This window comes from Micromonospora sp. NPDC047707 (assembly GCF_040704235.1).
In the GTDB taxonomy this organism is placed as follows: Bacteria; Actinomycetota; Actinomycetes; order Mycobacteriales; family Micromonosporaceae; genus Micromonospora.
Window position 1 is genome coordinate 223836 of sequence record NZ_JBEYSU010000002.1, and the last position, 57479, is coordinate 281314.

Here is a 57479-nt window from a genome sequence, read left to right on the forward strand (position 1 = left end):
TCGGTGGTGCCGCGCATCGCGTCCTGCACCTTCGCCACGATGGCGTCGCAGTGCGTGTCGAGCAGCGCCAGGTAGAGCTCCATCTTGCCGGGGAAGTGCTGGTAGAGCACCGGCTTGGAGACCCCCGCGCGCTCGGCGATGTCGTCCATCGCGGCCGCATGGTAGCCCTGCGCGACGAACACCTCCTGCGCGGCGGCGAGCAGCTGCTTGCGGCGCGCGGAACGGGGCAGGCGGGTGGGCCGGCCGGCGGTCTGTGCACTGTTCCCCACAGCGGTCATGGGAGCCTCCGAGTTCTTCGTACGAGCCGGCATTTCACCCGAACCGGTCGGGGCTGTTCGCCCGTCGCGGAATTGGCCCGCCGCTGTAACTTATCGCCACTCTCACCACACGGTAGCCTCAGCGGGGGCGACCAAGGAGCGCGCGGTGAGTGAAGCAGGGCAACCCGGTGCCGCCACCCCGGGAGAGCACGGCGACGGGACCGGTCCGCAGGAGGATCAGTCCCGCTCCGGCGGCGGATGGGTGCCCCCGGCGGCCGGTTGGCTCCCGGAACCGGCCGCGCCCTGGCGTCGGTCCGACCCGACCCCGGGATGGGCCACCTCCTCCCCCCAACACGGTGACCTGCCCGCTCCGGTGCCCGGCACGTCCGGTGCCGCGCCGCGCCCGCACGCCAACGGCCACCGGGCCAACGGCTACCCGCACGCCCCCGCCGAGGCGCCGTCCGCCCGCCAGTCCCCGGTGAGCGCCCCGCCCGGCCTCTCCGGCGACCCCCGCCGGGACACCGACGGGGGCCGTCTGGTGGTGCCGGCCCCGCGTCCCGCGCCCGCCGTCGAGCAGTCCTCCGGGCCGGCCGAGCCGGAGCCCAATCCGGCACGGCACGCCACCGAGGAGCCGCCGGCGACGCGCGCGTCCCGGTGGGCCGAGCCCGGGCTGCCGACGTCGGCGCCGCCCGCCGTGCAGGTCCCGCCGGTCGGCACGGCCGCCAGCGGCTTCGAGGTGCCGCCCGGCCTCCACGCGCCGACGGCCGACCGGTCACCGGAGCCGCCGTCCACCCGGGACGAGGCGCGCGCCTGGGACCCGTCGTACCCGCCCGAGCCGGCGCCGCACGACCCGCGTGCGTTCCCGCCGCCCACCGAGCCCCGGCCCGGCGACCGCGCCGAGCAGCCGCCCACCGGTGACCGCGCCTTCGGCGAGGGTCCGGCGAGCCGCGCCGCGGCCGACGGTCCGGCCGCCGGCGGGGGACCGGCCTACGACGCCGACCGCGCGCGGGCCGGCTGGGAGTCCGGCGACCGGGTGTCCGGCATCGACCGCGGGCCCGGCAGCGACGCCGACGCAGGTCCGACCAGCTCACCGTTCGGCGCGCCGGCCCGCCCGGCGGAGCCGGGATCGGCCCCGGTGACGGACCGCCGGGCACCGCTCGCCGAGCCGGAGTGGTCCGGTCCGAGCTGGAACCAGCCGAGCTGGGGGAACGAGTGGGCGCCCCCGTGGGCACGGGTGGAACCGGAGGCGGCCGGTCGCCGGGCACGCGACCGCTCCGAGCCGGCCGGACACGACGAGCCGGATGACCGCTGGGAGCCGTCCGGTCGCCGGGTCCACGACGAGGCCGAGACGTTGTCGTCGGCTCCCGGGACGCCCGGCCGCCGGGCCCGGGACGAGGCCGAGTCGTCGGCTCCCGAGGCGCCCGGCCGCCGGGCCCGGGACCAGGCTGAGCCGGTGCCGTTCCGCCCAGGTCCGGAGTCGTCCGGCCGGCGGGCCCGCCCGGAAACCGAGACCCGCGACGCGGAGCCCGGCGCCGGTCGCCGCGCGCGCGACGAGCGGCCCGCCTGGGCTGCCGAGCCGCAGCGGGCGTACGAACCGGTCCGTGCCGACGCGTACCCCGCACCCGCCGAGTCGGGCCGCGGCCCCGACATCCGGCCGGTGTACGAGCCGCCCGCCGGCCGGGCGCCGGCGACCCCCCCGGCCCCACCGGCCGACCGGTCCGCCTGGGCGCCGGAGCGGCAGGCCAGCGCGCCCCCCGCCGCCGCGGCCGCGGGCACCCCTGACGGGGACGACGCCACGCTGGAGAGCCGCCGGCCGTTCCGCCTCCGCCCGGAAGCCCCCGCGCCAGCGGATCAGCCCGCCACCGCACCGACGGCCGCCGGCCCCGCCACGAGTCCCGCCGCCGAGCCCGCCACGAGCGGCGCCGGTGGCCGCGACCGCATCCCCACCGCGCCCGCCCCGACGAGCGCACCCCCCTACGCGGCCCGCCGATCCGCCCCGGAGCCGGCACCGACGGCCGGGCCGGTCGGCGACGACCGGCTGCCGGACCCTGCGTCGGCGGTGTTGCCGCAGCGCGTCCCCGCCGAGCCGGACGTGCCCGTCGTGCCGGAGCCGCCAGCCGTGGAGCCACCCGCCGAGACCCCCGAACTCGCCCGCATCGCCACCCACCTCCGCCGCGACGACGAGCCGGCCCCGCTGCGCGACCGGCCCGAGGGCTTCGACGTGGACGCCATCCTCGACGCCGTGCGCGGAGTGGCGGGCGTCCGCGACGCCGAGTTGCGCCGCACCCAGGCCGGCGCGCACAGCCTCCGCCTCGACCTCGCCGACGGTGCCGACCCCGCCGAGGTGAGCCGGCACGTCGCCCGGCTCCTCCAGGAGCGGATGGGCCTCGCCGCCGCCCCGCAGAACGTGCCCGGGGTGCCCGCCGAGCCGGCACCTCCGGTCCGCCGGCGGTCCGCCGAGCGGTCCGCCGCCGAGCCCCGGCCCGCGGAGTCGCGGGTGCCCCGCCCGCCGGCCGGGAGGGACGCCCTGCCGTCGCGGTCCGAGCGGCCGGAGGCGGCCCTGCCGGAAACCCCGCGCCGGCGCCGGCAGTCCAGCGGGCCGCACCGGGGCCGGGCCACCGTCGACGAGCCGGGTTCGGTCGCCGCGCCGGCCGCGCCCACCGGCAGCCCGGCGACCGTCGGAACGTCGTACACCGGGGGCCAGGTCACCACGACGGAGGCGGCGCCGTCCCGGCCGCTGGACACCGGCGGCCGGCCGGGCCCGCGGGTGGTCATCGACCACGTGCAGGTCAGCACCTTCGGGCTCGACGCCACGGTGGAGGTGCGGCTGACGACCGCCGGCGCGCCCGCTGCCGGGTACGCGACCGGCCCGGCCGTCGACGGGTACGTGCTGCGCCTGTGCGCGGTGGCCGCCGCCGCGGCGGTCGACGAGCTGCTGCGCGGGTCCGGGTCCGAGTCGGGCCCGGGGCGCTGCTTCGTCGAGCACGCGGCCGTGGTGCCGTTCGGCAACTGCGAGGTGGCCACGGTGGTGGTGCTGCTCGTCTGCGACGGCTGGGTCGAGCAGCTCGCCGGCTCCGCGCTGGTCGCCGGCGACCCGCGCCAGGCCGTCGTCCGGGCGACCCTGGCCGCGGTGAACCGCCGCCTCGAGGCGCTGCTCGCCTGACCGCCGCCGGATGCGCTGCCGGTCGCCGTGACCACGGGCAGACTGGAGCGATGAAGCGCGCCACCCTCTGGCCGGACGACGTGCTTCCCGAGCACTCCGTCCCGCCCCCCTGGCCCGGTCGCGAGGTACGCCTCGACGGCACCGTCACGTACGTCCGGGATACCCCGGCGACGGCGCCCGGTGCGGAGCCGGCGCTGTACGTCCACGGCCTCGGCGGCTCCTCGCAGAACTGGACCGACCTGGCCGGCCTGCTCGCCCACCGGCTGGACGGGCAGGCCATCGACCTGCCGGGCTTCGGCCGCAGCGAGCCGGGCCGCCGCTACACGGTTCCCTCGTTCGCGCAGCGGGTGGTCCGCTGGATCGAGCACTCCGGCCGTGGCCCGGTGCACCTGTTCGGCAACTCGCTGGGCGGCGCGATCTCGGTGCAGGTGGCGGCGGCACGCCCGGACCTGGTCCGGACGCTGACCCTGATCTCACCCGCCCTGCCGTTCCTCGACTTCCGACGATCGTTGCAGGGCCGGATGCTGCCGCTGTTGGCGATCCCCCGGGGCGAGCGGCTGGCCGCCTGGCGGCTGGCGCAGCTGGCGCCCGAGGTGATGGCCCAGCAGGTGATCGAGGCGTGCGTCGCCGACGTGAGCCGGATCAGCGAGCAGCGCCGCCGGGAGGCGCTGGAGGAGATCCGGGTCCGCTACGAGGCCGCCCACTACGCCGCGGCGTACGTCCGGACGTTCCGGGGGCTGGTCTCCTGCTTCCTGCGGTCCTACCTGCCCGGCTCCGGGTCGATGTGGCGGTTGGCCGGCATGGTGCAGGCGCCGACGCTGGTCATCGGTGGCCGGCACGACCGCCTGGTGGACGTGCGGGTCGCGCCGCAGGCCGCCCGCGCCATCCCGGACAGCCGGCTGCTCATGCTGGACCGGGTCGGTCACGTTGCCCAGCTCGAGGTGCCGCGCCTGGTCGCCCGCGCTGTCCTGCCGCTGCTCGCCGAAACGGGGGACTCCGCGAAGCGGCCCGACATGGCAGGCTGAGCGGGATGCCCTCCGCCCGTGGTACCACCAGCTCATCGACGCACGCTCGTACCCCCGCCGTCCAGCCGGGCACTCGGGGCGGCCGGGCCGCCGTACCGCCCCCGGTGTCGACCGGCGGTCGCGCGACCGGGCCGGCCGGCCGCCGGACGCCCCCGCCGGCTGGTGGCCGGGCGACCCCGGCTGAGGGTCGGGTGACATCGGCTGGTGGTCGAGGGACCCCGGCTGCGGGCCGGGCCGGGCGTCCGCCCGCCCAGCGCTCCTCTGGTCGTGCCGGGACCTCGGCGGGTGCCGGAGGCCGTACGCCGACCCGCCCGCCGGCCGGCGCGGTCCGTGGCCGGCACCGGCGCCGGGGCAGGCGGGCCCGGCGGGTGCTGGAGGCGATGGTTCTCGTGCTGGCGGTCGTCGCGGCGGTGGCGGTGGTCACCGACCAGCGCGGTGCCGATGTCGGCGCGGAGGTGGTCGCCGCGCCGCCGCCGGTCCCGTCGGCGGCACCCACGTCGGCGGCACCCAGCCCGGCACCGACGACGGTGGCGGCGGAGCCGCCGGCCCGTCCGGTGTTCCAGATCCCGGGGCCGGTGCCGTCGGCCGGGCAGGGCACCTTCGGGTACGACGATCGCGCCGGGCCGCTGCTCGGCGAGGCGGGCACGCTGCGCCGGTACCGGGTCGCCGTGGAGAACGGGGCGCAGGAGGACGTGGCCGAGTTCGCCGCCACCGTCGGGGAGGCGCTCGCCGGGCCGGGGAGCTGGGTCGACGGTGGCCGGCTGCGGCTGCAGCAGGTGCCGGGCGACGCCGCCGCAGACTTCACCGTCTACCTGGCCACCGCGCAGACGGCCGGCCGGATGTGCCTCGCGGGTGGGGTGGACATCCGGATCGGTGGGCGCCCGTACACGTCCTGCCGGGCACCCGGGAAGGTCATCATCAACCTGGACCGGTGGCGACTGTCCGTCCCGCACTTCGTCGCGATGAAGGTGCCGCTGCCGGTCTACCGGCTGTACGTGGTGAACCACGAGGTCGGGCACCAGTTGGGCAACCGGCACGAGCGCTGCCCCGGTGCGGGCCGGCCGGCCCCGGTGATGATGCAGCAGACGCTCTTCCTCGACGGCTGCGTCGCGAATCCCTGGCCGTACGTGGATGGGCGGCGGTACACCGGCCCGCCGGTCTGACGTCGACACATCCGAGACGTTCAGCGCGCATTTGCGGGGGATTGCCTGATTCGTCTGCGACGCTGGCGTCATGACCGCGCCGTCCCCTCCCGGCACGTCCGCTCGCCCGCCCCGGCCGGGCCGGGTCCGCATGCGGCGCCGGCGCCGCCGCGCCCTGCGGCTCGGCGTGGTCCTGCTGCTCGCCGCGGCGGCGTCGGTGGCGCTGGTCCGGGCCGCCGAACCGCCGGCGGGCAGCCCGCCCGACCGCACCTCGTACGGGGCTGCCGCCGAGCGGCCGCAGCCGGGCGGCTACCCGCGCGTCGGGGCGGGCAGCTTCGTCACCGCGACCGGCGACACCGACGTCCGGGGCGCCGACGGGCCGCTGCGCCGCTACCGGGTGGCCGTGGAGCGCGACATCGGCCACGACGCCGGCGCCTTCGCGGCGACGGTCGACGAGGTGCTCGGCGACTCCCGCAGCTGGATCGGCTCGAGTGAGCTGCGTGTGCAGCGGGTCGAGGACGCGGACCTCGCGGACTTCACCGTCTACCTCGCCACCCCGGACACGTCGGAGCGGATGTGCGCCGAGGGCGGCCTCAGCACCGAGGGCTACACCTCCTGCCGCCTGCCCGGCCAGGTGATCATCAACCTGGCCCGCTGGGTGGAGGGGGTACCCGACTACGGGGCGCGGCTCGCCGTGTACCGCAGCTACGTCATCAACCACGAGGTCGGGCACGAGTTCGGGGAGTGGCACGAGGCCTGCCCCGGCCCCGGGGCGCCGGCACCGGTGATGCAGCAGCAGACGTACGGGCTGGACGGCTGCGTCGCCAACCCCTGGCCGTACCTGGACGGCCGGCGGCACGCGGGCGCGCCGGTGCCGGGCACATGAGTTATTCCCGCTCCCGCAGTGCGGACGAGTGTCGCTCCTCATGGCCGACCGGCCGCCCGGCGAGCGACAATGGCCCGGTTCGCCACCGCCGATCCCGGGGAGTCCACCGTGTCGCTGCCCCCGCTCGTCGAGCCCGCCGCCGAGCTGACCGTTGACGAGATCCGCCGCTACTCCCGCCACCTGATCATTCCGGATGTCGGTGTCGAGGGCCAGAAGCGGCTGAAGAACGCCCGGGTGCTCTGCGTCGGCGCGGGTGGCCTCGGCTCCCCGGCCCTGATGTACCTGGCCGCCGCCGGGGTGGGGACGCTCGGCATCATCGACTTCGACACCGTCGACGAGTCCAACCTCCAGCGCCAGATCATCCACGGCGTCTCGGACGTCGGCCGCTCCAAGGCCGAGTCCGCCGCGGCCTCCATCCGGGAGATCAACCCGCTGGTCAACGTGGAGATCCACAACACCGCGCTGGACCGGGACAACGTCCGCGAGATCTTCGCCCAGTACGACCTGATCGTCGACGGCACCGACAACTTCGCGACCCGGTACATGGTCAACGACGCGGCGGTGCTGCTCGGCAAGCCGTACGTGTGGGGGTCGATCTACCGGTTCGACGGCCAGGCGTCGGTGTTCTGGGCCGAGCACGGCCCCTGCTACCGCTGCCTCTACCCGGAGCCCCCGCCGCCCGGCATGGTCCCGTCCTGCGCCGAGGGCGGCGTCCTCGGCGTGCTCTGCGCGTCGATCGGCTCGATCCAGGTCAACGAGGCGATCAAGCTGCTCGCCGGCATCGGCGAGCCGCTGGTGGGCCGGCTGATGGTGTACGACGCCCTGGAGATGACCTACCGCAAGATCAAGGTCCGGAAGGACCCGAACTGCGTTCTGTGCGGCGAGAACCCGACGGTCACCGACCTGCTCGAGGACTACGAGGACTTCTGCGGCGCGGTGTCGGTCGAGGCGCAGGAGGCGGTGGTCGACTCGACCATCACCGCCCTGGAGCTCAAGGAATGGCAGGACGCCGGCAAGGACGTGTTCCTGGTCGACGTCCGGGAGCCGGCCGAGTACGAGATCGTGCGGATCCCCGGCGCGCGCCTGATCCCCAAGGGCGAGATCGTCTCCGGGGAGGCGCTGGCGGCGTTCCCGCAGGACAGGCAGATCGTGCTGCACTGCAAGTCCGGTGTCCGCTCGGCCGAGGCGCTCGCCGCCCTGAAGGCCGCCGGATTCCGGGACGCGGTGCACGTCCAGGGCGGCGTCCTCTCCTGGATCAAGCAGATCGACCCGTCGCTGCCGGCGTACTGACGTAAGGAAGGGCCCCTTCTTAACGCCTGGCGTAGAGGAGGGGTCCCTTCTTAACACGCGGGGCCTCGGTGCGGTGGGCCCGCGTCGGGTGGCCGATTCACCGAGGCGGAGTCGCGTTTGCACAGGTAGCGTGACCGCCGTGGTGGATATCGACGCCGCGATCGGCTTCGTGGTGGCTCACGGGGACGTGGTGGACCGTGCCCGGCTGTCCCGGTTGCGTACCGGCACGCCGCCCGGGCCGGACGTGCTCGACGTGGCCGAGGGCGGCCAACTGCCGGACGGCGGCTGGCCCGCGTACCTCGAGGGCAAGGTGGCGTCCGTCGACGCCACCTGCTTCCGGCTCGCCGAGCTGGACGACCTGGGCGCCATCGGCCGGCCGGCCGCCCGGCGCGCGCTGGACTGGCTCGCGTTCCGCCAGTTGCCCGACGGCGGCTGGGAGGAGGACGCCGCGCTGGCCGACACCGCGCCGGAGTGGGCCCGGCCGGGAGACCCGGAGGCCGGGTTCTACCTGACGGCGAACGCCGCGTTCTGGCTGACCGTCGCCGGGCTGGACGCGCGTGCCGCCGGGCCGCTGGACCACCGGGTCGGCGGGGTGTACGCGGGCGTCGTGCACGCCGCGGCGCTGTCGCTGGTCGCGCGGCTCAACCCGGACGGCAGCTGGCCGTCCTTCCTCGCCGCCGGGTGGCTGAGCGCGGGGGTGCTGTTCCGCCAGGAGATGTTCCAGGAGTCCGCGCGGATCCAGGTGGCGCTCGCCGAGCGGATCGCCGACATGTCCCCGGCCAACGTCGCCTGGCTGGCCGCGTCCCTGCGCCGGGTGGGCGTCGACGAGCAGGACTGGATCCTGGTGCGGGCCCGCCGCCGGCTGGCCGAGACGCAGCGTAGCGACGGCGGCTGGGAGAGCGACGACGGGCACCAGTTCGACGTGCACGCGACCCTGACGGCGATCCGCGCCTGCCGCTGACACGCGGCGTGCGCCGTGCGCCGTGCGGCGTTAAAGGGGACCCCTCCTCTACACCAGACGTTGAGAAGGGGCCCTTCCTTTCACCGCAGGTGACCGGTCCCGGTGACGACGTATTTTGTGCTGGTCAGCTCCGGCAGCCCCATCGGGCCGCGGGCGTGCAGCTTCTGGGTGGAGATGCCGATCTCCGCGCCGAAGCCGAACTCACCGCCGTCGGTGAAGCGGGTGGACGCGTTCACCATCACGGCCGCCGCGTCCACCCGGGCGACGAACTCCCGCGCCGCCGCCTGCGAGTCGGTGACGATCGCCTCGGTGTGCCCGGTGCCGTACCGCCGGATGTGCGTGACCGCCGCCTCCAGCGTGTCGACGACGGCGACGGAGATGTCCGCCGACAGGTACTCGGTGGCGAAGTCCTCGTCGGTGGCCGGCACCACCGCGGCGGAGAACGCGGCCACCCGGCTGTCGCCGTGCACGGTCACCCCCGCCTCGGCGAACGCGGCCAGCATCGGCGGCAGGAAGGCGTCGGCGACGTCGGCGTGCACCAGCAGCGACTCGGCGGTGTTGCAGGTGGAGAGGCGCTGCGTCTTCGCGTTCAGCGTGATCGCCACGGCCTTCGACACGTCCGCCGCGGCGTCCACGTAGACGTGGCAGTTGCCGACGCCGGTCTCGATCACCGGCACGGTCGACTCCTCGACCACCGTGCGGATCAGCGACGCGCCGCCACGCGGGATCAGCACGTCGACCAGGCCTCGGGCGCGCATCAGCTCCTTGACCGAGTCGCGGGAGGCGGCGTCGAGCAGCTGCACCGCGTCCGCCGGCAGGCCGGCGCCGGCCACCGCGTCCCGCAGCACCGCGACCAGCGCGGCGTTCGAGTGCATGGCGGAGGAGGAGCCACGCAGCAGCGCCGCGTTGCCGGATTTCAGGCAGATGCCGGCGGCGTCGACGGTGACGTTCGGCCGAGCCTCGTAGATGATGCCGACGACCCCGAACGGCACCCGGACCTGCCGCAGTTCCAGGCCGTTCGGCAGGGTGGAGCCCCGGACGACCTCGCCGACCGGGTCCGGCAGCGCGGCCATCTGGCGCAGCGCGTCCGCGATGCCCGCCACGCGCCCCTCGTCGAGCGCGAGCCGGTCCAGCACGGCCGCGCTCAGCCCGGCCTCGCGCCCGGCCGCCAGGTCCGCGGCGTTCGCGGCCAGGATCTCCGGTGTACGCGCCACCAGCGCGTCGGCCATCGCGTGCAGCGCGGCGTCCTTGACGGTACGCGTGGCGACCGCGAGGGCCTCCGCCGCCGTCCGGGCCCGCCGCGCCTGCTCGACGACGCTCATCCTGTACTCCTCGGTGTTGGGAGGGGTCCCTTGTACAACGCCAGGCGTTAACAAGGGGCCCTTGCTTACAACAGCACCAGGTCGTCGCGGTGGACGACCTCCCGCTCGTACGCCGGGCCGAGGGCCGCGGCGAGTTCGGACGTGGAGCGCCCGAGCAGGCCGGGCAGCTCCACCGCGTCGTAGTTGACCAGCCCCCGGGCCACCGCCGCGCCCTCGGTGTCGACCAGGTCCACGGGGTCGCCGGCGGTGAACGCGCCGTCGACGGCGGTGATGCCGGCCGGCAGCAGTGACTTGCGCCGCCCCACGACCGCCTGCACCGCTCCCGGGTCCAGATGCAGCCGGCCCCGGGGCGAGGTGGCGTGGGCGAGCCAGAACAGCCGGGCGGCCGGCCGCCGCCGGCTGGGGTGGAAGAGGGTGCCGACGGGTTCCCCGGCCAGCGCCTCGGTGGCCAGGCCGGCGGCGGTGAGCACCACCGGGATGCCGAAGCCGGTGGCGATCCGGGCCGCCTCCACCTTGGTCACCATGCCACCGGTGCCGACCCCGGCCCGGCCGGCGCCGCCGATCGTCACCCCGGACAGGTCCCGGTCGTCGCGCACCTCGGCGATCCGCGCCGAACCCGGGCGGGTCGGGTCGCCGGTCCAGAGCGCGTCGACGTCGGAGAGCAGGACCAGCAGGTCGGCGTGGACGAGGGCGGCCACCAGGGCGGCCAGCCGGTCGTTGTCGCCGAACTTGATCTCCTCGGTGGCGACGGTGTCGTTCTCGTTGACGATCGGCACCGCGCGCAGGTCGAGCAGCTTGCGCAGGGTCCGGTACGCGTTGCGGTAGTGCGCCCGCCGGGTCACGTCGTCGACGGTGAGCAGCACCTGCCCGACGGTGAGCCGGTGCCGGGCGAAGGCCGCCGCGTACCGCCCGATCAGCTGCCCCTGCCCGACGCTGGCGGCGGCCTGCTGGGTGGCCAGGTCGCGCGGGCGGCGGGCCAGCCCGAGCGGGGCGAGCCCGGCGGCGATCGCGCCGGAGGAGACCAGCACGACCTCCCGGCCCTGACCGGCGAGGGCGGCGAGGGTGTCCACGAGCACCTCGACCCGCCGGTCGTCCAGGCCGCCCGTGGCGGTGGTCAACGAGGAGGATCCGATCTTGACGACCACCCGACGGGCCGTCGTCACCATGTCGCGCACCCGCCCATTCTGCGTGGTCGGTCCCGCGCCGCCCCGCCGCGTTCCCATATCGTGGCGCGTCGTGGGACCGGAGGAGTACGTCGAGGCGGTGCTGGAACTGGTCGAGCGCATCCCGCCCGGCCGGGTGATGTCGTACGGGGCGGTGGCCGACGCGCTCGCCGAGCGGTCGGGCCGGTCGTCGGCGCGGCTGGTCGGGTCGATCATGGCGCGGCACGGTGGTGGGGTGCCGTGGCACCGGGTCGTGACCTCGTCCGGGCGGCTGCCGCCCGGTCACGAGCGGGAGGCGCGGGCCCGGCTGCTCGCCGAGGGGACGCCGCTGCGGGGTGCCGGCGTGGACATGCGGGCGGCGAGCTGGTCCCCGGAAGAGGGGATGTGACCGCCGTCATAACGTGAGTAACATTCGGCGTCATGGACGCGCCGCCGGCTGGGACAGGCTCGCCCGCCGGCGGGGTGCTGCCGCGGCGGGTGCACGCCGGGTACGCGCTCGGCTCGCTCGCCACCGGCGCGTTCGGCACGGTGCCCGGGCTGCTCCTGCTGCCGTACCTGACCGACACGCTCGGCGTCGCGGCGGGCGTGGCCGCCCTGCTCGTGCTGCTGCCGAAGGCGTGGGACGTGCTGGTCAACCCGGTCGCCGGGCGGATCTCCGACCGCACCCGCTCCCGGTGGGGCCCCCGCCGGCCGTACCTGCTGGGCGCCGGCATCGCCCTCGGCGTGCTCTTCGCCGCGATCTTCGCCGCGCCGTTCGGGACCGGGGCGGCGGCCGGCCCGTACGTGGCTCTCGCCTTCCTCGCCACCGCCACCGCGTTCGCCTTCTTCCAGGTGCCGTACGTGGCGATGCCGGCCGAACTGACCGGCGACTACGCCGAACGTACCCGGCTGATGACCTGGCGGATCGCGGTGCTGGCGCTGGCCATCCTGGTCTCCGGCGCGGTGGCGCCGCTGGTCCGGGACGCGGGCGGCGGCGGCCTGGCCGGGCACCGCTGGATGGGCGTCTTCGTCGCCGGCCTGATCGTGCTCGGTGCGGTCGGCGCCTTCCTCGGCACCCGTTCCGCACCCGCCGGCACGGCCGCGGAGAGCGAGCCGACGCTGCGCGCGCAGCTCGCGGTGGCCGGTCGCAACCGGGCGTTCCGGGCACTGCTGGTCTGCTTCGTGATCCAGTCCGCCGGGGTGGCGACGATCCTGGCCGGCGTGGACTACTTCGCCACGCAGATCCTGCGCGACCCGGAGGGCGGGCCGACGGTCCTGTTCGTCTGCTTCGTCGGGCCGGCCCTGCTGGTGATGCCGCTGTGGAACCGGGTCGGGCGGCGGTTCGGCAAGCTCGCCGGGCTGGTCGCCGCGTCCCTGATCTTCGCCGCCGGCGCGCTGGCGCTCGTCGCCGCTCCTGTGCTCCCGGCCGTCGGCATCTACCTGCTGGTCGCGCTGATCGGCGTCGGGTACGCGGGCCAGCAGGTCTTCGCGCTCGCCATGCTGCCGGACTGCATCGCGTACGACGAGGCGCGCACCGGGCGGCGGCAGGCGGGCGTGTTCACCGGCCTGTGGACCGCGGGGGAGACCTTCGGCCTGGCGCTCGGCCCGGGCATCTTCGGGCTGGTGCTGCAGTTCTCCGGCTACGTCCCCTCGGACACCGGCGCGGCGGCCGCCCAGCCGGACAGCGCCCGCCTGGGCATCCTCCTCGGCTTCACGGTCCTCCCCGCGCTCCTGGTGGCGGCGGCCACCCTCCTCCTGCGCCCCTACGACCTGACTCCGGCAGCGCTCGCCGCCGCCGCGCCCGACTCCGGCGATCGCGGAGTCGTGCTGGCGACGGAGGCCGCTCACCACTACAGAGAGGGCACCACAACTCCATGATCGACGAGAGCGGGCTGCCCGCGCGCGGGTTGCCCGCCGAGCGGGTTCTCCAGGAGATCCGGGCACTGCGCGACGCCGACCGGCCGACGCACGGAGGGCGGCTGTTCGCGTACGTCTACGACCCGGCGGTGGACGGGCTGGAAGCCCTGACCGCCGCCGCGCACGCCGAGAGCGCCCACGTCAACGGGCTCGACCCGACCGCGTTCCCGTCCCTGCTCGCGATGGAGAACGCGCTGGTCGGCGCGGCGGCCCGGCTGCTCGGCGGCGGCCCGGGCACCGGCGCGCCGGACGTCGTCGGCAACGTGACCAGCGGCGGCACCGAGTCGCTGATCCTGGCGGTGAAGGCCGCCCGGGACGCCCGCCCCGACCTCACCGAGCCCCGGATCGTGGTTCCGGCCACCGCCCACGCCGCCTTCGCCAAGGCGGCCCACTACCTTCGGGTGGCCCTGGACATCGTGCCGGTGCCGGCGGAGACGCTGCGTCCCGACCCGGCCGCCGTCGCCGCCGCGATCCGGCCGGAGACCGTGCTGGTCGCCGCCTCCGCGCCGTCGTACGCGCACGGCGTCGTCGACCCGGTCGCCGAGGTCGCGGAGACCGCCGCCCGCGCCGGGGTGCGCTGCCACGTGGACGCGTGCTTCGGCGGCTGGACCCTGCCCTGGCTGCGCCGTCTCGGCGAGCCGGTGCCGCCGTTCGACTTCACCGTGCCGGGCGTCACCTCGATCTCCGTCGACCTGCACAAGTACGCGTACACCCCGAAGGGCGTGTCGGTGCTGCTGCACCGGGACGCGGCGCTGCGGGCACCGCAGTACTTCGCGTACGCCGACTGGCCCGGCTACACGATGGTCAACCCGGTGATCGCCTCCACCCGCTCCGGCGGGCCGATCGCCGCCGCGTACGCCACCCTCCGGCACCTGGGGGAGGACGGGTACCTGCGGCTCGCGTCGCTGACCCGGGACGCGGTCGCCGGCCTGGCCGACGCCGTGCGCGGGGTCGAGGGGCTGCGGCTGATGACCGAGCCCGAGTCCACCGTCGTGTGCTTCACCAGCACCGGGCCGGAGCTGGACCTCTTCGTGCTCGTCGACGAGCTGGCCGCCCGGGGCTGGCACACCCAGCCGCAGCTGTCGTACGCCGGGCTGCCGGTGAGCGTGCACCTCACGGTGACCGCGTCGGTGGCGCCGCAGGTGGCCGGCTTCGGCCCGGACCTGGCCGACGCCGTGGCGGCGAGCCGAGCGGCCGGGCCGGTCCGGCTCCCGTCGGAGCTGCTCGCCCTCGCCGGGGCGCTGACGCCGGAGACACTCACGGCGGACCTGGTGGCCGGCCTGGCGGCCGGGCTCGGACTCGGGGCCGGCGCCGCTCCGGTGCCGGACCGGATGGCGACCGTGAACACCCTGCTCGACGCCGCACCGCCGGCGCTGCGTGAGCGGCTGCTGGTGGAGTTCGTCGGGCTGCTCCAGCGGCCGACCTGGTGACACCGTCGAGGCTGGGGGACACCCCGACAGGACGGAGCCGGGGTGGCCGCACGGCCCCCCGGCTCCACCATCGCGGTCTCAGCTCGCGGCGGCCACCGTCACGGTGAACGAGGCCGTGTTGTCCGCCGGGTCCGGGTCGGGGACGACGTTCCCGTCCCACATCGTGTCGAGGTCGAACGTCACCGTGCCCAGCGCGCCGGGCACGGTCCCCGGCTCGGCGCGCAGGAGCACGTCGAAGGTGCGGGTCTCACCGTCGATGAACTGCTCACCCGGCACCGCGAACCAGGTGAAGAAGCTCGGCAGGTCCTGCGGGTCGGTCCCCCAGATCATGACCCCCGCGGGCAGGCCGGTGGCCTCGACCGAGAGGTGCTCGTGCGCCGCGTCCCCGTCCCAGGTGACGGTGGCCGGCAGCCGCCCGAGGTAGCTGCCGTCCTCCTGCGGGGTCAGGGTGACCGCGCCGGCCGTGGTGATCGACACGTCGGCCTGCTGGTCCTGGACGTACGGGACCGGGTTGCGCAGCGAACCGGTGGTGGACCGGAACAGCGTGTTGAACCGCTCCCGGTCGGCGACGTCGTCACGGCCGTCGCCGCTGTTCACCGAGACCCGGCCACCCTTGGTGATCATCGCGACGTCCCGGGTGGGGGTGAGCGCGTGGAAGTTCACCGAGAAGGTCCGCCGTTCGCCCGGCTCGAGGAGCGACCCCGGCACCATGCAGTTGATCTGCCGCCGGTTGTCCACCAGCCCGTTGAAGACGCAGGCCTCCTCCGGCGTCAGCCCCTCGAACGAGCCGCCGACCGGCTCGACGAACGTGACGCTGTAGTAGGTCGCGGTGGTGCCGAGGTTGGTCACGGTGACTGGCAGGCTGCCCCGGTAACCGCGGTCGGTCGGGTCGAGTACGAGGCGGCCCGCTTCGATCGAGGCGGTGGCCGGGGCGGGCGCCGCGACTGCGGGCGATGCGGTGGCGACGGCGGCGAGGGCCAGGGCCGAGCCGGCCAGGCCGGCGAGCAGCCGCCGTCGGGTCGAGGTCGTGCTGGACATGCGTTGTGTCCTCCCCGTGGAGTCCGTGCCCGGATCGGGCATCGATGGGAACCGTACGTGTCTGGCCGACGGTCCGAGGTCCCGCGGGACTAATCGGACCGTGAGGTGGCCCGGCGTACGGGTCACACGCCTCGACGCCGGCGCCGGTTGCGCGGGTTGTCCTCCGGCCGTTGTGGTTGACTGTCAGATCGGGAACAGGCGAGGGGAGGCCCGAGGTGCAGTTGCCGGCGGTGCTCGGGGAGCCGATCCGGTTCGTCCTGAACTGGGGCCGCCGCTACTCGCTCTGGGTCTTCAACTTCGGCCTCGCCTGCTGCGCCATCGAGTTCATCGCCACCAGCATGAGCCGGCACGACTTCATGCGCCTCGGGGTGATCCCGTTCGCCCACGGTCCCCGCCAGGCGGATCTCATGGTGGTCTCCGGCACCGTCACCGACAAGATGGCGCCCGCGATCAAGCGGCTGTACGACCAGATGCCCGAGCCGAAGTACGTCATCTCGTTCGGCGCCTGCTCGAACTGCGGCGGGCCGTACTGGGACTCGTACTCGGTGACCAAGGGTGTCGACCAGCTCATCCCGGTCGACGTCTACGTGCCGGGCTGCCCGCCCCGGCCGGAGGCGCTGCTGCACGGCATCCTGCGCCTCCAGGAGAAGATCGCCGCCGAGAGTTCCGGCGTGGGCGGTGTCGCCCGCCCGGACGCGCTCGCCCCGCCGGTCCCCGCCCCGCCCCGCGACGGCACCGGGCCGCGCTCGGCCGAGTCCCTCACCGCCCCGCCGGTCCGCCCGCCCGCGTCGGCCTGACGCCCCGGGGCCCGCGTCGAAGTCCCGGGCGGGCCTGCGGCTCCGCCCCGGCTCGACCGGGGACTTCGACACCGGCCCTGGCGGCCCGGAGCCCGCGCCGGCCGCAGCGGGCGGGCCGGTGACCGATCCGGTGAGGCGGACTGGGCGGTCGGCCGACGGCTCGGGGTGGTCGGTGGGCGCTAGCGTGCGCACCATGACCGACTCCGCGGACCGGCGTTCCGCCTTCATCGTCGACGTGCTCACCGAGGAGTTCGGGGAGTCGATGGCGCTCGACCCGGCGGCGTTCCGCCGCAAGTTCCGCAAGATGGCGGCCTCGCCGTTCGCCTTCTACCGGGGCAGCGCCGCCCTCTTCTACGCCGACCAGCGTGGCGACTTCGCCGACGACGCGTTCCTGGACGGGCGGACCAGCCGGGTGTGGATCCACGGCGACCTGCACACGGAGAACTTCGGCACGTACATGAACGCCTCCGGGCAGCTCGTGTTCAACGTCAACGACTTCGACGAGGCGTACGTCGGGCCCTTCTCCTGGGACGTGAAGCGCTTCGCGGCGAGCGTGGCGCTCCTCGGGTACGCCAAGGCGCTCTCCGACGACGTGATCAGCGACCTGGTCGGCGTCTTCGCCCGGTCGTACCTCGCCGAGCTGCGCGGCATCGCCACCGGCGGGGACGACGCGATCGGCTCGATCACCCTGGCCACCGCCGACGGGGTGCTGCTGCGGGTGCTCCAGCAGGCCCGGCTCAACACCCGGGTCGAGCTGCTGGCCGGGCAGACCACCATCGACAACTACGAGCGGCGGTTCTCCCTCGGCGACGGGGTCTTCGAGATCGACCGGGACACCCGGGACAAGGTCTGCGCCGCCTACGAGGACTACCTGGACACCCGGCCGCCGTCGGCGGCGAAGTTGCGGCCGGTCGCCGCGCAGATCAAGGACGTGGTGCTGCGCAAGGGGGTGGGCATCGGGTCGGCCGGGCTGCCGTCGTACAACCTGCTGCTGGAGGGGCACACGCAGGCTCTGGAGAACGACGTCGTCCTCTACATGAAGCAGGCGCAGGTGCCGGCGGTGGCGCGGCACATCACCGACGAGACGGTGCGCGGCTACTTCCGGCACCAGGGGCACCGCACGGCCGAGTCCCAGCGGGCCCTGCAGGCGTACGCGGACCCGTGGCTGGGCTTCACCGAGCTGGACGGGGTCGGCCAGCTCGTCGCCGAGGTGTCCCCGTACGCGGCGGACCTCGACTGGGCCGACGTCAACGAGCCGGAGGAACTGGCCAACGTCCTCGGCCACCTGGGCCACGCGGTCGCCCGGATGCACTCGGTCGCCGACGACGAGTCCAGCCACGACCTGGTCGACTACTCCACCGAGGAGGCGATCGTGGCCGCGGTGGGTGACGACACCGACGGGTTCGTCGCGCACCTGGTCGAGTTCGCCCACCGGTACGGCGTCCGCACGCGGCAGGACCACCAGCTCTTCGTGGACGTGTTCCGCAACGGCCGGCTGCCCGGCATCTGAGCGGGGCGTGCCGGCCGTCCGGTGCGGCCGGCCGGCGCCGCTCAGGAGGTGAGGTCCAGCATCACCTTGATGTCCTCACCGGTGTGCTCGTACGCCATGGCGAAGTCGGACATCGGCACCCGGCGGGTGATCAGCGAGTTGAGCCACGACTGGTCGGCCCGGGCCAGTGCCTCGGCGGCCTGGTCCCAGTGCCGGCGGTTGGCGTTGACGGAGCCGAAGACGACGTTGTTCTCCAGCACCAGCTCCCGGTTCAGGGCGCCGGCGTCGAAGTCGATGGTGCGGCCGCCGCTGGAGACGCCGGTCAGGCACACGATGCCGTTCGGTCCGACCTTGCACATTGCGTCCAGCACCACCACGGGCGCGCCGGTGCACTCCACCAGCACGTCCGGGTTGAAGTCCAGCTCGTTCACGGGCGTCGTGTGGTACGTGGCGCCCAGCGCCCGGACCAGGTCCGGCTTCGGCCCCGTGGTGTTCCGGTCGAGCACGTGCACGGTCAGTCCGCGTTGGGTCCCGAGCAGCGCCGCCAGCAGGCCGATCGGTCCGGCGCCGGTGATCAGCACGGTCTGCGGGTTCCACTCGGCGCGGTTGCCGATCCGTTCGATGTGGTCCCACGCCTTGGCGACCACGCTGGCCGGCTCCAGGAGCATCCCCACCGGAGCGAGGACGGGGTCGAGCCCCACGGCGAACTTCGGCTGCACCCGCCACCGCTCCCGGGCGAAGCCGGGCAGCCCCTTGATGCCGTGCTCGGTGTACCGCCCGTTGCGGCACATGTCCCACTCGTCGACCGCGCAGTTGGGGCAGGGCACCGGGTCGGGGTGCCGCACCACGCCGGCCACCAGGTCGCCGGGTTCCAGGGCGCCCGTCGGGTCCTCCAGCACCCGGCCCAGCGCCTCGTGCCCGATGACCAGCCGTTCCTGGCCCGGTGGGGCCTCGCCGTAGTGCCCGGCGATGATCTCCAGGTCGGTGCCGCAGATGCCCACCGCGAGCGCTTCGACCAGGATCGCTCCCTCCTCGGGGGCCGGCTCGGGCCAGTCGTCCAGGAGGCGCAGCGAGTCGGGGACCCCGGGAGCCACAGTCACAGCGCGCACGGCCCTCATCTTTCCCCGGGCGGCGGCGGTGCGCCTCCGGAATGCGGCAGAAGCCGCCGGGGCGGGCGGCCCGACGCGCCGCGTCGGCTCCGGTCATAGGATCAGCGGCATGACTCCGGAGGAGGTCGGCCAGCGGCTGGCCGCGCTGCTCGCGCCGGCCGAGGTCACCACGTCGGTCTCCGGCGGCCAGGAGCACGCCCGTGCCACGGTCGACGTGCCGCCGGCGAGCTGGCCCGACGCGCTGCGCGCGGCCCGCGACGACACCGAACTGGCCTGCGACTTCTTCGACTGGCTCTCCGCCGTCGACGAGCTCGCGGGCGGGTTCGACGTGGTCGCCCACCTGTGGTCCACCACCCGCCGGCACGGCCTCCTGCTGCGCACCCGGGTGCCCCGGGACGCGCCGGCGGTCCCCTCGGTGGTCCCCGTCTACCCGGGGGCGGCCTGGCACGAGCGCGAGACGCACGAGATGTTCGGCATCGACTTCGGGGGCCATGCCGATCTGAAGCCGCTGCTGCTGCCGCCGGAGTTCGAGGGGCACCCGCTGCGCAAGGAGTTCGTCCTCGCCTCCCGGGTCGCCAAGCCCTGGCCGGGTGCGAAGGAACCGGGCGAGTCGGAGGCCGGCGGGGGCCGCCGCCCGATCCGCCCGCCGGGCGTACCCGCCCCGGGCGAGTGGGGCACCACGCCCGCGCCCGCCGGGGCGGCCGGCGTCGGTGAGGGCCCGCGCGGCGGGGTGCCGGCCCGGCCGGCCCGGGAACGACCCGCGCGACCTGCGCCGGGCGCCCGCCCTGCGCGTACCCCTCGGCCCGACGGCCCGGCGCCCGCCGACCCGCGCGCGCCCGGCGCCGCCGCGGAGCCACCCGCCGAGGCCGGCGCTTCCCCGGCCGCGCGGGGTGACCGGCCGGCCGGGACCGACACCGGTCCGCTGCCCGGCGCCACGGGTGGGCCCGGCGACGGTCCGGCGCGCTCGGGCCCGCCGGCCGACCGCCCGTCGCCGAGCGGACCGGCGGCGACCGAGCGGGCCGACGACGACGGAGGTACGACCTGATGCCGCTCTGGGTTGAGCTGCTGCTACGGGTGGGCGGGGTGGTGGTCGCCTTCCTCACCCTGCCGCTGCTCGTCGGTCAGGCCGAGCACAAGGTGATGGCCCACATGCAGGGGCGCCTCGGCCCGATGTACGCCGGCGCCTTCCACGGCTGGGCGCAGCTCATCGCCGACGGCGTGAAGTTCGTGCAGAAGGAGGACGTGACGCCCCGCGAGGCGGACCGGCCGGTGTTCCGGCTCGCCCCGGTCGTCGCCCTGGTGCCGTACCTGCTGGTGCTGCTGGTCATCCCGCTCGGGCCGGGCGACCTGGTCGGGCAGCCGCTGGACATCGGGCTCTTCTTCGTCCTGGCCGTGGTCGGCGTCGGCGTCGTGGCGGTGCTGATGTCCGCGTGGGCGTCGGCCAACAAGTACAGCCTGCTCGGCGGGCTGCGCGGTGCCGCCCAGCTGCTCGGCTACGAGCTGCCGCTGGTGCTCGCCGCCGCGTCGGTGGCGATGGCGGCCGGCACGCTCAGCCTGCCCGGCATCGTCGAGGCGTGGCAGCCGTGGTGGCTGCTCTGGCAGGCCCCCGCCATGATCATCTTCTTCGTGGCCGGGCTCGCCGAGATCCGGCGGCCGCCCTTCGACATGCCGATCGCCGACTCGGAGCTGGTCTTCGGCTACCTGACCGAGTATACCGGGCTGCGGTTCGCGTTCTTCCTGCTCGCCGAGTACGTGGGGATCGTGGTGATCGCCGCGTTGACCACGGTGCTGTTCCTCGGCGGCTGGCAGGGCCCGTTCGCCGACGCGCAGCTCGGCTGGCTCTGGACGCTGCTGAAGGTCTTCGCGGTCAGCTTCGTCATCATCTGGCTCCGGGTGAGCTACCCGCGCCTGCGCGAGGACCAGCTCCAGCGCCTGTGCTGGCTGGTCCTGGTCCCCGCGTCCCTGGCCCAGCTGGTCCTGACCGCGGCGGTCCGCGTCGCCCTGTGAGGAAGGGCCCCCTGTTAACGCCTGCGGTAGGGAAAGGGTCCCTTCCCAACACCTCAGCGCAGCGGGGTGTGGGCGGGGTCGACGCGTTCCGTCACCGGCGGCGGGGGCGGGGGAGTGCCGTCGCCGAAGGGGCGACCGCCGAGTTCCTCGCGGTTGTGCGGCGTCAGCCAGTTCGACAGGTCGGGGCCGAGCGGGACCACACCGGTCGGGTTGATGTCGCGGTGCACCTCGTAGTAGTGCCGCTTGATCTCGTCGAAGTCGATCGTGTCGCCGAAGCCGGGCGTCTGGAACAGGTCCCGCGCGTACGCCCACAGCACCGGCATCTCGGTCAGCTTGCTCCGGTTGCACTTGAAGTGGCCGTGGTACACCGGGTCGAAGCGCGCCAGCGTCGTGAACAGCCGCACGTCCGCCTCGGTGATTGTGGCCCCCACCAGGTAACGCTGCCCGGCCAGCCGGTCGCTCAGCCAGTCCAGCCGGTCGAACAGCCGCCGGTACGCCTTGTCGTACGCCTCCTGACTGCCGGCGAAGCCGCAGCGGTAGACGCCGTTGTTGACGTCGGCGAAGACCACCTTGTTGACCTCGTCGATCTCGTCCCGCAGCCGCTCCGGGTAGAGGGCGGGTGCCCCGTCGCGGTGGTACGCCGTCCACTCCGTCGACAGGTCGAGGCTCATCTGCGCGTAGTCGTTGGTCACCACCTGCCCGGTCGGCACGTCGACCAGCGCCGGCACGGTGATGCCCCGGTCGTACCCGGGGAAGCGCTTGAAGTACGCGTCCGCCAGCCGTTCGATGCCGAGCACCGGGTCCCGCCCACCCGGGTCCAGGTCGAACGTCCAGCTCCGCTTGTCGTGCGTCGGGCCGGCCAGCGCCAGGGAGATGGCGTCCTCGAGGCCGAGCAGCCGCCGGACGATGACCAGCCGGTTGGCCCACGGGCAGGCGCGGCTGGCGGCCAGCCGGTACCGTCCCGGCTCCACCGGCCAGCCGTCGCGCCCGTCGGCGGTGATCCGGGTGGCGATGTAGCGCTGGTCCCGGGTGAACTCGCCGCCCGGCTCGACGTACTTCCCGCCGGTGCGCATGAGCACCTCTTCGTTGCTGGCCGCCGCCGTACCCTCGGTCACGCCGTCTCCTCCGATGTCCGCGAGCCCTCGTCCCATCATGGCCGCCGCCGGGCCGGCGGGCGCGCCGACCGCGCGGATCGCCCGCCCGGATCAAGGCACCGACCCCCGGGTGGTGGTCGCGCGCGCCGGGGGCACAGGGCAGGATGGTCGGCATGAGCGACCCCAGCGAGCGCACCGACGCCGGCGAGCGCGGCCTGCCCGGGGCGGGCCTGGTCAAGGGGCTCGCGGTCACGTTGAAGACGATGACCCGCCGCTCGACCACCCAGCAGTACCCGGATGTCGCCCCCGAGCTGCCGCCGCGTTCCCGCGGGGTGATCGCACTGCTCGAGGAGAACTGCACGGTCTGCATGCTCTGCGCGCGCGAGTGTCCGGACTGGTGCATCTACATCGACTCGCACAAGGAGGAGGTGTCGGTGCCCGGCGCCGCCCGCCCCCGCCAGCGCAACGTGCTCGACCGGTTCGACATCGACTTCTCGCTCTGCATGTACTGCGGCATCTGCGTCGAGGTCTGCCCGTTCGACGCGCTCTACTGGTCGCCGGAGTTCGAGTACGCCGAGTACGACATCAAGGATCTCCTGCACGACAAGGACCACCTCGGGCAGTGGATGGGCAGCGTGCCGCCGCCGCCCGCGCACGATCCGAACGGTGAGCCGGCCAAGGAGGAGAGCGCCGCCGCGCGCAAGGCCGCGGTCCCGGCGAGCCCCGCCGCCCGTCCGGCCGTCCCGGCGGTACGCCCCGAGCCCGGTCCCGCCGGAGACGCCACCGGCGACGGGGAAGGCGCCGTGTCGTGACCGCCGCGGACGTGCTGCTGCTCGCCCTGGGCGCGGTGGCGGTCGGCTCCGGTGTCCTGGTGGTCGCCACGAAACACCTGGTCCGAGCCGGCCTCTACCTGGTGGTCTGCCTCGGCGCGGTGGCCGGGATCTACCTGGTGCTCACCGCCGAGCTGGTGGCCTGGGTGCAGGTGCTGATCTACGTCGGTGCCGTGGTGGTGCTGCTGCTGTTCGCGGTGATGCTGACCCGCGCCCCGATCGGCGCCTCCGACGACCTGGACCGCCCGGGCTGGCCGGCCGCCCTGATCGGCGGCGGCACCGGGCTCGGGCTCGCCGCGCTGCTGGTCGACGCGTACCGGTGGTCGTCGGTGGAGCTGCCCGCGCCGGGCACCGCGGGCCGCATCGGCGACCAGATCTTCCGCAGCTGGGTGCTGCCGTTCGAGGTGCTGTCGGTGCTGCTGCTCGCGGCCCTGGTGGGGGCGATCATCCTGTCCCGGCCGGACATCGGCCGCCCGCCGGGCGACCGGGCCGCCGGCAGCGGCCGCTCCGGCGTCCCGTCCGGCCGCACCGACGCCGCACCGGCCGCCGGGGACGGGCGGTCGCGATGAGGCCGGTCATCCCGTACGTCACCGCCGCGCTGCTGTTCGGTCTCGGCGTGTACGGCGTGCTCCGCCGCCGCAACGCGGTCCTGGTGCTGATGGCGGTCGAGCTGATGCTCAACGCGGTGAACCTGGTCCTGGTCACCGCCGACACCACGGTCCGGTCGGAGCTGCCGCACGGCGGCCAGGTCTTCGCGCTGTTCGTGATCGTGCTGGCCGCCGCCGAGGTCGGCGTCGGGCTGGCCATCGTGCTCCAGCTGTACCGGCTGCGGGCCAGCGTCGCCGTGGACGAGGTGCCGCTGACCGAGCCGCCGTCCCCGGCCGGCGCCGGCCGGATCGGGGCGCAGCGGTGAGCACACCCGTCCTGCTCGGCGCGCTGCTGCCCGCCGTACCCCTGGTGGCCGGCCTGCTCGGCCTGCTCCTCCCACCCGCGCCGCGTCGCGTGGCGGCCGGTGAGGCGCCGGCGCGGCGGGTCGCCGTCGCGCTCGGCGTGGCCGGCGCCGCGACCTCCCTGCTGCTGGCGCTGGCGCTGCTGGCCACCCTCGACCGGCAGACCGAGGCCTCCTGGACCTGGGTCGACCTCGGCGGGCTGACCGTCTCCCTGGGCGTCCGGCTCGACGGGGCGGTGGCGCTGGTGGCGGTCGCGGTCGCCGCCGTGGCCCTCGCGGTGCAGGTCTACTCGATCGGCTACCTCAAGCGCGGCCCGCACGACGACGTCGACGTCGACCACCGCTACCCGCCGTACGCGGCGCAGGTCAGCCTCTTCACCGCCGCGATGCTGCTGGTGGTGGTCTCCGGCGACCTGATCCTGCTGCTGGTGGGCTGGGAGGTGATGGGCATCTGCTCGTACCTGCTGATCGCCCACGACCGCCGGCTGCCGGAGGCGCCCGCCGCCGCGATGAAGGCGTTCCTGGTCACCCGGGTGGGTGACGTCGGCTTTCTGCTCGGCATCGCGCTGCTCGGCGTCTCCGCCGGCAGCTTCCGGATCGCCGACGTGCTCAACCACGACCACCCCACCGGGACGCTCACCGCCGCCTGCCTGCTCCTGCTCGCCGGGGTGGCCGGCAAGAGCGCCCAGTTCCCGCTGCACACCTGGTTGCCGGACGCGATGGCCGGCCCCACCCCGATCTCCGCGCTGATCCACGCCGCGACGATGGTGGCGGCCGGCGTGTACGTGGTCGCCCGCCTGTACCCGCTCTTCGCGCAGGCGCCGGTCACGCTGGCCGTCCTCGGCGTCCTGGCCTCGGTGACCCTCCTGCTCGGCGCGCTCGCCGCCACCGCGCAGGACGACCTGAAACGCGTGCTCGCCTGGTCGACGGTCTCCCAGATCGGCTACATGACCGGCGCCCTCGCGGTCGGCGCGCCCGAGGCGGCGCTGTTCCACCTGCTCACCCACGCCGCCTTCAAGGCGCTGCTCTTCCTCGCCGCCGGCGCCGTGATCCACGCGGTCGGCACCACTCTGATGTCCCGGATGGGCGGCCTCCGGCGCCCGATGCCGGTGACCTTCTGGTGCACGGTGATCGGCCTGGGCGCGCTGGCCGGGCTGCCGCCGCTCGCCGGTTTCTTCAGCAAGGACGGCGTCCTGTACGCGGCGGAGCAGGCCGCCCTGCACGGCGCCGGCCCGACCGCCGCCTGGGTCGGCTGGCTGGTCTGGCTCGCCGGGCTGGTCGGCGTCGCGGTCACCGCCTGGTACGCCACGCGGCTCCTGCTGCGCACGTTCCTCGGCGAGGCCCGCACCCCGCTGGTCGAGCCGCACGACCCGCCCGCGGTGATGCGCTGGCCGGTGCTGCTGCTCGCCGTCCCGGCCGCCCTGCTCGGCCTGGCCGGGTTCGCCGGGGCGTTCGCCGAGCGGCTCCGGCCGGTGCCGCCGGCCACCCGGGAGCAGCCGTCCGACCTGCTGCCGGCCGAGCCGCTGGTCCATTTCGGCCCGGCGGTGCTGCTTCCGCTCGCCCTGCTGGTGCTCGGTGCGGGCCTCGCCTGGGCGCGCTGGCGGCGGAACCCGGCCGGCGACCCGGCCGCCACGCTGGGCCCGCTCCGGCCGCTGTTCGCCCGCGCGTTCCGGCTCGACGACGTCCAGCACACCCTCGTCGTACGGCCGGCGACCGTGCTCGCCGCGGCCACGCGTACCGCCGACGAGGTGGTGGTGGACGGCGCGGTCACCGGCAGCGGCCGGGCCGTGCTCGGCCTCGGCGGCGGGCTGGCCGCGCTGCACCGGGCCGCGCTGCCGCGGGCCGCCGCCGGCGTGCTCGCCGGCGCGCTGCTGATCGGGCTGGCCGCCGCCCTGATCGGAGGCGTGGCGTGAGCGCGAGGAGTGAGCTGGGGTTGCGAGCCCCGCAGTCGCGAACTGAGGTGGCACCGTGAGCGCGAGGAGTGAGCTGGGGTTGCGAGCCCCGCAGTCGCGAACTGAGGTGGCACCGTGATCCTCGGTGAGTTCCTGCTGGTCGCGGTGCTGGCGGTGCCGGCGCTCGGCGCGGCCGCGGTGGCGGCGATCCCGCACGACCGGGCGGCCCGGGTGGTCGGCGTGGTGGCCGCCGCGCTGACCCTGCTCGCGGCGGTGCCGCTGCCCGTCGGCCGCGAACGCGGCTGGTTCGCCTACGCGCCGCTGCCGCCCTCGCCGGAGGCCGCGGTGGCCATCCACCCGTGGCACCAGGTCGACGCGCCCTGGGTGCCCGGCCTGGACCTGCGCTTCCACCTCGGCGTCGACGGGATCTCCTGGCCACTGGTGGTGCTGACCGCGCTGCTCACCCTGCTCTGCTGCTACTACACCCTCTGGAAGGTGCCGGAGGGCGGCAGCGGCCGGGCCCTGGTCGCGCTGCTGCTGGTGATCGAGGTCGGCATCCTCGGCACCTTCCTCGCCTTCGACCTGGTGCTGTTCTTCGTCTTCTTCGAGGTCGTCCTCCTGCCCATGTACGCGGTCATCGCCGGCTGGGGCGGGCCGGACCGGCGGCGGGCGGCGCGGAAGTTCGCCCTCTACACCCTGTTCGGTTCGGTACTGCTGCTGGTCGGCGTCTTCGTGGTGGTCGCCGCCACCGGCACGGCGGACCTCCTGGCGCTCACCGGCAGCGCCGGGATGTCCCGGGGCACGCAGCTCGCCGCGTTCACGCTGCTGGCGCTCGCCTTCGCGGTGAAGAGTCCGCTGTGGCCGCTGCACTCCTGGCTGCCCGACGCGCACACCCAGGCACCCACCGTCGGCAGCGTCATCCTCGCCGGGGTCCTGCTGAAGATGGGCACGTACGGGCTGATCCGCATCGCGGTCGGTGTCGCGCCCGAGGGCGCCCGCTGGGCCGCGCCGGTGCTCGGGGTGCTCGCCGTCGCGGCGATCCTGGTCGGCGGGCTGGTCTGCCTGGCGCAGACCGAGCTGAAGCGGCTGATCGCGTACTCCAGCGTCGGGCACATGGGCTTCGTGCTGCTCGGGATTGCCACGCTCACCGCCACCGGTCTGCAGGCGGCCCTGATCGGCAACGTCGCGCACGGCGTGATCACCGGCCTGTTGTTCTTCCTGGCCGGTGCCGTCAAGGACCGTACGCACACCGGCGACCTGGGCGACCTGTCCGGGCTGCGGGAGACCGCTCCCCGGCTGGCCGGGCTGCTCGGCTTCGCCGCCGTCGCCTCGCTCGGGCTGCCCGGGCTCGCCGGCTTCTGGGGGGAGGCGTTCGCCGTGGTGGCCGCGGTGCAGGTCGGTGGGGCGCTGTGGACCACGCTCGCCGCTCTCGCGGCGGTCGGCGGGGCGCTCACCGCCGCGTACTTCCTCCGGTTGCTGCGTCAGGTCACCCACGGGCGGCCCAGTCCCGCCGTCGCGCGGCTCACCCCGGGCCTGGCCGGCGCGGAGTTGGCCGCCTGGGCGCCGCTGGTGCTGCTCGCGCTCGCCGTCGGCCTCGCCCCGACGCTGGTGCTCGGCGTCGCCGAGGCCCCGGTCACCGCCCTGTTGGAGGTCCTGCCGTGAGCGCGAGGAGTGAGCTCGCGAGCCCCGCAGTCGCGAACATCGCGGACACCGTGAGCGCGAGGAGCGAGCTCGCGAGCCCCGCGGTGGCGAACATCGCGGAGACCGTGAGCGTGGTGCAGAGCGTCGACAACGTGGCGCTGCTCCCGGCGTACCTGGCCGCCGGCACCGCCGTGCTGGTGCTGCTCGCCGACCTGCTGGTCGCCCGCGCGCGGGTCACCGTGGCGGCCGCCGCGCTGGGCGCCACCGCCACGGTGGTCGGTGCCGTGCTCGTCGGGTCCGGTGGGGAGCGCCGCACGTTCTGCGTGGGCTCCGACTGCTCGTACGTCTTCGGCGGCCGGGCCGCCCTGGTCGCCGTGGTCGTCGCGCTGCTCACCCTCGGGGTGCTCGGCTTGTCCGGGCCGCTGCTGCGGGCCGGGACGTCGCCGGCCGGGGAGTACTGCTTCCTGCTCGCCGCGTCGATGACCGGGGGCGTGGTGCTCGGGGCGGCGGGCGACCTGATCACCCTGGTCGTGGCCCTGGAGACCCTGACCCTGCCGCTGTACGTCCTGGTCGGGCTGCGGCGGGGGAGCCTGGCCAGCATCGAGGCGGCGGTGACGTTCTTCGTGGTGAGCGTGGTGGCGACCACGCTCACGCTGCTCGGTGCGGCCCTGCTCTACGCGGCCACCGGGGCGCTGCACCTCGGGCGGCTCGGAGCGCTGTTCGCGGAGCGGCCGGAGCTGCTGGACCTGCCGCTGACCACCGCCGCCGTCGCCCTGGTCGTGCTGGGGCTGGCGTTCAAGGTGGCGGCGGTGCCGTTCCACGCCTGGGCGCCCGCCACGTACGACGGCGCGCCGCTGCCGGTGGCCGCGTACCTGTCGACGGCCTCGAAGCTCGGCGGGGTGGTGGCCCTGCTGGCCGTGGTGCAGCGCGCGCTGCCGGCGGAGGTCACCGGCCCGGTGCTCGCCCTGCTCGCGGTGCTCACGATGACCGTGGGCAACCTGGTGGCGCTGCGTCAGCGGCGCACCGTCCGGTTGCTCGCCTGGTCGTCGGTGGCCCAGGCCGGTTACGTCCTCGCCCCGCTCGGCGCGCTGGCCCTGGCCGCGGGCCGCACCGACGACGCCCGGGCCGCCGCGTACGCGGCCGCCGTCGCGTACGCCGTCTTCTTCGTGGTCCTGGAGCTGGGGGCCTTCGCGGCCGTCGTGGCGCTGCGCCCGGCCGGCGCGGACGGCGGCACGCTCGACGACCTGCGGGGCGCGGCCCGCCGGCGGCCCTGGCCGGCGGTGGCGCTCGCGCTGGCGCTGGTCGGCCTCGCCGGGCTGCCGCCGGGGCTGGCGGGGCTGTTCGCGAAGGTGACCGTGGTCCGGTCGCTGCTCGACGGCGGCGCCGGCTGGCTCGCCCTGGTGGTGGCGGTCAACGCGGTGATCGGCCTCGCCTACTACCTGAAGGTCACCGCCGCGCTCTGGGCCGCCCCGGTGCCCGTCGCCGGTTCGTCGGCCGGGCCGGCCGCGGCGGCGCCCGGCGAGCGGGTGACGTCCGACCCCTTGTCGGCCTATTCGGCGCCGGCCGGGCGGGCCTGGGCGGTGGCGGCGGTGCTGGCGGTGGCGACGGCGGCGGCCCTGGTGCTCGGCGTCGCGCCGCAGCTCGTCCTCGACCTCGCCGCACGCTGACCCGGCGCGGCCGGCGGCCGCCGGGCGCGCTCCCAGCCATTTCACAGCCATACGACGGATGGTTGACGGGTACCGGTGGTGTTGAACCGGTCAGCGGATCCCCTCGATCCGCGCACCGAAGGAGTGATCGTGCACCACAACCGTCTGAAGACCGCCGCGCTGCTCGGCCTGCTCACCGCGTTGATCCTGGCGGTGGGCTACTGGTTCGGCGGCAGTGGCGGCCTGGTCATCGCCGTCGTCCTCTCGCTGGTGATGAACGGCGTCAGCTACTTCTTCTCCGACAAGCTCGCGCTGCGCGCGATGCGGGCGCAACCGGTCAGCGAGGCACAATTCCCCGAGCTGTACCGGATGGTGCGGGAACTGGCCACCGAGGCCCGGCAGCCGATGCCGCGCCTGTACGTGAGCCCGACGTCCCAGCCCAACGCGTTCGCGACCGGTCGTAACCCGCAGAACGCCGCTGTCTGCGTCACGCAGGGGATCGTCGAGATCCTCGACTACCGCGAGCTGCGCGGTGTGATCGGGCACGAACTGTCGCACGTCTACAACCGCGACATCCTCATCTCCAGCGTGGCGGCCGGCCTGGCCGGCATCATCACCGCGCTGGCGAACCTGGCGTTCTTCATCCCCCTCGGCGGCGGGGACGACGAGGACGCCCCGAACCCGGCGGTCCTGCTGCTGACCATCATCCTGGGCCCGATCGCGGCCACGCTGATCCAGCTCGCGATCAGCCGCAGCCGGGAGTTCCAGGCGGACGCCTCCGGCGCCCAGCTCACCCGGGACCCCCTGGCGCTGGCCAGCGCCCTCAAGAAGATCCACCGGGGGACGCAGCTACGACCGCTGCCGCCGCAGGGTCAGCTCACCAGCACCGCCCACCTGATGATCGACAACCCGTTCAAGGGCGGGGGTGTGGCGGCGCTCTTCTCCACCCACCCCCGGATGGAGGAGCGGGTCGCCCGGCTGGAGCGGATGGCCGCCAGCTCGGGCCCGGTCCAGTACCGCTGATCCACCGACACCCCGCACCCCGCGTCCGCACCGGGCGCGGGGTGCGGCCGTGTCCGGGGTAGGCGATAACACGTTTCTCGTCAGGCTCGCCGACGTTAGGGTCGAGACGGCTCCCACTCATTACATTCCGGAGGTCGACCGTGGCCGCACTGCGCCAGTACCTGGGCGTCTGGCGGATCCCCGGTGCGCCGATGCTGCTGGTCACCGGCATCCTCGGTCGGCTCGGGATCGGCATGACGCCGCTGGCGTTGCTGCTCGTCGTCGAGCAGGTCACCGGCCGCTACTCCCTCGCCGCCGTCGCCGGCGGCATCTACGCCCTGTCCGGTGCCGCGCTCAGCCCGGTCGCCGGGCGGATCGCCGACCGGGTCGGCCCGAGCCCGGTGCTGCTCGGTACCGCCGTCGCCCACCCGCTGGCCCTGCTCGCGCTGCTCTGGGCGGCCCGCACCGAGTCGGTCGGCCTCGCCGTCGTCTTCGTCGCCGCCGGCCTGGCGGGCGCCACCTACCCCCCGTTGACGGCCGCGATCCGGGGCGCCTGGAACGACCTGACCGCCCCGGCCACCGGCCGGTGGCACCTGCGCAACACCGCCCTGGCGGCCGAGACCACCCTGTTCGAGCTGGTCTTCGTGCTCGGCCCGCTGCTGGTCGCCGGGTTCGTGCTGCTCGCCGACGCCGGCGCCGCCCTGATCGGCGCTGCCGTGGTGACCTTCGCCGGCACCACCGCCGTGGCACTCGGCCGGGTCATGCGCGGCTGGCGGCCGCACCCGAGCGAGCACCGCACCAGAGGGCTCGGCCCGCTGCGCGTCGCCGGCTTCCCGGCCCTGCTGGTCTGCGTGGCGAGCCTCGGCATCGCCTTCGGCGCGGCGGGCGTCATCGTGCCGGCCTTCGCCACCGACTACACCGCCGACGACCCGGACAGCCTCGCCGGCCTCCTCCTGGCCGTCTGGGGCATCGGCAGCGCCCTCGGCGGCCTGTGGTTCGGCACGCGCCGCCCGGCGAGCGCCATGAGCCGGCAGTTCGCCCTGCTCCTCGCGGCCGTCGCGGCCAGCTTCGCCGTGTTCGCGGTGATGCCCACCCCGGCCGCGCTGGGCACCGCCCTGGTGATCGGCGGGGCCACCATCGCGCCGGCGCTCACCCTGGAGAACACCCTGGTCGGGCGGATCTCGCCGACCAGCATGCTGAACGAGGCGTACACCTGGGTGGTGACCATGTCGGTCGGCGCGAGCGCGGCCGGTGGCGCGGTCGCCGGCCTGATCGTCGACCACGCCGGCGGCGTGCCCTGGGCGTTCCTGTTCGCGGGGGCGGCCGTCGCCGTCGGGGCCGTGGTCGCGGGCCTGCCCGCCGGCCCCGTCGCCCGCGCGGAGGCCCACGCGGTACGCACCGAGCAGCCCGTCCCCGCGTGACCCGCGCCGGGACGGGTACACCATCCGGATGTTCGTCTTCTTCTCGAACCGGATCGGCTGCCTGGGCTCGCTGCTGATCAGCGCGGTCCTCACGGTGATCCTGCTGCTGGTCTTCGCCACCTGAGCGGGTAGCATCTGCCGCCCGGTCACGGCGGCGGAGGCGGTGCGCGGTGGAACTGACGGCGTTCGGATCGCCCCATGCGGCGAGCGTGGCCGGCTGGGCCCGGTCGGCCGAGGAGACACGGCGCTGGTGCTCCCGGGACGAGGTGACGCCCGAGGTGGTCGCCGGCTGGTCCGCCGCCCCCGACGTGGTCGCGTACGTCGCCGTCGTCGACGGTGAGCCGGTCGCGTACGGCGAGCTGTGGCTCGACGACGAGGAGGCCGAGGTCGAGTTGGCGCGCCTGATCGTCGCGCCCGCGTACCGTGGCCGGGGGCTCGGCCGGGAACTGGTCGGCCGCCTGACCGCGGCGGCCCTCCGCCACCACCCGGCCGTGTTCATGAGGGTGCACCCGGACAACGAGCCGGCGCTGCGCTGCTACGCCGGCGCGGGGTTCGTGCCGGTGCCCGCCGAGCAGGCCGCGGAGTGGAACGCCGGGCAGCCGGTCCCGTACGTCTGGCTCCGCCACGCGGCCAGCGTCTGACCCTCGCCCCCGCCGCCGGCCCGCGGCATTCCGCGTACCCCGCCGTTCATGCCGTCGGCGGACCCGGACGGCATCCGGCGGCGCAACTGGCCGCCACCGCGCTACGCCCAGCTGAGGCGTTGGCGGAGCAGGGACCGCTCGGCCGGGTTGGCGGCCAGGGCGAGGGCGCGTTCGTCGGCGGCTCGCGCCCGGGCGGCGTCGCCGAGGTCGCGGAGCAGTTCGGCCCGGGTGGCGTGGAACAGGTGATAGTCGTTCAGGTCGCCGGCCAGGGCGTCGACTTCGGCGAGCGCGGCTGCCGATCCGGTGACGTAGCGCAGGGCGATCGCCCGGTGCAGGCGGGTGACCGGTGACGGTGCCAGGTGCAGCAGCATGTCGTACAGCACGGCGATCTGGGCCCAGTCGGTGTCCTCCCACCGGGCGGCGTCGGCGTGGCAGGCGACGATGGCGGCCTGCAGCTGGTACGGCCCCGGTCGTTTCCGCGCCGCCGCCCGGGCGATCAGCCGGCCGGCGTCGGTGATGGCCTCGCGGTTCCAGCGGGACCGGTCCTGGTGCTGGAGCTGGACGATCTCGTCGTTGTGATCGAAGCGGGTGCTCGTCCGGGCCCGGTGGAGCCGGATCAGGGCGAGCAGGCCGGCGACCTCCGGTTCGGTAGGCATGAGTTGGTGCAGTAGCGCGGCGAGGATCTCGGCGTCGTCGGCCAGGTCCCGGGACTGGGCGTGGTCACCGCCGGTGGACAGGTACCCCTCGTTGAAGAGCAGGTAGATCACCGCGAGGACCTCGGCGAGGCGGGAACCGAGGTCGTCCGCCGACGGGATCCGGTACGGGATACCCGCGTCGCTGATCTTCCGCTTTGCGCGGGTGATCGGCTGCCCGACGGTGCTCTCCGGGACGAGGAACGCTCGTGCGATCTGCGCGGAATCGGGCTCGCTGGCGCCGTCATGGCGTTCCTCCTCTTCGTTGGTGGTGCCCTCACCAACGAAGACGACGGAAAGGTGGCCGGATCCGACAACCGACCGGGTCCAGCCAACTCCGGCGCAGCTCGTGCGGGGAGTTCCTGCTGGAAGGTGCATCGGCAATCTTCCGGCGATAGATCTCGACCCGGTACGGCTGGATCCGGGCTGCGATCATGGTCCTGTGCTGTCCTGGACCCGGCCGTACGAGGATCGGATGCGCCTCTTCACCGGCACACTCGCGGTGTTCGGTACGGTGCTCTTCGCGTTCATCGCCTTCGGGATGGCCGCCCGCTGGCGGCAGGTTCCGTCGGATGTGGCGTTGGCCTTCACCGGATTTGCGGCGGTATGGCTCACCTTCGCATGGCGGCTTCACCGCACTGCCCTCGTGGTGAGCCGATCGGGGGTTCGGGTGCGCTGGCTGTGGCGAACGCGCACCGTCCCGTGGGAGCAGATTCGAGGGTTCCACAGCGGTCCCGATTGGCTGGTTCCGCAACGGCTCTGGCTGCGGCTCCGCGACGGAACCAAGGTTCGGACGCCGGTTCGGAGACGCCGCACCACCGTCTACCGCCTTCGCGACGGCGGCACGGCTCTCGCGTCTGAACGCTACGAAGAGCTGTTCGCCGATCTCGAAAGATGGAAAGCGGAGGTTGCTCGTCAAGCCCACCCGGCAGTCGGTCGCGCTGGCCGTCACCAGGCCGGCAGAGGCCCGTCGTGACGACCAACAACGACCACAGCTGACGACATCTGCTCAGGTGGCCAGGCGTGTTCGACCAGACCACCAGGCTGGCGAAGTGTCCTTACCGGTAGTTGGTGAACTGGAGCGCAACTCCGAAGTCCTCGCCCTTCAGCATGGCGATGACCGCCTGCAGGTCGTCCTTCTTCTTGCCGGTGACCCGGAGCTGGTCACCCTGGATCTGCGCCTGCACGCCCTTCGGGCCCTCGTCGCGGATCTTCTTGCTGATCGCCTTGGCCTTGTCCGAGTCGATGCCCTGGATGACCTTCGCGTCGATCTTGAAGACCTTGCCCGACGGCCGCGGGTCGCCGGCGTCCAGTGACTTGAGCGAGATGTTCCGCTTGACCAGCTTCTCCTTGAAGACGTCGAGCGCCGCCCGCACGCGCTCCTCGGTCTCCGCCTGGAGACTGACCGCCTCCTCACCCGACCAGGAGATCTCGGCGCCGGTGCCCCGGAAGTCGAACCGCGTCGCGAGCTCCTTCTCGGCCTGCCGGAGGGCGTTGTCGACCTCCTGGCGGTCGACCTTGCTCACGATGTCGAACGACGGGTTGGCTGCCATGCTGATGCTCCTGTTGTCCGGGCGGTCTGTCCTGTGCCGTGTACCACTGACCAGCGGTACGACCCCCTGACGGTACCCGGTTGCACCAGCGCCGGGGGGAGCCGCTATCCTTGCTTCCGCTGCCGCGTCACGACGCGGCGGGTGCCCTGGCGGGTTGCCCGAGCGGCCAATGGGAGCGGACTGTAAATCCGTCGCGAAAGCTACAGAGGTTCGAATCCTCTACCCGCCACCAGGCAATGGCAAGGCCTCTGACCTGCGGAAACGTGGATCAGGGGCCTTTGTCGTTCGCTGCCGTTGTTGACCGCCGTTGCGCCTGATCGACCGGCCCATCGGGCGCGTATCGGGCACGCGAGGGAGGGCTGGGAGCTGGAAAGATCGCGTGCATGATCTTCCTTCCTCAACCCGACGACCTGGTGCACCTGGTGTTGCTCACCGGCCTTCCCGACGCGGCCGGGGTGGTTCGGTGAATCCCAACAAGGCGGCTCCTCGGGTTGTGGTGGAGGAGGATCTGGCCGGCTTCACAGCGGGCCAGCTTGTGGGGGTGATGAAAGCCCTCACGGTGATCCTGACCCTGCCCCAGTCGGCCGCCGACCACGTCGACGCTCTCGTGGTAGCCACCGGTCAGGGCGAGGAATGGCGTCTCACTCATGCGATCCGCAATTGGGAGGCGAACCGAGCGCTTCGCTACCTTCTGGTGGCGAATGGGAATCCGGATGAAGAGACCTACGTCGAGATCACGCTCGACTACCTGCGGAGCCTCGGCCTTCGTCGCACCAATGGTATCTACCTCCAAGCCGACCCGGCCCCCAACACCGGATTGCAGGCGGCATGGATCGTCAACCAGGTCCAAGCCCGCAGGATCGCCAGCCTTGCGCTCGCTGTCTCGCCTTACCACCTGGCCCGCGTCTACCTCACGGTCCTCAAGGCCTTTACCAGGACTGGATTTCGCCTCCCCATGATCCCGCTGCCCGTGGCCGTCCCCCCTGACACACCCGTCCCGGAAACCGGAGCGACCGCCTACGACCTCGTACCCGGCGAGATCAAGCGCATCCTCAACTACATGGACAACGGATGGGTTGCCACGCCGGAGGAAGTGCAGCAGTACCTACAGTGGCTCTGGAGCCATCACAAAGCCCTCCTCGTTTCCGGCCCGGTCTGAGGCGGTCGTAGACCGTCCGGCCCCATGCGGAAGGTGGCCGCCAGTCTGCTCCCATCCTCGGATAGTTGCCAAGCACTGCGGCGCCCGGTCGGGGTTCTCCGCAGCGTGGCCGGCCGGCCCGGCCGATGCCCACGGAGCCAGATCCTGGCTCGGCGTCCGCCACGAGCGAAAAGCTATCCGCTCCCGTCGGCATCCGTGCGCCGTTGTGACTTCGGGAGACTCTGTCCCCTTGTCAATCGAACCTAGACTCAACGCATGAAGCGTCTGCGTCTCCGGGTGGTGGCGCAGCTCGTCGGGTTCCTGCTCTGGCTTGCGTCAGGTGCCGGATTGTGGTTGGGCTGGCCCGATGAGATCACGTCGCTACTGCTCGCCGCAGGGCTGCTTGTGTTCAATGGTCCGATCGTCATCGCATCTCGGCGAGAAAGAGAATTCAAGCCACCGAAGACTGCGGAAGAGGTTCTGAGGTGGTATCCGAAGTGGTGGGCCTGACCGCCTTCCCGCGGATTTTCTTGGGTATGTGTCCACCGCGATGCACGAGGATGCGACCGGAGTAGACGCATCTGGCTCGGGCGTCCCTGAAGGTCGTGGGCAGCTTGGCTCTGCGGCTGGTGCGACCGCCGCCGAGCACGCCCGCGCTCTCCACGAGAAGTCGGTGAGCTGGTCCCGGCTGGCCCCGGGCGCAAAATCGCGTTTTGGTCCGCCGGTTGCCGGGCCGCTGGGAAACTGGGCCGTGTCAGCACCGCCGGCGCCCCGGCGCCGGTCGAACCGACCCGGCAGGTGGAGAGCATGTCCAACGACGAGATCCGTCCCTTCCGGCTCGACACGCCGGAGGAAGCAATCGCCGACCTGCGTCGCCGGGTCGCGGCCACGCGCTGGCCTTCCCGGGAGCTGGTGAACGATCGCTCCCAGGGCGTGCAGCTGGCGACGGTCCAGGAACTGGCCCGCTACTGGACGACCGATCACGACTGGCGCGCGTTCGAGTCGAAGCTGAACGCCCTGCCGCAGTTCACGACCGACATCGACGGCGTCGAGATCCACTTCATCCACGTGCGGTCGCAGCACGAGAACGCCCTGCCGCTGATCATGACGCACGGCTGGCCGGGCTCGGTCGTCGAGCTGCTCGGGACCATCGGCCCGCTCACCGACCCGACCGCGTACGGCGGACGGGCCGAGGACGCCTTCCACCTGGTGCTGCCGTCCCTGCCCGGCTATGGCTTCTCCGGCCAGCCGACCGAGCTCGGCTGGGAGAACGGCCGCATCGCGCGCGCGTGGGCGGAGCTGATGAAGCGCCTCGGCTACCCGCGCTACGTCGCCCAGGGGGGCGACGTGGGCGCCGCTGTCACGGACGCGATGGGCCGCCAGGCGCCCGAGGGGCTGCTCGGCATCCACGTCAACCTGCTCGCCGGGGCGCTCGGATTCAAGGACCAGCTGCCGGCGGAGTCCGAGCAGGAACGCGTGGCGCTCGAGGCGCTCAACACGTTCACGACGGACGGTTTCGGTTACTTCCTGGAGCAGCAGACGCGGCCGCAGACGATCGGCTACTCCCTGCTGGATTCACCCGTGGGGCTGGCGGCGTGGATGCTCGACCACGACACGGACAGCTACTACAAGATGGCCCGCGCGTTCGTCGACGGGCAGCCGACGGGCGGCCTCACCCGGGACACCATCGTCGACAACATCACCCTGTACTGGCTGACCGGCACCGGCGCCTCGGCCGCCCGGTGGTACTGGGAGTTCGGACGCTTCCTGGCCGCGGCCCAGGCGTCCGGCCAGGCTCCTCCGCCGGTCTCGGTTCCGGTCGGCTTCACGACGTTCCCCGGCGAGATCTGGGCTGCCCCGCGCAGTTGGGTCGAGACGGCCTACCCCGGCGTCGCCTACTTCAACGAGGTCGACAAGGGCGGCCATTTCCCCGCCTGGGAGGAGCCCGACCTGTTCACGAACGAGGTGCGGGCCGCGTTCCGGCCGCTGCGGTCATCCTGAGCCCGCTCCCGTTCGCGCAGGTCGCCTCGCCGCACGCCCGCCTACCAGCGGCGGTTCATCAAGAGTGTGGCGATTGGTACGCGCCATCGGACGGGTCCGTTACAGCGTCATGGGGCTTGCTGGGGACTTGCGCGAGCGACCGACCCGTCGCCCGCCCCGGCTGACCCGCCCGGACGGCTCGGCCCAGGCGGTTCCGTCCGATCCGCCCTGTCGAAGCTCCGCCTCCCGGGCGATGCGTCTGTATAGTGACCGATGTCGTTGAACTGGTCGGGTCGACCACGAGGGCGGCATCCCCCGTGGCTGGTCACCCTGCGCCCATGCAATTTGCACCAGAAGTCGTATTCGGCGGACAGTGAATCGGCGCGCACGGTGCGACACCGCTGAGCAGGCTTCCGGTGGAGACGGTCCGAGCCGAACGGTGCAAGCTCGCAAACGGTCGGCCCACGCGGGCTCCCTGCGCTTTCCTGCGCCCGTGCCATGTGGCACGATCGTGGGCACCTTCACCATCCCTGGCACCCTTTCCTGACAGGAGCAAACATGTCTGGTCGAAATTTGGGCCGGCTGCTTGGCTCGCTTCTCGCACTGGCCGCGCTCGTGGGCGGCAGCTTCGTCGGTGACCTCTGGGGCCTGGGGGACGCACAGACGATGGACATCATCTGGAACATGCCGGCGCCGCGCTGACCCGTCCGTCCCGTGAGGTGAACCAGCAGCGTCGGCGAGGGGGCGTGGCATGGCGGGTCGAGGCCGTACCGGTCCCCGCCCGACGGAGTACGCCTGGTTGATCACCGGGCCGATGGCGCTACTCGCCGTCGTCTGCTCGACGGTCGTCGGTCTCGTCGCGCCGGAGCCCTTCGCGGGCCTGCCACTGGCGGCGGTGCTGCTCGTCACCATGGTGGCCGGCGGGATCCCGGTGCTGAACTTCACCGTCCGGCGGCAGTCCATCGGCGTGACGCTCACCGAGATACCGCTCGTGCTCGCGTTCTACCTCGTCGGGCCGCTGGCGGTGGTGACGATCTACACGCTCGCGGCGGTCATCACGCACATCCGGCACCGGTTCGGCCCCACCAAGTTCTGGTTCAACGTGGCCCGCGCCGCCGCCGGTGCGTCCCTCGCCGTCCTCGTCCTGCAGGCGCTCCCGCCGGTGCGGGGAGTCGGCCCCGGCACCTGGCTGACCCTCTTCGCGGCGGCCAGCATGGTCATCCTGGTGAGCATCACCTCCGTGGCCGGCGTGCACACGCTCCTGCAGGGCTGGCAGGCCGGCCGGGAGGCCCTCCGGAAGTCCCCGCCGGCGCTCCTCGCCGTGGCCATCAACATCGCCAGCGGCCTGGTCGTCCTCATCCTGGTCGCCACCACCTGGTGGTCGCTGCTGCTGCTCGCCGGGCTCGTCCTCGCGCTGGCCCTGGTCTACCGCGCGTACGCGCAGTTCTTCCGGCAGCACCGCACGCTCTCCGACATGTACGACCTCAGCCGCGCGGTGGGTGAGAGCGGCCAGGACGGGACCCTGCCGGACGCGCTGCTCGGCCGCGTCCGGGCGCTGATGCAGGCGGAGTACGCCACCCTCTGGCTGCCCGCTCAGGGGCGGCATCCGGAGGTGCTGCTCACGGCCCGGAACGACGACCAGAGCCTGCTCGATCTCGCCCGGACTCCCGCCGCGCTCCGGGAACGGGCCCGCGCGGAGGGCCGTACCGTCGCCATCGGCCGCAGCCTGACCACGGACCTGGACCTGCGCGGCGTCGTGGCGGCGCACCGGGTGAAGGACGTGATCGTGCTTCCGCTCCGGTCCGGCCAGGCGGTGATCGGGACCCTGGAGGTGGCCAACCGGCTGGGCGACAGCAACAACTTCGCCCGCACGGACATCACGTTGTTCGAGACGGTCGCCGCCCACGCGGCGGTGGCGCTGGAGAATTCGCGTCTGGTCGACCGGCTGCGCCACGACGCGCACCACGACACCCTTACCCGGCTGCCCAACCGGCGGCGGATCACCGCGGCGCTCGACGAGGCGGTCAAGATCCGGGCTCCGGGCGAGGTCGTGGCGCTGCTGCTGTTCGACGTCGAGCGGTTGCGGCAGGTCAACGAGTCGCTGGGGCACGCGGCCGGGGACAAGGTCCTCGTCGAGGTCGCCGACCGGCTGCGCGCGTGCGCGCCGTCGTCCGCGCTGGTGGGCCGCGCGGGCGGTGACGAGTTCCTGGTGACGCTCCGGCTGGAGAGCGCCGACGCCGCGCTGGAGATGGCGGCGCGGATGCGCGACCAGATCCGGGACCAGATGATGTTCGACGCGCTCACCCTCGACGTCGACACCGCGGTGGGCGTCGCCGTCCACCCGGATCACGGCAGCGACGCGGCCATCCTGCTGCAACGGGTCGACCTGGCGGCCACGGCGGCCAAGTCCGTGCCGGGCAGCGTCCAGTTGTTCAACGCGGCCCTGGAGTCCCGGTCGCTGCGCCGCCTCGGCCTCGCCGGCGACCTGCGGCGGGCGCTGGACGACGGGGAGCTCGAGGTCTACTTCCAGCCGAAGGTCACCCTGCGGGACCGCCGGCTGGTCGGCGTCGAGTGCCTGGCCCGGTGGGATGATCCCGCGCACGGGACGGTCTCGCCGGAGGACTTCGTGGCGGTCGCGGAGCACACCGGCCAGCTGGGCCGGCTCACCGAGTTCGTGCTCCGGGAGGGCCTGCGGCGCAGTCGGGACTGGGCGCACGGGGGCCACCCGCTCTCCGTCGCGGTCAACCTCTCTCCGCGTACGCTGACCGACCCGCACTTCCCGGCCCGGGTGGGCGAGCTGCTCGACGAGTACGGCGTGCCGGCGCAGCGGCTCACGCTGGAGATCCGGGAGTCCGGGGTGCTGGACGGCACGGACCGCCCGATACCGACCCTGCGCCGCCTGCGGGACCTGGGCGTACGCCTCTCGGTGGACGACTTCGGCACCGGTGACTCATCGCTGGCGCACCTGCGGCGGCTCCCGGTGCACGAGGTGAAGGTCGACCGCTCGTTCGTGCAGGGCATGGCCACCGACCCGGGCGACCTGGCGATCGTGAACGCTGTGGTCACGCTCTCCCAGCAGTTCGGGCTGGCCGTGGTGGCCGAGGGTGTGGAGAGCGAGCTGACCCTGGAGCTCCTCCAGGATATCGGCTGCGAGATCGGCCAGGGTTTCCTGTTCAGCCGTCCGCTGCCGTACGAGCGCCTGGAGGCCTGGTTCGGTGCCCAGGTCGACCCCGAGGCGGTTCCCGCGGGGGAGCTGCCGCGACTCCGGGTTGTGCCCTGAGCTGCGCACACGTGCCACCGGGGGATCCGATTTCACCTCGGCCAGCCGGCCGTGTACTCTTACCTCTGCGCGGCCACCGTGTGATCGCGCAGGCCCCCTTAGCTCAGTCGGCAGAGCGTCTCCATGGTAAGGAGAAGGTCTACGGTTCGATTCCGTAAGGGGGCTCAGAGGGTCCGGCTGGACCCGCCACGGCGGTGTAGCTCAGATGGCAGAGCAAGCGGCTCATAATCGCTGTGTCGCCGGTTCAAGTCCGGCCACCGCTACTCTCGTCCACCGGGCCACTCCGGCGGTCGGTGGGATGGGCGCCACAGGCGCCCACTTTGCATGTGCGCGTAGTCAGCGCGTAGGCTGACGCGCCGTAGTTGTCACCCATTAGCGAGGAAGGCACTCCGCCGTGGCGAAGGCGACCGATGTCCGGCCGAAGATCACTTTGGCGTGTGTGGAGTGCAAGGAGCGCAACTACATCACGCGCAAGAACCGTCGTAACGACCCGGACCGCATCGAGCTGAAGAAGTTCTGCCCGCGCGACGGCCGGCACACGGTCCACCGCGAGACCCGCTGACCTGCGGCCGGCCCCGCCGGCCCGGTCCTGAGCACGTCCGATCGCCGATCCGCCGGCCCCGGCGTGGCCCTGAGCCACCGCTAGCCGTGCGGATCGGCGATTGTGTTTCCCGTGTAGGTTCGCGGCATGTCCCTGGACCCGTCCTTCGTCGGCCGGACGTACCCGCCGACCGCCCCCTACCAGGTGGGCCGAGAAAAGATCCGCGAATTCGCGACGGCCATCGGTGCCAGCGACCCGGCCCACCACGACCCGGAGGCCGCCCGTGCGCTCGGCCACCCGGACGTGGTCGCGCCGCCGACCTTTCCGGTGGTGCTCACCATGGCCGCCAGCCGGCAGATCGTCGAGGACCCGGCCCTGGGCGTCGACTACAGCCGCGTCGTGCACGGCGACCAGCGGTTCGTGTACACCCGCCCGGTGGTCGCGGGCGACGAGCTGATCTGCGCCAACACCATCGAGGACGTCAGCAACCGCGGTGGGCACGGTTTCCTGACCACCCGGACCGAGGTCACCACGTCGGCCGGCGAGCCGGTGGTCACCGTCTGGTCGAAGATCGTCGTACGCGGGGAGGGCTGAGATGGATCTGCCGGCCAGGACGTTCCGGGTGACGCGCGCGGACCTGGTCCGCTACGCGGGTGCCTCGGGCGACTTCAACCCCATCCACTGGAGCGACCGGATCGCCACCAAGGTCGGGCTGCCCGGCGTGATCGCCCACGGCATGTTCACGATGGCGCTGGTCGGCCGGGCGGTGGCGGAGTGGGCCGGTGCCCCCGACGCGGTGGTCGACTACGGCGTCCGGTTCACCCGTCCGGTGGTGGTGCCGGACGACGACCAGGGCACCGAGATCGAGGTGACGGCGACCGTCCGCGAGGTCACCGAAGACGGCCTGACCAGGCTCGACATCACCGCCACCTGCCTGGGGGAGAAGGTGCTGTCGCAGGCGAAGGCGACCATCCGGACGCCCCGCTGACCGATCTCGCGACGCGCGATGGGTGGACCGGTTGGGAAAGTCGTGGCACTACCCGTACACTGGTCCGCCGTGGGGCTCGTGACCCCTGCCTGGCCATGTGTGGCGGGGTGGGGTGATCGTCGCCGCACAGGGGTGTAGCTCAATTGGCAGAGCAGCGGTCTCCAAAACCGCAGGCTGCAGGTTCAAGTCCTGTCACCCCTGCGCCTCAGGCCTGACCGTTCCCGTGGGTCGCGCCGCCGTCCGGCGGCGTCCGGCCCGTGGTGGTGGTATCGGCGGGGTGGTTCCGAGGCACTCGGGCCCTCCGGTTCGATCCGCCGGCCGCGGCCCGTCGCGGGACGGTCGGGCCGGCCGGCGTGACCAGGCGCCGCGCACGTCGCGACGGCGTGCGAACCGACATCCCGCGACGGAGGGCGAAGTGGCCGACAACAAGCGGCGCGGCGAGGACGCCGACGACGAGCGTCTGAACGACGAGTTCGACGCCGCCGGCGACGACGCCGAGGACGCCGAGGAGCCGGTCTCCCGGGGTGGTACCGCGACCCGGTCGCGGGCCCGGGCGGAGTCGGCCGACCGGCCGAGGACCCGCACGGAGACCGAGAGGGTCGGGCCGTTCGGGCGCATCGCCCGATTCGTCCGCGAGGTCGTCGCCGAACTGCGTAAGGTCATCTGGCCGACGCGCAAGGAGCTGCTGACCTACACCGCCGTGGTGGTCGCATTCGTTACGGTGGTTACCGCCCTCGTGGTCGGATTCGACTACGTGTTCGCGAAGGGCGTGTTGTGGGTCTTCGGCAACCCCAGCTGACCGGCGAGATCTGCCGATAGTGACGGAAGTGAGCGAGCGTGCCTGAGTACGACGAGACCGCCGGACCCGCGGACGAGCAGTCCACGGTCGCGACGGCGGCTGGTGACGAGTCGGTCGAGGCCGCCAGCGCGCCGGAGGCTCCCGCCAGCGGGGCCACCGAGGACGAGGAGTTCGATCCGGTCGCCGAGCTGCGCCAGAAGCTTCGCTACGCGCCGGGCGACTGGTACGTGGTGCACTCGTACGCCGGCTACGAGAACAAGGTCAAGACCAACCTCGAGACCCGGATCACGTCCCTCGACATGGAGGACTACATCTACCAGGTCGAGGTCCCGACCCGGGAAGAGGTCGAGGTCAAGAACGGCAAGCGGTCGCAGGTGCAGGCCAAGGTCTTCCCGGGCTACATCCTGGTCCGCATGGAGCTGACCGCGGAGTCGTACTCCTGCGTGCGCAACACGCCGGGCGTGACCGGCTTCGTGGGCGCCACCGACCGGGCCGACCGCCCGGCGCCGCTGAGCCTCGACGAGGTGCTCAAGTGGCTGGCGCCGGCCGTCGAGACCGAGCAGAAGAAGGCCAAGCCCGAGGTCAAGGTCCTCGACTTCGAGGTCGGCGACTCGGTCACCGTCACCGACGGGGCCTTCGCGTCCCTCCCGGCGACGATCAGCGAGATCAACGCGGACCAGCAGAAGCTCAAGGTGCTGGTGTCGATCTTCGGCCGGGAGACGCCGGTCGAGTTGAACTTCAACCAGGTCGCCAAGATCTGACATCCGGTACGCCGGCGGAGGGCGCAGCCCACCGCCGGCGTACGCGTTTCCAGCCCTCGCCGGACCTCGGCGGACCGGGTGGTGGAGCGCTGCGCTACCCTAGAACGTCGCCGTCTTCGCGGTGCGCTGACCGTGCGTGCCCGCAGCCGGTGCGAATCCCCGTTCCAAGTCCCAGGAAGAGACATGCCTCCGAAGAAGAAGCTCGTCAAGACGTTCACGCTTCAGCTGCCGGCGGGCCAGGCCACCCCGGCGCCGCCGGTCGGCCCCGCGCTCGGCCAGCACGGCGTGAACATCATGGAGTTCTGCAAGTCCTACAACGCGCAGACCGAGTCGCAGCGGGGCGACATCGTCCCCGCCGAGATCAGCGTCTACGAGGACCGCACGTTCACCTTCGTGCTGAAGACCCCGCCCGCCGCCCGGCTGCTGATCAAGGCCGCCGGTGTGCAGAAGGGTTCGGGCGTCCCGCACAAGGAGAAGGTCGGCCAGGTCACCCGCGCCCAGGTGCGTGAGATCGCCGAGAAGAAGATGGCGGACCTCAACGCCAACGACCTCGACCAGGCCGAGAAGATCATCGCCGGCACCGCCCGGTCGATGGGCCTGAACGTCGTCGACTGACCTTCGGCCGACACCGAGCCGAACCCGTTCGTGGGAGGGCACGCGAGCGCCGCGGCCCGCCAGATACCACAGGAGTAACCACAGATGCAGCGCAGCAAGAACTACCGCAAGGCCGCCGAGGTCATCGACCGGTCCAAGCTCTACACCCCGGCCGAGGCCGTGAAGCTGGCCAAGGAGACCACCTCCGTCAAGTTCGACGCCACGGTCGAGGTCGCGATGCGCCTCGGCGTCGACCCCCGCAAGGCGGACCAGATGGTCCGCGGCACGGTCAACCTGCCGCACGGCACCGGTAAGACTGCCCGCGTGATCGTGTTCGCCGCCGGCGCGAAGGCCGAGGAGGCCGCCGCCGCCGGTGCGGACGAGGTGGGCACCGACGAGCTGGTCGCCCGGATCCAGGGCGGTTGGCTCGACTTCGACGCGGCGATCGCCACGCCGGACCAGATGGCCAAGATCGGCCGGATCGCGCGGATCCTGGGCCCGCGCGGTCTCATGCCGAACCCGAAGACCGGCACGGTGACCATGGACGTCGCCAAGGCCGTCTCGGACATCAAGGGCGGTAAGATCACCTTCCGGGTGGACAAGCACTCCAACCTGCACCTGATCATCGGCAAGGCCTCGTTCTCCGAGGCTCAGCTGATCGACAACTACGCGGCGGTCCTGGACGAGATCCTGCGGGCCAAGCCGTCGGCCGCCAAGGGCAAGTACCTGAAGAAGGTCACGCTCACCACCACCATGGGCCCGGGCGTCCCGATCGACCCGAACGTGGTGAAGAACCTGCAGGAGACCTCGGCCGAGAGCTGAGCACGACTGCCCCGACGGGGCCCCGCCACGAGGTGGCGGGGCCCCGTCCGTCTGTCCGTCCGGGCGCTGGCCGGCCCGCTCCCCGGACCGACCGGTGTTGCTGACGGGCGGGGCGCAGGCCTGGGCGACGGTGGCGCTCGTCGGGTACGCCCACGTTCGGAACCGGCGCGCCTGAGGGCCGCGTCGGGGGGTGAGCGGGCGCACTGCGGGGGCGATTTGGCGGTCACGGCGGGTGTCGCGTAACCTTGTCGCGTAGTTCCACCCAGAGACCGCTGGTCACCGTGCTTCGGCACGATCGAAGGTCCCGCTACTGACGGGCGACCCGCGTAGGGCGGCAAGCGAAACCGGCTTCTGCACGTGGTCCGCCGACCGCGTCGTGCCGCCGGCCCTCGCCCCGTGCGCCCTGCGCCGGGGCTTTTCTCGTTGGTGCGATGCCTCCGTCTCCGTCGCGAGCATCCCGCTCGTCGACGGTGACCAGCCTCGAGCAACGAGAGAGGAGGGACATGGCGGACAAGCCGATCCGGGCCGACAAGGCCACGGCCGTCGCTGAGCTGACCGAGAGCTTCCGCAACGCGGGGGCGACCGTGCTGACCGAGTACCGCGGTCTGACGGTTTCCCAGCTCACCCAGCTGCGGCGCTCGCTCGGCAAGGAGACCAGCTACACGGTCGCGAAGAACACGCTGGCCAAGCGTGCGGCGGTCGACGCGGGCATCTCCGGCCTCGACGAGCTGTTCACCGGTCCTACCGCGCTGACTTTCGTTTCGGGCGACGTCGTCGAGGCGGCGAAGGGGCTTCGCGACTTCGCGAAGGCCAACCCGAAGCTCGTCATCAAGGGCGGTGTCTTCGAGGGCAAGGCCATCTCCGCGGCCGAGGTCACGAAGCTCGCCGACCTGGAGTCCCGTGAGGTGCTGCTGGCCAAGCTGGCCGGCGCCATGAAGGGCAACCTGAGCAAGGCCGCGGCCCTGTTCCAGGCCCCGCTCGCCAAGACCGCGCGTCTGGCGGCCGCCCTGCAGGACAAGCGCGAGAAGGAGGGCGCCGAGGCGGCCTGAGGCCTCCCGGCGCACCCACGTTCTTAGTTTTCACTTTGAGAAAGGACGCCAGACATGGCGAAGCTCAGCACCGAAGAGCTGCTCGACGCGTTCAAGGAGATGACGCTGATCGAGCTCTCCGAGTTCGTGAAGCAGTTCGAGGAGACCTTCGAGGTCACCGCCGCCGCTCCGGTTGCCATGGGCGTTGCCGCCCCGGGCGCCCCGGGTGCGGCCGCCGAGGCCGAGCCGGAGAAGGACGAGTTCGACGTCATCCTCGACGCCGACGGTGGCAAGAAGATCCAGGTCATCAAGGTCGTGCGTGAGCTGACCGGCCTGGGCCTGAAGGAGGCCAAGGACCTCGTCGAGGCCGCGCCGAAGCCGGTCCTGGAGAAGGTCAACAAGGAGACCGCCGACAAGGCCAAGGCCAAGCTCGAGGGCGAGGGCGCCAAGGTCACCCTCAAGTGACCTGAGGTACGACCTGACGCGCGTCCGGCTCACGTGAGCCGGGGCACACACCGCGTCACGACGGGCGGCGATCCGGGAATCGGATCGCCGCCCGTCGCGTTGGTGGCTCCGGCGGCAGCGCACGTGAGCAGGGCGGTCGGCGTCCGGTGTGGCGCGCCGCCGGGGTGCCGGGCGGTGACCCGGGGGAGGGAAAGGCACGGCGAGCCGGAGACCGGCCCTTGACGCGGCACCGGCCTGCCAGGCACGCTGACACCAGCAAGACCTTCCGCGCTTGCAACGGCCACCACTTGGGTAATGGCAGCGGCGACGCCATCGCCGGCGACACCTGAGTGGCCCGGTGGGACGTCGCGTTCCGAGCGGCCCGGTGTGACCCCGTTCGAGGGGTCCCGGGGCACGTTCCGCGACGACCTGCGGGGTGGGCTGGACAGCGGTTAGCCTCTCGGCTACACTGCTAGTTTGCGCTGCCTTCCGACTTGACCCCTGCTCGGAAATGTCCGTTTGTGGATATTTCTGGTGGGGTCATTGGAGTGCACGCGTACCAGCCGTTCTGCAGCACCGGTCCTCGGAAGGACGCATCTTGGCAGCTTCCCGCCCTGCGAAGACCAGTCGTACGTCGAGCGCTTTCGCTCCCCGCCGAGTTTCCTTCGGCCGGATCACCGAACACCTCGAGGTCCCCAACCTCCTCGCCATCCAGACCGAGTCCTTCGACTGGCTGGTCGGCAACGAGGCGTGGCAGGGCCGGTCGGCGGACGACCCGCACGCACGCTCGGGTCTCGCGGAGATCCTCGACGAGATCAGTCCCATTGAGGACTTCTCCGGCACCATGTCGCTCTCCTTCTCGGCTCCGCGCTTCGACGAGGTCAAGGCCTCGATCGAGGAGTGCAAGGAGAAGGACCTCACCTACTGCGCCCCGCTCTTCGTGACCGCGGAGTTCACCAACAACACCACCGGCGAGATCAAGAGCCAGACGGTGTTCATGGGTGACTTCCCGATGATGACGCCGAAGGGCACCTTCATCATCAACGGCACCGAGCGGGTCGTCGTCAGCCAGCTCGTCCGCTCCCCGGGCGTCTACTTCGACAAGCAGCCGGACAAGACGTCCGACCGCGACCTCTCCAGCGTCAAGGTCATCCCGAGCCGGGGTGCCTGGCTGGAGTTCGACATCGACAAGCGCGACACGGTCGGCGTCCGCATCGACCGCAAGCGCCGGCAGGCCGTCACGGTGCTGCTCAAGGCCATCGGATGGTCGGCCGAGCAGATCCGCGAGAAGTTCGGCTGGTCCGAGCTGATGATGACGACGCTCGAGAAGGACCACATCGCCGGCCAGGACGAGGCGCTGCTCGACATCTACCGGAAGCTCCGCCCCGGCGAGCCGCCGACCCGTGAGAACGCCCAGACCCTGCTCGACAACCTCTTCTTCAACCCGAAGCGGTACGACGTCGCCAAGGTCGGGCGCTACAAGTTCAACAAGAAGCTCGAGCTGGACGTGCCGATCACCACCGGCACGCTCACCGAGGACGACATCGTCGCCACCGTGGAGTACCTCTGCCGGCTGCACGCCGGTGAGGAGGGCTACGAGGCCGACGACATCGACCACTTCGGCAACCGGCGCCTGCGTACGGTCGGCGAGCTGATCCAGAACCAGGTCCGGGTCGGCCTGTCCCGGATGGAGCGGGTCGTCCGCGAGCGGATGACCACGCAGGACGTCGAGGCGATCACGCCGCAGACCCTGATCAACATCCGTCCGGTGGTGGCGGCGATCAAGGAGTTCTTCGGCACGTCGCAGCTGTCCCAGTTCATGGACCAGACCAACCCGCTGGCGGGCCTGACCCACCGGCGGCGGCTGAGCGCGCTCGGCCCGGGTGGTCTGTCCCGGGAGCGGGCCGGCTTCGAGGTCCGTGACGTGCACCCGTCGCACTACGGCCGGATGTGCCCGATCGAGACGCCGGAAGGCCCGAACATCGGCCTGATCGGCGCGCTGTCCACCTTCGCCCGGGTCAACCCGTTCGGCTTCATCGAGACGCCGTACCGGAAGGTCGTCGACGGTCGGGTCACCGACCAGATCGACTACCTGACCGCGGACGAGGAGGACCGCTTCGTCAAGGCGCAGGCCAACGCGCCGCTCAAGGCGGACGGCTCGTTCGCCGAGGACCGGGTCCTGGTCCGCCGTAAGGGCGGCGAGACCGAGGACGTCCCGCCGGCGGCCGTGGACTACATGGACGTGTCGCCGCGGCAGATGACCTCCGTCGCGACGGCGATGATCCCGTTCCTCGAGCACGACGACGCCAACCGCGCGCTCATGGGCGCGAACATGCAGCGCCAGGCCGTGCCGCTGGTCAAGGCGGAGGCGCCGCTGGTCGGCACCGGCATGGAGTACCGGGCCGCGGTCGACGCCGGTGACGTGGTGGTCGCCGAGGTCGGCGGTGTCATCGAGGACCTGTGCGCCGACTACATCACCGTCCACCAGGACGACGGCCACCGCCGGACGTACCTGCTGCACAAGTTCCGCCGCTCCAACGCCGGCTCCTGCGTCAACCAGAAGCCGGTCGTCTTCGAGGGCGACCGGGTCGAGGCCGGCCAGGTCATCGCCGACGGTCCCTGCACCGACGACGGCGAGATGGCGCTCGGGCGCAACCTGCTCGTGGCGTTCATGACCTGGGAGGGCCACAACTACGAGGACGCGATCATCCTGTCGCAGCGCCTCGTGCAGCAGGACGTGCTCACCTCGATCCACATCGAGGAGCACGAGGTCGACGCTCGGGACACCAAGCTCGGCCCGGAGGAGATCACCCGCGACATCCCGAACGTCAGCGAGGAGATGCTCGCCGACCTCGACGAGCGCGGCATCATCCGGATCGGCGCCGAGGTCGTCCCCGGCGACATCCTGGTCGGCAAGGTCACGCCCAAGGGTGAGACCGAGCTGACCCCGGAGGAGCGGCTGCTCCGCGCGATCTTCGGCGAGAAGGCGCGCGAGGTCCGGGACACCTCGCTGAAGGTGCCGCACGGCGAGACCGGCACGGTCATCGGCGTCCGGACCTTCTCCCGCGAGGACGGCGACGAGCTGCCGCCGGGCGTCAACGAGCTGGTCCGGGTCTACGTCGCCCAGAAGCGGAAGATCCAGGACGGTGACAAGCTCGCGGGCCGCCACGGCAACAAGGGCGTCATCTCCAAGATCCTGCCCGTCGAGGACATGCCGTTCCTCGAGGACGGCACGCCGGTCGACATCGTGCTGAACCCGCTCGGCGTTCCCTCCCGGATGAACATCGGCCAGGTGCTGGAGACGCACCTCGGCTGGGTGGCCAAGACCGGGTGGAAGGTCGACGGCGAGGACGCCGAGTGGAAGCGCCAGCTCCAGGCGATCGGCGCGGACGAGTCCGAGCCGGACACCAACGTGGCCACTCCGGTCTTCGACGGTGCCCGCGAGGAGGAGATCTCCGGTCTGCTCGCGTCGACCCTGCCCAACCGGGACGGCAAGCAGCTGATCGGCTCGTCCGGTAAGGCGCAGCTGTTCGACGGCCGCTCCGGCGAGCCGCTGCCGGACCCGATCGCGGTCGGCTACATCTACATCCTGAAGCTCAACCACCTGGTCGACGACAAGATCCACGCCCGGTCGACCGGCCCGTACTCGATGATCACGCAGCAGCCGCTGGGTGGTAAGGCGCAGTTCGGTGGTCAGCGCTTCGGTGAGATGGAGTGCTGGGCGATGCAGGCGTACGGCGCCGCGTACGCCCTGCAGGAGCTGCTGACGATCAAGTCCGACGACGTCCTGGGCCGGGTGAAGGTCTACGAGGCGATCGTCAAGGGCGAGAACATCCCCGAGCCGGGCATCCCGGAGTCGTTCAAGGTGCTGCTCAAGGAGCTGCAGTCGCTGTGCCTCAACGTCGAGGTGCTCTCCAGCGACGGTGTGGCCCTGGAGATGCGCGAGACCGACGACGAGGTGTTCCGGGCCGCGGAGGAGCTGGGCATCGACCTGTCCCGGCGCGAGCCGAGCTCGGTCGAAGAGGTCTGAGGTGAGCGGTCGGGAGCCGGCTCGCCGCCGGCTCCCGACCCCACCCACTAGCTAAGCAGTACAGACGACGACATAGGGGACATAGTGCTCGACGTCAACTTCTTCGACGAGCTGCGCATCGGCCTCGCCACCGCCGACGACATCCGTCAGTGGTCCCACGGCGAGGTCAAGAAGCCTGAGACGATCAACTACCGCACCCTGAAGCCGGAGAAGGACGGGCTCTTCTGCGAGAAGATCTTCGGTCCTCAGCGGGACTGGGAGTGCTACTGCGGTAAGTACAAGCGGGTCCGCTTCAAGGGCATCATCTGCGAGCGCTGCGGCGTCGAGGTGACCCGCTCCAAGGTCCGTCGTGAGCGGATGGGGCACATCGAGCTGGCCGCTCCGGTGACCCACATCTGGTACTTCAAGGGCGTGCCGAGCCGGCTGGGTTACCTGCTGGACCTCGCCCCCAAGGACCTCGAGAAGATCATCTACTTCGCCTCGTACGTCGTGACCAGCGTGGACGCCGAGGCGCGTCACCGTGACCTCTCGACGATCGAGAACGAGATCCTGGCCGAGAAGCGGCAGGCCGAGAACAGCCGCGACTCGGAGATCGAGAAGCGGGCCGCCAAGCTCGAGGCCGACCTGGCCGAGCTGGAGGCCGAGGGTGCCAAGGCGGACGTCCGGCGCAAGGTCAAGGAGGGCGGAGAGCGCGAGATGCGCCAGATCCGCGACCGGGCCCAGCGCGAGATCGACCGCCTGGACGAGGTGCTGGACACCTTCCGCAAGCTGGAGCCGAAGCAGCTGGTCACCGACGAGCTGCTCTACCGGGAGCTGCGCGACCGGTTCGGTGAGTACTTCACCGGCGGCATGGGCGCCGAGGCCATCAAGGCGCTCGTCCAGAACATGGACCTCGACGCCGAGGCGGAGAGCCTGCGGGAGACCATCCGCACCGGCAAGGGCCAGCGGAAGATCCGGGCGCTCAAGCGGCTCAAGGTCGTCGCGGCGTTCCTGAACACCCGCAACTCGCCGCTCGGCATGGTGCTGGACTGCGTTCCGGTCATCCCGCCGGACCTGCGGCCGATGGTGCAGCTCGACGGTGGCCGGTTCGCGACCTCCGACCTGAACGACCTGTACCGCCGCGTCATCAACCGGAACAACCGCCTCAAGCGGCTGATCGACCTCGGCGCGCCCGAGATCATCGTCAACAACGAGAAGCGGATGCTCCAGGAGGCCGTCGACGCGCTGTTCGACAACGGCCGACGTGGCCGGCCGGTGACCGGTCCGGGCAACCGCCCGCTCAAGTCGCTGTCCGACATGCTCAAGGGCAAGCAGGGCCGGTTCCGCCAGAACCTGCTGGGTAAGCGCGTCGACTACTCCGGCCGTTCGGTCATCGTGGTCGGCCCGAAGCTCAAGCTGCACCAGTGCGGCCTGCCCAAGCAGATGGCGCTGGAGCTGTTCAAGCCGTTCGTGATGAAGCGGCTGGTCGACCTCAACCACGCGCAGAACATCAAGTCCGCCAAGCGGATGGTCGAGCGGCAGCGGCCGGTCGTGTGGGACGTGCTGGAAGAGGTCATCGGCGAGCACCCGGTGCTGCTCAACCGGGCGCCGACCCTGCACCGGCTGGGCATCCAGGCCTTCGAGCCGCAGTTGGTCGAGGGCAAGGCCATCCAGATCCACCCGCTGGTCTGCACCGCGTTCAACGCCGACTTCGACGGTGACCAGATGGCGGTCCACGTGCCGCTGTCCGCCGAGGCCCAGGCCGAGGCGCGGATCCTGATGCTCTCGTCGAACAACATCCTCAAGCCGGCCGACGGCAAGCCGGTGACCATGCCCACCCAGGACATGATCATCGGTCTCTACCACCTCACCCACCTCACCGCCGGTGAGCGCGGCGAGGGCCGGGCGTTCAGCTCGGACGCCGAGGCGCGGATGGCGTTCGACAACGGCGAGCTGCACCTGCAGGCCCCGGTGAAGATCCGGCTGCGCGGGCTGGTCGGTGTCGACAACGGCCCCGGCACCGAGGCGTGGACCGCTCCCGAGGGCTGGGTCGAGGGTGACCCCGTCACCGTGGAGACCACGCTCGGCCGGGTCCTGTTCAACGAGACGCTGCCCCCGGGCTACCGCTTCGTGAACTACGAGATCCGCAAGGGCCAGCTCTCCGCGATCGTCAACGACCTCGCCGAGCGCTTCCCGAAGGTGGCCCTCGCGGCCACCCTCGACGGGCTCAAGGAGGCCGGTTTCCACTGGGCCACCTGGTCCGGCGTGACGATCGGCATGGAGGACGTCATCGCTCCGCCGCGCAAGCGGGAGATCCTGGAGCGGTACGAGAAGGAAGCCGACCGGATCGACAAGCAGTACCAGCGTGGTCTGATGACCGCCGAGGAGCGCCGCGGCGAGCTCATCGAGATCTGGACCAAGGCGACCAACGAGGTCGCCAAGGAGATGGACACCGCGCTGCCGCAGGAGAACCCGCTGTGGAAGATGATCAACTCGGGTGCCCGCGGTAACCTGCTCCAGCTCCGGCAGATCGCGGCGATCCGTGGTCTGGTGGCCAACCCGAAGGGTGAGATCATCCCGCGGCCCATCAAGGCCAGCTACCGGGAGGGTCTGTCCGTGCTGGAGTACTTCATCTCCACCCACGGTGCCCGGAAGGGTCTCGCGGACACGGCCCTGCGTACCGCCGACTCGGGTTACCTGACCCGGCGTCTGGTGGACGTCTCGCAGGACGTCATCATCCGCGAGGAGGACTGCGGCACCGACCGTGCCATCCCGATGCAGATCGGCCAGAAGCGGGACGGCCAGCTGGTCGTGCACGAGCACGCCGAGACCAGCGTGCACGCCCGTACCCTCGCCGACGACATCAAGGGGCCGGACGGCACCGTCGTCGCCGAGCGGGGCTCGGACATCAACTCGATCCTGGTCGACCGGATCGTCGCGGCCGGGGTGGAGACGGTCCGGGTGCGGAGCGTGCTCACCTGCGAGTCGAAGCTGGGCGTCTGCGGTGCGTGCTACGGCCGCTCGCTGCCGACCGGCAAGACCGTGGACGTCGGCGAGGCGGTCGGCATCATCGCCGCCCAGTCGATCGGTGAGCCCGGTACACAGCTGACCATGCGTACCTTCCACACCGGTGGTGTCGCCGGTGAGGACATCACCCAGGGTCTGCCGCGTGTCCAGGAGATCTTCGAGGCCCGCGTGCCCAAGGGCAAGGCGCCCATCGCCGACACCCCGGGTCGCGTGCGCATCGAGGACGGCGAGCGGTCGCGGAAGATCATCGTGGTGCCGGACGACGGCAGCGACGAGATCGTCTACGACAAGATCTCGAAGCGGGTCCGGCTCCTGGCCAACGACGGCGACCACGTCGAGGTCGGCGAGAAGCTCACCGTGGGTACGGTCGACCCGCACGAGCTGCTGCGCATCCTCGGCCCGCGTGCGGTCCAGGTCCACCTGACTCAGGAGGTCCAGGAGGTCTACCGCTCGCAGGGTGTGCTCATCCACGACAAGCACATCGAGATCATCATCCGCCAGATGCTCAAGCGGGTGACGGTCATCGACTCCGGCTCGACCGAGTTCCTGCCGGGCGTGCTGGTCGACCGGGCGCTGTTCGAGTCGGAGAACCGCCGACTCGTGTCGGAGGGTGGCGAGCCCGCCGCCGGTCGCCCGGTGCTGATGGGTATCACCAAGGCCTCGCTGGCCACGGACTCCTGGCTGTCGGCGGCCTCCTTCCAGGAGACCACCCGGGTGCTGACGGACGCGGCGATCCACGCCCGCAGCGACTCGCTGATCGGCCTCAAGGAGAACGTGATCATCGGTAAGCTCATCCCGGCCGGTACGGGCATCAGCAAGTACCGCAACGTCCGGGTCGAGCCGACCGAGGAGGCGAAGGCCAAGGTCTACTCGATGACCGGCTACCCGGAGACCGACTACGGCTTCGGGCCGGCCAGCGGCCAGGCGGTTCCGCTGGACGACTTCGACTTCGGGTCGTACCGCTAAGGAGCGCACGCACGAGGCCCCCGGCATCCGCCGGGGGCCTCGTCGTGTCTCCGGCCCCGCTGCCGGTCGTCGGGGCCGGAGATGTCGGAGAGATCGACACCGTCCTCGCCGAGGTCGACGACCCGCACGCCGTAACGGGGTGGGCCCGACGCTCCCGCCGACCAGCTCCGACGGGGCGGGGCATGATGGAGGGCATGACCACCGCTCCCGGGCCCGCCCCGGTCGCCCCGCTCGCGGGGCCGCCGCGGCATCCACTCGACCCGGATCCGACCCGGGCCACGAAAGCGCGGGCGGTCTTCGCACTCGGGCTGATCGGCGCGCTGACCGGCCTGTTCATCGGGGGAGTGGTGCCTGCGACGGTCGCCCTCCGGCTGGCGCGGCAGGCGCGCCGTGAGGCGTACGCCTCGGGGGGTTTCCTCACCGGCGCGGCCTGGCTGCGGCGGGGGGAGCGCCTGGCCTGGACGGGCCTGGTGCTCGTCGCGGTCGCCGTGGTCGCCGCGGTGGTGGTCGGCGTGATCCGGCTCGCCGAGGCACCCTACGGGCAGGACTTCGCGCCGAACGTGAACTGACCGGCGCGGGCGAACCACCCGCGCCGGGCGTCGTCGGCTCGCCCGACGGCGGTAGCCTGACCGGTGTCCGTCGCCCGGTGCGTGGACGTCGACTTCCGACAGGAGGACCCGTGACCGACCCGGCGCGACCGCAGGGCACCGACCCGACGACGCCCGGTCGGCCGGCCACCCCCTCCGCTCCGGACGGGTGGACGCCCCCGGACGGCTCGCCGCCGTCTCCGGCGCCGACCTCCGAGCCCTGGTCCCGGCCCTCGGCCGACGCCACGGCGAGCCCCGGTGCCGGATCGGCCCCGGCCGTCGGCCCGACGAGCCCGGGTGCCGGATCGCCGCCGGGCCCGGCCGCCGGCCCGACGAGTCCGCCTTCCGGGCCGCCGCACGCCGTGCCCGCCGGCCCGCCCGCGATGCCCGCCGGCCAGCCGTCTGGGCCGTCCGGGCCGTCCGCGATGCCTGCCGGCCCGCCGTCCGGGCCGTCCGGGCCGCCCGCGATGCCCGCCGGCCCGCCGCCGGCGGGGCTGCCGACCGCTCCCGCGACGGTCTCCGGGGCGGGGTGGGGTGTTCCGACCGGGCCGGGCGGCACGCCGCCGACGGCCGCCGCGGGATGGGGCTCCCTGCCCGCCGTGCCGCCGCCCCCGCCACGGGACGCGGTGGGGCGTCCGCGACGGGTCGATCCGGTGCCCGGCACGCCCTTCGGCGTGGTGCACATCGACGTGCCGCCGGTCGCCTCCGGCCTGGCGGTGGGTTCGCTGGTGGCCGGGATCGTCTCGATCCTGGTCTCGCTGCTGGTGATCTGCTTCGGGGCGGTGGGGCCGGACCGGGACGGCGTCTGGGCCGCCGGCGCCTTCACCGTGCTCGGCGTCCTGACCGGGGCGGGTGCCGTCGGCGCCGGCCTGCTCGCGATACGGCAGATCCGCCGTCCCGCGGCACCGCCGGCGGTCCGGTTCACCGGGCGCGGCCTGGCCATCTCCGGCGTCAGTTGCGGCGGCGCCGGGCTGCTGCTCAGCCTGCTCGGGCTGGGGCTGGCGTTGCTGGTGTCGCTGGCGTGACCAACGGGGCGACCGCCGGGCGGGAGCCCGAGGGAACCCCGGGGCCGAGGGGCCACTTCCCGGTGCAGCCGGTACACTTGTGTCCGTAGGTGCCCATCGCGGGCGCGTAGGCAGCACGGTTCCGATCGGCGGGCGGCGAGACGCTTCGCCGGCCGCCCCGTTTTGACCGGCGCGGTTGTGGTAGGTACTCTTTCCCCTTGTGCCCGGGCCAGCCCGGGCAACTCGTGCGTGCGCTGGATCCGATCAGCCGATGGTCCTGCGGCAGCGCGACGAAGCCAGAAGATCCGGCGCACGGCCTGCCGCGTGCCGGTGACAGACCCCCGGGTTCCGCGCGAGCGACGATCCGGGAACCGTGAGCCGGGCGACACGCCCGACCGCGGGTGCTGGGACCCCGTGAGGTGGCCCTGGTTGGAATGTAGGAGAGCCGTCCATCCGGCCGGCTAGAGCAGACGGCGCGGTCGCCTCGCAGCGGCCGAAGGGAGCGGAGAAACCCGGTGCCCACCATTCAGCAGCTGGTCCGAAAGGGCCGCCAGGCCAAGACGACCAAGACCAAGACCCCGGCGCTCAAGGGGTCTCCCCAGCGGCGCGGCGTGTGCACCCGCGTGTACACCACCACCCCGAAGAAGCCGAACTCGGCGCTGCGCAAGGTCGCTCGTGTCAAGCTCAGCAGCCAGATCGAGGTGACCGCCTACATCCCGGGCGTCGGCCACAACCTGCAGGAGCACTCGATCGTGCTCGTGCGTGGCGGCCGTGTGAAGGACCTCCCCGGCGTGCGGTACAAGATCGTTCGCGGTTCGCTGGACACCCAGGGTGTCCGCAACCGCAAGCAGGCGCGCAGCCGTTACGGCGCGAAGAAGGAGAAGAGCTGACATGCCGCGTAAGGGACCCGCTCCGCGGCGGCCGCTGGTCGCTGACCCGGTGTACAACTCGCCGCTGGTCACCCAGCTGGTGAACAAGATCCTGCTGCGCGGCAAGCGGCAGCTCGCCGAGAGCATCGTGTACGCGGCTCTCGAGGGCTGCCGCGAGAAGTCCGGCACCGACCCGGTCGTCACCCTGAAGCGGGCGATGGACAACGTCAAGCCGACCCTCGAGGTGCGCAGCCGCCGCGTCGGTGGCGCCACCTACCAGGTGCCGGTCGAGGTGCGCCCGGCCCG

Annotated in this window: 50 protein-coding genes, 4 tRNA genes and 1 pseudogene (2 of these 55 cut by a window edge); 47 read left to right on the forward strand and 8 right to left on the reverse strand. The window is 72.7% G+C overall.

Going from position 1 to position 57479, the window contains the following annotated elements; translation table 11 throughout:
• Positions 1–278: the beginning of a TetR/AcrR family transcriptional regulator gene (locus AB0873_RS03265; RefSeq protein ID WP_155330174.1), read on the reverse strand. The gene continues 361 nt to the left of window position 1, outside the view; the window shows 278 of its 639 coding nt (coding positions 1–278); its start codon is at positions 276–278; its stop codon lies off the left edge, out of view.
• Between the two features lie 514 nt (positions 279–792).
• Between AB0873_RS03265 and AB0873_RS03270 the strand changes: the two genes are divergently transcribed.
• The 6 genes from AB0873_RS03270 to AB0873_RS03295 all read left to right on the forward strand — a co-directional run bounded on the left by AB0873_RS03270 (position 793) and on the right by AB0873_RS03295 (position 8724).
• Positions 793–3420: a hypothetical protein gene (locus tag AB0873_RS03270; RefSeq protein WP_366598296.1), complete on the forward strand. Its 2628-nt coding sequence runs from the start codon at positions 793–795 to the stop codon at positions 3418–3420.
• 50 nt (positions 3421–3470) lie between these two features.
• Positions 3471–4445, forward strand: a complete 975-nt coding sequence (locus tag AB0873_RS03275; protein WP_366598214.1) for an alpha/beta hydrolase — start codon at positions 3471–3473, stop codon at positions 4443–4445.
• Positions 4446–4825: 380 nt separating this feature from the next.
• Positions 4826–5608: a DUF3152 domain-containing protein gene (locus AB0873_RS03280; RefSeq protein ID WP_366598215.1), complete on the forward strand. Its 783-nt coding sequence runs from the start codon at positions 4826–4828 to the stop codon at positions 5606–5608.
• Between the two features lie 70 nt (positions 5609–5678).
• The gene (locus tag AB0873_RS03285) at positions 5679–6473 is read left to right on the forward strand and encodes a DUF3152 domain-containing protein (RefSeq protein WP_366598216.1); all 795 of its coding nucleotides are present in this window, start codon (positions 5679–5681) and stop codon (positions 6471–6473) included.
• Positions 6474–6542: 69 nt separating this feature from the next.
• Positions 6543–7763 (forward strand): adenylyltransferase/sulfurtransferase MoeZ, encoded by a 1221-nt coding sequence (gene moeZ / locus AB0873_RS03290; RefSeq protein WP_366598217.1) that lies wholly within the window; start codon positions 6543–6545, stop codon positions 7761–7763.
• Positions 7764–7851: 88 nt separating this feature from the next.
• Positions 7852–8724 (forward strand): prenyltransferase/squalene oxidase repeat-containing protein, encoded by an 873-nt coding sequence (locus AB0873_RS03295; RefSeq protein WP_230688954.1) that lies wholly within the window; start codon positions 7852–7854, stop codon positions 8722–8724.
• 80 nt (positions 8725–8804) lie between these two features.
• Here the strand turns inward: AB0873_RS03295 and AB0873_RS03300 are convergent, their stop codons facing one another.
• Positions 8805–10046 carry a glutamate-5-semialdehyde dehydrogenase gene (locus AB0873_RS03300; protein ID WP_366598218.1) on the reverse strand — a complete coding sequence of 414 codons (1242 nt, stop codon included), beginning with the start codon at positions 10044–10046 and terminating at the stop codon, positions 8805–8807.
• A 65-nt stretch (positions 10047–10111) separates the two neighbouring features.
• On the reverse strand, positions 10112–11269 hold the full coding sequence (gene proB / locus AB0873_RS03305) for a glutamate 5-kinase (protein ID WP_366598219.1): 1158 nt from the start codon (positions 11267–11269) through the stop codon (positions 10112–10114).
• A 13-nt stretch (positions 11270–11282) separates the two neighbouring features.
• On the opposite strand from proB, the gene AB0873_RS03310 reads away from it, so the two are divergent.
• The 3 genes from AB0873_RS03310 to AB0873_RS03320 are packed head-to-tail and all read left to right on the forward strand — an operon-like array spanning position 11283 to position 14535.
• Complete coding sequence (locus AB0873_RS03310; RefSeq protein WP_366598220.1) at positions 11283–11597, forward strand: MGMT family protein; 315 nt, start codon at positions 11283–11285, stop codon at positions 11595–11597.
• Between the two features lie 32 nt (positions 11598–11629).
• Positions 11630–13066 (forward strand): MFS transporter, encoded by a 1437-nt coding sequence (locus AB0873_RS03315; RefSeq protein WP_366598221.1) that lies wholly within the window; start codon positions 11630–11632, stop codon positions 13064–13066.
• On the forward strand, positions 13063–14535 hold the full coding sequence (locus AB0873_RS03320) for an aminotransferase class V-fold PLP-dependent enzyme (RefSeq protein ID WP_366598222.1): 1473 nt from the start codon (positions 13063–13065) through the stop codon (positions 14533–14535). The genes AB0873_RS03315 and AB0873_RS03320 overlap by 4 nt, the downstream gene beginning before the upstream one ends.
• Before the next feature lie 78 nt (positions 14536–14613).
• Here the strand turns inward: AB0873_RS03320 and AB0873_RS03325 are convergent, their stop codons facing one another.
• Complete coding sequence (locus AB0873_RS03325) at positions 14614–15573, reverse strand: hypothetical protein (RefSeq protein WP_366598223.1); 960 nt, start codon at positions 15571–15573, stop codon at positions 14614–14616.
• A gap of 215 nt (positions 15574–15788) precedes the next feature.
• Between AB0873_RS03325 and AB0873_RS03330 the strand changes: the two genes are divergently transcribed.
• Together AB0873_RS03330 and AB0873_RS03335 are read left to right on the forward strand one after the other, a co-directional pair.
• Entirely contained in the window at positions 15789–16370 is a 582-nt protein-coding gene (locus tag AB0873_RS03330; protein WP_155330189.1) for an NADH-quinone oxidoreductase subunit B, read from the forward strand.
• Between the two features lie 193 nt (positions 16371–16563).
• Positions 16564–17880, forward strand: coding sequence for a DUF2252 domain-containing protein (locus AB0873_RS03335; RefSeq protein WP_366598224.1), 1317 nt, complete (start codon positions 16564–16566; stop codon positions 17878–17880).
• A 41-nt stretch (positions 17881–17921) separates the two neighbouring features.
• Here AB0873_RS03335 and AB0873_RS03340 read toward each other — a convergent pair whose 3' ends face one another.
• Positions 17922–18968: a glucose 1-dehydrogenase gene (locus AB0873_RS03340; protein WP_366598225.1), complete on the reverse strand. Its 1047-nt coding sequence runs from the start codon at positions 18966–18968 to the stop codon at positions 17922–17924.
• A 109-nt stretch (positions 18969–19077) separates the two neighbouring features.
• Here AB0873_RS03340 and AB0873_RS03345 point away from each other — a divergent pair.
• Both AB0873_RS03345 and AB0873_RS03350 read left to right on the forward strand, forming a co-directional pair.
• Positions 19078–19659: pseudogene (locus AB0873_RS03345) on the forward strand (NADH-quinone oxidoreductase subunit C); the annotation flags it as partial.
• Positions 19660–20012: 353 nt separating this feature from the next.
• On the forward strand, positions 20013–20975 hold the full coding sequence (locus tag AB0873_RS03350; protein WP_366598226.1) for a complex I subunit 1 family protein: 963 nt from the start codon (positions 20013–20015) through the stop codon (positions 20973–20975).
• 53 nt (positions 20976–21028) lie between these two features.
• Here the strand turns inward: AB0873_RS03350 and AB0873_RS03355 are convergent, their stop codons facing one another.
• Positions 21029–22048 (reverse strand): glutathione S-transferase C-terminal domain-containing protein, encoded by a 1020-nt coding sequence (locus AB0873_RS03355; protein ID WP_366598297.1) that lies wholly within the window; start codon positions 22046–22048, stop codon positions 21029–21031.
• 185 nt (positions 22049–22233) lie between these two features.
• Between AB0873_RS03355 and AB0873_RS03360 the strand changes: the two genes are divergently transcribed.
• From AB0873_RS03360 to AB0873_RS03400, 9 genes are all read left to right on the forward strand, one after another.
• Positions 22234–22881: an NADH-quinone oxidoreductase subunit I gene (locus tag AB0873_RS03360; protein ID WP_366598227.1), complete on the forward strand. Its 648-nt coding sequence runs from the start codon at positions 22234–22236 to the stop codon at positions 22879–22881.
• Positions 22878–23468, forward strand: a complete 591-nt coding sequence (locus AB0873_RS03365) for an NADH-quinone oxidoreductase subunit J (protein WP_366598228.1) — start codon at positions 22878–22880, stop codon at positions 23466–23468. The genes AB0873_RS03360 and AB0873_RS03365 overlap by 4 nt, the downstream gene beginning before the upstream one ends.
• Positions 23465–23812 (forward strand): NADH-quinone oxidoreductase subunit NuoK, encoded by a 348-nt coding sequence (gene nuoK / locus AB0873_RS03370; protein WP_366598229.1) that lies wholly within the window; start codon positions 23465–23467, stop codon positions 23810–23812. The genes AB0873_RS03365 and nuoK overlap by 4 nt, the downstream gene beginning before the upstream one ends.
• Positions 23809–25761: an NADH-quinone oxidoreductase subunit L gene (locus AB0873_RS03375; RefSeq protein ID WP_366598230.1), complete on the forward strand. Its 1953-nt coding sequence runs from the start codon at positions 23809–23811 to the stop codon at positions 25759–25761. Before nuoK ends, AB0873_RS03375 begins: the two co-directional genes overlap by 4 nt.
• A gap of 114 nt (positions 25762–25875) precedes the next feature.
• Positions 25876–27402 (forward strand): NADH-quinone oxidoreductase subunit M, encoded by a 1527-nt coding sequence (locus tag AB0873_RS03380; RefSeq protein ID WP_366598231.1) that lies wholly within the window; start codon positions 25876–25878, stop codon positions 27400–27402.
• 104 nt (positions 27403–27506) lie between these two features.
• On the forward strand, positions 27507–29048 hold the full coding sequence (locus AB0873_RS03385) for a proton-conducting transporter membrane subunit (RefSeq protein WP_366598298.1): 1542 nt from the start codon (positions 27507–27509) through the stop codon (positions 29046–29048).
• 129 nt (positions 29049–29177) lie between these two features.
• Positions 29178–30050, forward strand: coding sequence for a zinc metalloprotease HtpX (gene htpX, locus AB0873_RS03390; protein ID WP_366598232.1), 873 nt, complete (start codon positions 29178–29180; stop codon positions 30048–30050).
• A gap of 140 nt (positions 30051–30190) precedes the next feature.
• Positions 30191–31450: an MFS transporter gene (locus tag AB0873_RS03395; protein ID WP_366598233.1), complete on the forward strand. Its 1260-nt coding sequence runs from the start codon at positions 30191–30193 to the stop codon at positions 31448–31450.
• A gap of 170 nt (positions 31451–31620) precedes the next feature.
• Positions 31621–32091 (forward strand): GNAT family N-acetyltransferase, encoded by a 471-nt coding sequence (locus AB0873_RS03400; protein WP_366598234.1) that lies wholly within the window; start codon positions 31621–31623, stop codon positions 32089–32091.
• Positions 32092–32192: 101 nt separating this feature from the next.
• Here AB0873_RS03400 and AB0873_RS03405 read toward each other — a convergent pair whose 3' ends face one another.
• Complete coding sequence (locus AB0873_RS03405; protein ID WP_366598235.1) at positions 32193–33161, reverse strand: DUF6596 domain-containing protein; 969 nt, start codon at positions 33159–33161, stop codon at positions 32193–32195.
• A gap of 97 nt (positions 33162–33258) precedes the next feature.
• Here AB0873_RS03405 and AB0873_RS03410 point away from each other — a divergent pair, with 97 nt between their 5' ends.
• On the forward strand, positions 33259–33759 hold the full coding sequence (locus AB0873_RS03410; RefSeq protein ID WP_366598236.1) for a PH domain-containing protein: 501 nt from the start codon (positions 33259–33261) through the stop codon (positions 33757–33759).
• An 82-nt stretch (positions 33760–33841) separates the two neighbouring features.
• Here AB0873_RS03410 and AB0873_RS03415 read toward each other — a convergent pair whose 3' ends face one another.
• Positions 33842–34336: a YajQ family cyclic di-GMP-binding protein gene (locus AB0873_RS03415; RefSeq protein WP_155330204.1), complete on the reverse strand. Its 495-nt coding sequence runs from the start codon at positions 34334–34336 to the stop codon at positions 33842–33844.
• 148 nt (positions 34337–34484) lie between these two features.
• On the opposite strand from AB0873_RS03415, the gene AB0873_RS03420 reads away from it, so the two are divergent.
• From AB0873_RS03420 to rpsG, 24 genes are all read left to right on the forward strand, one after another.
• Positions 34485–34568, forward strand: a tRNA-Tyr gene (locus tag AB0873_RS03420).
• Between the two features lie 312 nt (positions 34569–34880).
• Positions 34881–35495 carry an ElyC/SanA/YdcF family protein gene (locus AB0873_RS03425; RefSeq protein ID WP_366598299.1) on the forward strand — a complete coding sequence of 205 codons (615 nt, stop codon included), beginning with the start codon at positions 34881–34883 and terminating at the stop codon, positions 35493–35495.
• 255 nt (positions 35496–35750) lie between these two features.
• Entirely contained in the window at positions 35751–35984 is a 234-nt protein-coding gene (locus AB0873_RS03430) for a hypothetical protein (RefSeq protein ID WP_366598237.1), read from the forward strand.
• A gap of 297 nt (positions 35985–36281) precedes the next feature.
• A complete protein-coding gene (locus tag AB0873_RS03435) occupies positions 36282–37475 on the forward strand; it encodes an epoxide hydrolase family protein (protein WP_366598238.1) in 1194 nt (397 codons plus the stop codon).
• A gap of 537 nt (positions 37476–38012) precedes the next feature.
• Entirely contained in the window at positions 38013–38156 is a 144-nt protein-coding gene (locus AB0873_RS03440; RefSeq protein WP_366598239.1) for a hypothetical protein, read from the forward strand.
• A gap of 49 nt (positions 38157–38205) precedes the next feature.
• Complete coding sequence (locus AB0873_RS03445) at positions 38206–40734, forward strand: bifunctional diguanylate cyclase/phosphodiesterase (RefSeq protein WP_366598240.1); 2529 nt, start codon at positions 38206–38208, stop codon at positions 40732–40734.
• 92 nt (positions 40735–40826) lie between these two features.
• A tRNA-Thr gene (locus AB0873_RS03450) sits at positions 40827–40899 on the forward strand.
• Between the two features lie 25 nt (positions 40900–40924).
• Positions 40925–40997: transfer RNA gene (locus tag AB0873_RS03455), tRNA-Met, on the forward strand.
• 131 nt (positions 40998–41128) lie between these two features.
• A complete protein-coding gene (gene rpmG / locus AB0873_RS03460) occupies positions 41129–41296 on the forward strand; it encodes a 50S ribosomal protein L33 (RefSeq protein ID WP_007073056.1) in 168 nt (55 codons plus the stop codon).
• A 126-nt stretch (positions 41297–41422) separates the two neighbouring features.
• Entirely contained in the window at positions 41423–41869 is a 447-nt protein-coding gene (locus AB0873_RS03465; protein ID WP_366598241.1) for a MaoC family dehydratase N-terminal domain-containing protein, read from the forward strand.
• 1 nt (position 41870) lies between these two features.
• Complete coding sequence (locus AB0873_RS03470) at positions 41871–42263, forward strand: MaoC family dehydratase (RefSeq protein ID WP_366598242.1); 393 nt, start codon at positions 41871–41873, stop codon at positions 42261–42263.
• 128 nt (positions 42264–42391) lie between these two features.
• Positions 42392–42464, forward strand: a tRNA-Trp gene (locus tag AB0873_RS03475).
• Between the two features lie 214 nt (positions 42465–42678).
• Positions 42679–43062: a preprotein translocase subunit SecE gene (secE, locus tag AB0873_RS03480; RefSeq protein WP_366598243.1), complete on the forward strand. Its 384-nt coding sequence runs from the start codon at positions 42679–42681 to the stop codon at positions 43060–43062.
• Between the two features lie 38 nt (positions 43063–43100).
• Positions 43101–43823: a transcription termination/antitermination protein NusG gene (gene nusG / locus AB0873_RS03485; protein WP_155330216.1), complete on the forward strand. Its 723-nt coding sequence runs from the start codon at positions 43101–43103 to the stop codon at positions 43821–43823.
• A gap of 183 nt (positions 43824–44006) precedes the next feature.
• Complete coding sequence (rplK, locus tag AB0873_RS03490; protein WP_155330217.1) at positions 44007–44438, forward strand: 50S ribosomal protein L11; 432 nt, start codon at positions 44007–44009, stop codon at positions 44436–44438.
• Positions 44439–44522: 84 nt separating this feature from the next.
• Positions 44523–45239: a 50S ribosomal protein L1 gene (gene rplA, locus AB0873_RS03495; RefSeq protein ID WP_155330218.1), complete on the forward strand. Its 717-nt coding sequence runs from the start codon at positions 44523–44525 to the stop codon at positions 45237–45239.
• A 503-nt stretch (positions 45240–45742) separates the two neighbouring features.
• On the forward strand, positions 45743–46288 hold the full coding sequence (gene rplJ / locus AB0873_RS03500) for a 50S ribosomal protein L10 (RefSeq protein ID WP_155330219.1): 546 nt from the start codon (positions 45743–45745) through the stop codon (positions 46286–46288).
• Between the two features lie 54 nt (positions 46289–46342).
• Positions 46343–46732 (forward strand): 50S ribosomal protein L7/L12, encoded by a 390-nt coding sequence (rplL, locus tag AB0873_RS03505; protein WP_155330220.1) that lies wholly within the window; start codon positions 46343–46345, stop codon positions 46730–46732.
• Between the two features lie 577 nt (positions 46733–47309).
• Positions 47310–50741 (forward strand): DNA-directed RNA polymerase subunit beta, encoded by a 3432-nt coding sequence (locus tag AB0873_RS03510; protein ID WP_155330221.1) that lies wholly within the window; start codon positions 47310–47312, stop codon positions 50739–50741.
• 84 nt (positions 50742–50825) lie between these two features.
• Complete coding sequence (locus tag AB0873_RS03515) at positions 50826–54713, forward strand: DNA-directed RNA polymerase subunit beta' (protein WP_155330222.1); 3888 nt, start codon at positions 50826–50828, stop codon at positions 54711–54713.
• Positions 54714–54907: 194 nt separating this feature from the next.
• The gene (locus tag AB0873_RS03520; RefSeq protein WP_155330223.1) at positions 54908–55282 is read left to right on the forward strand and encodes a hypothetical protein; all 375 of its coding nucleotides are present in this window, start codon (positions 54908–54910) and stop codon (positions 55280–55282) included.
• Between the two features lie 671 nt (positions 55283–55953).
• Positions 55954–56325 carry a hypothetical protein gene (locus tag AB0873_RS03525; protein ID WP_155330224.1) on the forward strand — a complete coding sequence of 124 codons (372 nt, stop codon included), beginning with the start codon at positions 55954–55956 and terminating at the stop codon, positions 56323–56325.
• Positions 56326–56819: 494 nt separating this feature from the next.
• Positions 56820–57194 (forward strand): 30S ribosomal protein S12, encoded by a 375-nt coding sequence (gene rpsL, locus AB0873_RS03530; RefSeq protein ID WP_007465318.1) that lies wholly within the window; start codon positions 56820–56822, stop codon positions 57192–57194.
• Between the two features lies 1 nt (position 57195).
• Positions 57196–57479, forward strand: partial view of a 30S ribosomal protein S7 gene (gene rpsG, locus AB0873_RS03535; RefSeq protein ID WP_155330225.1) — the 5' portion only. It continues 187 nt past the right edge of the window; the window shows 284 of its 471 coding nt (coding positions 1–284); its start codon is at positions 57196–57198; its stop codon lies beyond the right edge, outside the window.

Bases quoted from the DNA above. Each gene is read 5' to 3' on its own strand.
- AB0873_RS03320 (WP_366598222.1), top strand. From the start codon at position 13,063: ATGATCGACGAGAGCGGGCTGCCCGCGCGCGGGTTGCCCGCCGAGCGG.
- AB0873_RS03280 (WP_366598215.1), top strand. From the start codon at position 4,826: ATGGTTCTCGTGCTGGCGGTCGTCGCGGCGGTGGCGGTGGTCACCGAC.
- AB0873_RS03355 (WP_366598297.1), bottom strand. From the start codon at position 22,048: ATGCGCACCGGCGGGAAGTACGTCGAGCCGGGCGGCGAGTTCACCCGG.
- AB0873_RS03325 (WP_366598223.1), bottom strand. From the start codon at position 15,573: ATGTCCAGCACGACCTCGACCCGACGGCGGCTGCTCGCCGGCCTGGCC.
- AB0873_RS03285 (WP_366598216.1), top strand. From the start codon at position 5,679: ATGACCGCGCCGTCCCCTCCCGGCACGTCCGCTCGCCCGCCCCGGCCG.
- AB0873_RS03275 (WP_366598214.1), top strand. From the start codon at position 3,471: ATGAAGCGCGCCACCCTCTGGCCGGACGACGTGCTTCCCGAGCACTCC.
- AB0873_RS03315 (WP_366598221.1), top strand. From the start codon at position 11,630: ATGGACGCGCCGCCGGCTGGGACAGGCTCGCCCGCCGGCGGGGTGCTG.
- proB (WP_366598219.1), bottom strand. From the start codon at position 11,269: ATGGGAACGCGGCGGGGCGGCGCGGGACCGACCACGCAGAATGGGCGG.
- AB0873_RS03410 (WP_366598236.1), top strand. From the start codon at position 33,259: ATGCGCCTCTTCACCGGCACACTCGCGGTGTTCGGTACGGTGCTCTTC.
- rplL (WP_155330220.1), top strand. From the start codon at position 46,343: ATGGCGAAGCTCAGCACCGAAGAGCTGCTCGACGCGTTCAAGGAGATG.
- rplJ (WP_155330219.1), top strand. From the start codon at position 45,743: ATGGCGGACAAGCCGATCCGGGCCGACAAGGCCACGGCCGTCGCTGAG.
- rplA (WP_155330218.1), top strand. From the start codon at position 44,523: ATGCAGCGCAGCAAGAACTACCGCAAGGCCGCCGAGGTCATCGACCGG.
- AB0873_RS03360 (WP_366598227.1), top strand. From the start codon at position 22,234: ATGGTCGGCATGAGCGACCCCAGCGAGCGCACCGACGCCGGCGAGCGC.
- rplK (WP_155330217.1), top strand. From the start codon at position 44,007: ATGCCTCCGAAGAAGAAGCTCGTCAAGACGTTCACGCTTCAGCTGCCG.
- nuoK (WP_366598229.1), top strand. From the start codon at position 23,465: ATGAGGCCGGTCATCCCGTACGTCACCGCCGCGCTGCTGTTCGGTCTC.
- AB0873_RS03405 (WP_366598235.1), bottom strand. From the start codon at position 33,161: ATGCACCTTCCAGCAGGAACTCCCCGCACGAGCTGCGCCGGAGTTGGC.
- AB0873_RS03445 (WP_366598240.1), top strand. From the start codon at position 38,206: ATGGCGGGTCGAGGCCGTACCGGTCCCCGCCCGACGGAGTACGCCTGG.
- AB0873_RS03300 (WP_366598218.1), bottom strand. From the start codon at position 10,046: ATGAGCGTCGTCGAGCAGGCGCGGCGGGCCCGGACGGCGGCGGAGGCC.
- AB0873_RS03435 (WP_366598238.1), top strand. From the start codon at position 36,282: ATGTCCAACGACGAGATCCGTCCCTTCCGGCTCGACACGCCGGAGGAA.
- AB0873_RS03430 (WP_366598237.1), top strand. From the start codon at position 35,751: ATGAAGCGTCTGCGTCTCCGGGTGGTGGCGCAGCTCGTCGGGTTCCTG.
- AB0873_RS03335 (WP_366598224.1), top strand. From the start codon at position 16,564: ATGACCGACTCCGCGGACCGGCGTTCCGCCTTCATCGTCGACGTGCTC.
- AB0873_RS03350 (WP_366598226.1), top strand. From the start codon at position 20,013: ATGCCGCTCTGGGTTGAGCTGCTGCTACGGGTGGGCGGGGTGGTGGTC.
- AB0873_RS03465 (WP_366598241.1), top strand. From the start codon at position 41,423: ATGTCCCTGGACCCGTCCTTCGTCGGCCGGACGTACCCGCCGACCGCC.
- AB0873_RS03415 (WP_155330204.1), bottom strand. From the start codon at position 34,336: ATGGCAGCCAACCCGTCGTTCGACATCGTGAGCAAGGTCGACCGCCAG.
- moeZ (WP_366598217.1), top strand. From the start codon at position 6,543: ATGGCCCGGTTCGCCACCGCCGATCCCGGGGAGTCCACCGTGTCGCTG.
- AB0873_RS03470 (WP_366598242.1), top strand. From the start codon at position 41,871: ATGGATCTGCCGGCCAGGACGTTCCGGGTGACGCGCGCGGACCTGGTC.
- AB0873_RS03425 (WP_366598299.1), top strand. From the start codon at position 34,881: ATGAAAGCCCTCACGGTGATCCTGACCCTGCCCCAGTCGGCCGCCGAC.
- AB0873_RS03440 (WP_366598239.1), top strand. From the start codon at position 38,013: ATGTCTGGTCGAAATTTGGGCCGGCTGCTTGGCTCGCTTCTCGCACTG.
- AB0873_RS03520 (WP_155330223.1), top strand. From the start codon at position 54,908: ATGACCACCGCTCCCGGGCCCGCCCCGGTCGCCCCGCTCGCGGGGCCG.